The sequence below is a fragment of the Streptomyces sp. NPDC050164 genome (assembly GCF_044459945.1).
Lineage (GTDB): Bacteria > Actinomycetota > Actinomycetes > Streptomycetales > Streptomycetaceae > Streptomyces > Streptomyces coeruleorubidus_A.
The window spans coordinates 167,410-224,888 of sequence record NZ_JBITJK010000001.1 but is presented as its reverse complement, the minus strand read 5'-3'; the positions used below and the strand labels follow the sequence as shown (position 1 = coordinate 224,888).

Below are 57,479 nucleotides of genomic sequence, written 5' to 3'. Positions count from 1 at the left end.
GTGGTCGGGGTACAGCTCCCAGAGGATGGCCAGGAGCGCCTTGTTGCTGAGGAGCATTTTCCAGGCCGGCTCGATCCAGAGGGTGGAGCCGGTGCCGCCGCCGTTGTCGAGGGTGTCCAGGACGTGGTCGGCGAAGCGGTCGGTGGTGAGCCACTCCCAGGGGTAGAGCTTGAAGACGCTGCGGATGAAGCGGAGGCGGTTGTCGACGAAGCGGCCGGAGAGGCGGTCCCAGCCGATCTCCTCCATGGAGATCCAGTCCGTGGCCAGGCCCGCTTGCTCGGCTGTCTCCTTCAGGTAGGCGACCGTCATCATGTCCTCGCCGAGTTCGTCGGCGGAGGAGTACGCGAAGTACAGGGGGCTGCCCGGCGGGAGGAGAGCGGCCTGTTTCCGCCAGGCGTCGATCAGGCGTTCGTGGAGGGAGTTCCACTGGTCGGCGCCGGGGAAGCGGTCCTCCATCCAGAACCACTGGGGGGACGCGGCCTCCACCAGCGAGGTGGGGGTGTCGGCGTTGTACTCCAGGAGTTTGGCCGGGCCGGTGCCGTCGTAGCGGAGGTCGAAACGGCCGTAGAGGGAGGGGAGTTCGGCGCGGCGGTGCCAGGACTCGGCGACCGCCTGGGCCACGCGGGGGTCGGTGATGCCCAGGTCCGCGAAACGGTCCTCGCCGACGATGTGCTCGGCCGCCGTCAGGCACATGCGGTGGAGTTCCTCGACGACCTCTTCCAGGGCCTCGATCTCCGGAAGGGCGAAGACGTAGTAGGCGCTTTCGTCCCAGTAGGGGCGCAGGGAGTCGTCGGGGTAGCGGGTCAGGGGGTAGATCAGGCCCTGTTCCTCGACGGTCTGCTGCCAGCCGGGGCGGGGGGTGATGGTGCGGCGTTCCATGTGCGTACGGCCCGGTCAGCCGCCGCTGCTGCCGGAGCCCGAGCAGCCGAAGCCGCCCCGGTCGACGGCCTCGCTGCGGCTGAAGGTGCCGTTGTCGGCGTAGCGGCCGCTGACGTCGGCGTCGTAGTACCAGTCGGCGTCCGTGCTCTTGGTCTTGCCCGTCGTCTTGCGGCCCTTGCCGTAGGAGGAGGACGTGGAGCCGGACTTGCAGTTCTTGTCGGCGACGATCTTGTAGCCGTTGATGTAGTCGTGGCTGTCCCGGTCCACGCAGCGGCGGTCCGGGTCGGAGCCGCACGCGGACAGGGCCGCCGCGAGGACACCCATGCCGCCCAGCACCACCGTGCTCGAGCGCAGCCGTCGCCGTGTTTCAGCCATCCGTGTCTCCCCGTGTCCCCGTCGTGTACTGCGCGTCCCTGTCATGTACTGCCGAGCGGTCAGCCTAGAGACCGGTGTGAAGACGCGCGCATGGCCCCCCGGCTCACGCCCCCTCCCCTACTGTCCTTTTGTGATCTTTGGAATGGTGTGCGCCCTTGGTGCGGCGGTCTGCTTCGGTACGGCGACAGTGTTGCAGGCGATGGCCGCGCGGGCGGTGGCGACCGGCACGGGCGGGGACGTGGCGCTGCTCTGGCGGGCACTGCGGCAGTGGCGGTATCTGGTCGGGCTCGGGATGGACGGGCTCGGTTTCCTGCTCCAGGTCGCCGCGCTGCGGTCGGTGCCGATCTACGCCGTGGGGGCGGCGCTGGCCGCGAGTCTCGCGGTGACGGCCGTGGTCGCTGCGCGGCTGCTCACGGTGCGGCTGAGCCGCACGGAGTGGGCGGCGGTGGGGGTGGTGTGCGCCGGGCTGGCGCTGCTGGGGCTGGCGTCCGGGGCGGAGGGCGAGGAGGCCGGGCCGGTCTGGCTGAAGTGGGCGATGCTCGCCGCGGCGGGCGGGGTGCTGCTGCTCGGGGCGGTGGGTGGGCGGCTGCCGGAGCGGGGGCGGGCGCTCGCGCTCGGGCTGGGTGCCGGGCTCGGGTTCGGGGTGGTGGAGGTGGCGGTGCGGCTCGTCGACGGCCTGACGCCCGGTGCGCTCTTCACGAACCCGGCGGCGTACGCGCTGCTGCTCGGCGGCGGGGCCGCGTTCCTGTTGCTGACGTCCGCCCTCCAGCGCGGGTCGGTGACCACGGCGACCGCCGGCCTGGTGCTCGGGGAGACCGTCGCGCCCGCGCTGATCGGTGTGGTGTGGCTCGGGGACCGTACGCGGCCGGGGCTGGGCTGGCCGGCGGTGCTCGGGTTCGCGGTGGCGGTGGCCGGGGCGCTGGCGTTGTCGCGCTTCGGGGAGGCGCCGGTGGAGCACGCGGGGAGCGCGCTTACGCGCAGATGATCGGGGATGTTTCCCATCTGCCGAAAAGCTTCACTTTCCGGACGATCGGAAAATTGTTTGTTGAATCTTGAACGCGCGTGAACCGCTTTCCGTATGGGACGGCGTGACCAGTAATCCCGTCACGGTCACCGTGGCCTATCGGGTGATGCCGGGCCGGGCGGCCGACTTCCACTCCTGGGGGTGGGCCATGCTGGGCGCGACCGCTCTGCAACCGGGGTTTCTGGGGGGTGGGGTACTTGTCGACGGAGGGGCGGAGTGGCATGTCGTCTATCGCTTCGCCAGCGAGGGTTCGGCCCTGGCCTGGGAGAAATCGCCTTCCCGGGCACAGTGGGATGCCCGGCTGGAGGGGCTCGCCCGGGAGGCGGAGCGCAGGAGGGTGCGGGGCGCCCGGGCCTGGTTCGAGGCGCAGACCCTGACACCGGCGCCGCCGGCTCCGCCGTCGAAATGGAAACTGTGGTTCGTGAATATGAGCGCGGTTTTTCCGCCGGTGCTCCTGTTCAATCTGACAGTGCTTCCCTATCTCGGTGATCTCAATGCACTGATCCGCACGCTGTTGTTGTGTCTGTGTGTAACCGCCCTTGTCACCTGGATTCTCATGCCGCGGCTCCAGCGTTTCTTCAGGAAATGGCTGTACCCGTCGCTCCAGGCGCTCCGCGGACGGCACAAACGCCGGGCCACGTAGGCCCGCGAACGAACAGAGGGAGGTGGGCGGGTGAAGACCCTGCTCATCGACAATTACGACTCGTACACGTACAACCTGTTCCAGCTGATCGCCGAGGTCAACGGCGAGGAGCCGGTGGTCGTCCGCAACGACGCCGCCGTCGACGGGGTCCCGGATCTCAGGCAGTTCGACAACCTGGTGGTCTCCCCGGGCCCCGGGCACCCGGCGCACGCGCGTGACTTCGGCATCGCGGCCGGGCTGGTCGCGACCTCCCCGGTTCCGGTGCTCGGCGTGTGTCTCGGCCATCAGGGCATCGCGCTCGGGGAGCGCGCGGTGGTGGGGCCCGCTCCGGAGCCGCGGCACGGGCACCTGTCCACGATCCGGCATGACGAACGCGACCTGTTCCAGGGCCTGCCGCAGAACTTCACCGCCGTCCGCTACCACTCGCTGTCCGTGCGCGAGCCGCTGCCTCAGATGCTGGAGGCCACGGCCTGGGCGGAGGACGGCGTCCTGATGGGCCTGCGGCACCGCAACCGGCCGCTGTGGGGCGTGCAGTTCCACCCCGAGTCCGTCCTCACGGAGTTCGGCCACCGCATGCTCGTGAACTTCCGCAACCTGACCGCGAAGCGGGCCGGCAAGCTGCGGGCGAAGAACACGGCGGTGCCGTCGCACGAGTCACCGGCCCGGCGCCGCGTGGTGGTACCGGAGTGCGAGGCGGGGGTCTCTCGGTCACCGGCAGCGGACCGTCGGCCTGCGGCCGCGCCCCGGGCAGCGGGGATGCCGCCGGGCGGGGCGGCCTGGTCCGGCGGGGCCGTGTCGTCGGACGGGCTTGTGCCGTCGGACGGGCTTGTGCCGTCGATCGCGGCCGGTCCAACCCCCGGGGCCCGTCCGTCCGCCGACGACGGGATGTCCCACGGGGCGGGCCCATCCGCAGGGGCCGGTTGGTCCGGCCCGGCCGGTCCGGCCGCCGACGCCGACATGCCCGGCCAGGCCGCGCCGCCCGCAGGGCACAAGCCGCTCGCCGAGGCCGACCTGCCCATCACCCGCACCCCGTCCGACGCGGTCGCCCCGCCCACCGCCACCATCCCCCGCCCCCGTCGCCCCGAGCGCGTCGGGTACCGGCTGCACAGTCGGCGGATCGTCGGGGCGGTGGATGCCGAGGCGGCCTTTGCGCGGATGTACGCGGGGTCCTCGCGGGCGTTCTGGCTGGACAGTTCGCTGGTGGAGCCGGGGCGGTCGCGGTTTTCGTTCTTCGGGGACGACAGGGGGCCGCTCGCGGAGTTCGTGCGGTACGACGTCGGCAGCGGGCGTTGTGAGATCGAGCGGGCGGGGCGGCCGGTGCGGAAGGTCGCGGCCAGTGTCTTCGACTATCTCAAGCGGCAGTTGACCAGCCGCCGGGTGGACGCGACCGGGCTGCCGTTCGACTTCACCGGGGGCTACGTCGGCTACTTCGGCTATGAGGTGAAGGCGGACTGCGGGTCGCCCAACCGTCACCGCTCCCCGGTCCCGGACGCCGCCTGGCTGTTCGCCGACCGGGTGATCGCGGTGGACCACCAGGAGGGCTTCACGTACGCCGTCTGCCTGGCGGAGGACACTCCGCAGGCCGCGCGGGAGGCCGCCGACTGGCTTCAGAGCGCGCTGGCCGACCTCACGTGCGTGGCGACGGAGCGGCCGCCCCTGCCCGTGCCGACGGGTCCGGCGGACCCCGGCGCCGCCCAGCCGTGGCTGGTGCGCGACCGGGCGACGTATCTCGCGGACATCGAGGCCTGCAAGCGGGAGTTGCGGGCGGGCACCAGTTACGAGATCTGCCTGACCAACGCCGCCCGGTTACCCGCACCGCCCGACGCGTTCGAGTTCTACCGGACGCTGCGCCGCGACAACCCGGCCCCGTACGCGGCGTTCCTGAGGTTCGGGGAGCTGGAGGTGGCCGGGTCCTCGCCCGAGCGGTTCCTGCGGATCGGGCGGGACGGCACCGCCGAGGCCAGGCCCATCAAGGGGACCGCGCCCAGGGGCGACGGGCCGGAGGAGGACGCCCGGCTGCGGGACGCGCTGGCGTCGGACGCCAAGACGCGGGCCGAGAACCTGATGATCGTCGATCTGCTCCGCAACGACATGGGGCGGGTGTGCCGGACGGGGTCGGTGCGGGTCTCCAAGCTCATGGCCACGGAGACGTACGCCACCGTGCACCAGCTCGTGTCGACCGTCGAGGGCAGGCTGCGGGCGGACACGGACGCGGTGGACTGTGTCCGGGCCTGTTTTCCCGGCGGGTCGATGACCGGCGCGCCGAAGCTGCGCACGCTGGAGATCATCGACTCGCTGGAGTCCGAGGCCCGGGGCGTGTACTCCGGCGCCCTCGGTTACTTCGGGTGCGGCGGCGGTGCGGATCTCAGCATCGTCATCCGTACCGCGGTGTTCGCCGACGGCCGGATGCATCTGGGGGCGGGCGGAGCGATCGTCCTCGGCTCCGATCCGGACGCGGAGTACGAGGAGATGCTGCTGAAGACGGCGGCCTCGATGCGCGCCCTGCACCAGCACACGGCCGACCGGATCCGGCAGCAGGCCCCGCCGGGGGACCGGGCCGGGGCGGCCGAGGAGGCGCGGCGATGACCAGTCCGCAGGCCGTGCTGCACCCCGCCGAGGCCGAGGCGCCCGGGAACCTCGCGGCCCAGCTCGCGGAGCTCGCCGAGCGGCGTGGGTGGGGCGGGCGGCCCGCCTTCCACCAGGGGCACCGGGCCTGGACCCACGGCCAGGTGCACGACCTCGCGGCCCGGGCCGCCACCGTGCTCGCCGGGCACGGCGTGCGCCCCGGGGACCGTGTGCTGCTGGCGCTGCCCGACTCCCTCGCCTGGGTGACGGCGTTCCTCGCCACCGCCCGTCTCGGCGCCGTCGCGGTCCTGGTCAACCCCGAACTGCCCGCGGCCGACCACGCGTTCCTGGCCGAGGACACCGGGGCCGCGCTCTGTGTGACGGGGCCGGGCCTGGAGGAGCGGTTCACCGGCCGGGCCCGCCTGGGTGCCGACCAGCTCATGGCGCTCGCCCCCGCCGCCTCGCCCGCGCCCGCCCACCAGGTCGACGCGCACACCCCGCTCTACGTCCAGTACACCTCCGGCACCACGGGCCGTCCCAAGGGCGTCGTGCACACGCACGGCGATCCACGCACGTACCACGACCTCGTCGGCCGGCGGGTGCTGCGGATCACGGCGGAGGACGTCACCCTGTCGGTGTCGAAGCTGTTCTTCGCCTACGGCTTCGGCAACGCCTTCGTCTTCCCGCTCTTCTCCGGCTCGTCCGCGGTGCTGGTGGACCGGCGTCCCACCCCGGCGACCATCGACGAACTCGTCGCCCGGCACCGGGTGACGCTGCTGTACTCCGTGCCGTCCGCGTACGCCGCGCTGGTGGCCGAGCGGGGCCACGGGCACGAGGGCTGTTTCGCCTCGGTGCGGGCCGCGGTGTCGGCCGGCGAGGGGCTGCCGGAGGGGCTCGCACGGCAGGTGACCGCGCTGCTCGGCGCGCCCGTGCTGGAGCAGATCGGCTCCACGGAGGCCGGTCACGCGTTCTGCGCCAACGGTTTCGCCCACAACCACCCGGGCACCGTCGGCCGTCCCGTGCCCGGCTTCGAGGTGGAGCTGCGGGACCGTGACGGCCACCCGGTGCCGGACGGCGAGGAGGGCGAGATGTGGGTGCGCGGGCCGACGGTGACGCCCGGCTATCTGAACCGGCCCGAGGAGACCGCCCGGGCCCTGGCCGGCGGCTGGCTGGCCACCCGCGACCGGGCGTGCCGCGAACCGGACGGCTCCTACCGGCATCTGGGCCGGGCCGACGACATGGAGATGGTCGGCGGCATCACCGTCTCCCCGCTGGAGGTGGAGGCCGTGCTGCGCGGCCATCCGGCGGTGCGGGAGGTGGCCGTCGCGGCCGTGCCCGACGGGCGGGGCGCGAGCCGGCTGCGGGCCTTCGTGGTCCCCGCGTCGCCGGTGCGGGACGGCCTGGCGGACGAGCTCATCGGCCTGGCGCGGGAGAGCCTCGCCGCGTTCAAGGTCCCCCGCAGCGTCAGCTTCGTCCCGTCGCTGCCGCGCACGGCGACCGGGAAGCTCCGCCGCCATCTGGTCCGCCGGGGCGCCTGGTGAACCTCTCGGAAAGGAACCACCCCATGCGACAGCCTCTGCTCGCCGACCGCGGCTTCTATCTGGGACCGGTCTTCCGGCGTGCGGCCGACCGGCACGGTGCCGTCTTCGTCACCCTGGACCGGCCGCTGGACGTGGCCCCCTCCCTCGGGGTCGACCTGAGCTACACCGTGCTGGCCGACCTGGTCGAGGACCTGTCCGGCCGGCTGTGGGACGCCGGGGTGCGGCCCTCGGAGCAGGTCGTCGTGCACAAGGCGGACAACGTCGACATCATGCTGCTGACCTGCGCCGTCGCGCGTATCGGTGCCGTGCCGGTGCTGCTGTCGCCCGCGCTGGCCCCCGCCGTGGCCGGGCAGCTGCTCGAACGGCTGCGCCGGCCTTGGCTGGTCACCGACAGCGCCACCCTGGACGGTCTGCGGGAGCTGCCCCTGTCCGGGCTCGTGCGGCGGACGCTCTGCGTGGACGACGCGACCGGGGCGGAGTCCCTGGCGAAGTACGCCGGCGCCGAGCCGCCCCCGCCGGTCCGGCTGCATCCGCGCGAACCCGCCCTGATCACCCACAGTTCGGGCACCACCGGCGTCCCCAAACTGGCCGTGCACTGCGCGCACACCATGTGGAACCGGCTCGTGCCGCAGCAGGCGCTGGGCTGGCCCACGCGTGGCGAGCCGGCGGCGCTGCACATGTCGTTCGTCCACTCGCGCTTCTACCATCTGCTCGGCGTCCTGCTGCACTTCGGCAGCCCGCTCGTGCTGATCACCGACCCGGATCCGGCGGCGGTGGGCCCGCTGCTGGTCCGGCACCGGCCCGGCATCGTGGAGACGCACCCCAACACGTTCGTGCTGTGGGAGGAGCTGGCCGACGCGCCCGGTGCCCCGCTGTCCCGGGTGCGGGCGTACGGCTCCACGTTCGACGCGATCCATCCACGCACCGTACGGCGGCTGCTGGGCGCCTCGCGGCGCCGTACGCCCTGGCTGGTCCAGCTGTACGGGCAGAGCGAGACGGGACCGGTGGCGTTCCAGGTGGTGACCCGGCGCAGCGCGGCCCGCGCGGACGGCCGCCGGGTCGGGTTCGGCATACCGGGCTTCACCCGGGTCCGGGTCACCGACGCCGGGGGCGGGCGGGTCCCGCCCGGCACCCCGGGCCGGATCGAGGCCCGCACCCGGGGCCGGATCCTCACCTACCTCGGCATGCCGGAGCGCTACGACCGTCAGCTCACCGACGGCTGGTGGGAGATGGGCGACATGGGCTACCGGAGCCGTCTGGGCGCCCTGTATCTGATCGACCGGGAAGTCGACCAGATCGACGCCGTGCACAGCAATCTGGAGGTCGAGGACACGCTGATGTCCCGGCTGGAGGAGCTGCGCGAGGTCGTCATCGTGCCGGGCGCGGACCGGGAGCCGGTACCGGTGGTGTGCGTGCGCGGCGAGCGGCCCCTGGACCCGGAGCGCTGGCGGCGGGCCGCGGCGGGGCTGCCGGCGATGGCCGAGCCGCGGCAGTGGCGGTTCGAGGACCTGCCGATGACCGCGACCTGGAAGGTGAAGCGGGTGGAGATCGCCCGGATGCTCGCCGAAGGCGTCCGGGCATGACCCCGGTCTTCGTCGTGGGCGCCGGTCCCGTGGGCCTGTCGGCGGCTCTGGCGCTGCGGGCGCACGGCCTGCCGGCCGTCCTGCTGGAGGCGGAGCCGGGGGATCGGGAACGGCCGGGCAGCCGGGCCCTGTTCGTGCACCGGGAGACCCTCGGCCTGCTGGACGCGATGCGGCCCGGCCTCGCCGCCGAGATCACCTCGTACGGGCGGACCTGGCACACCAGGCGCACCCTCTACCGGGGCCGCGAGGTCTACGCCCGCACCTTCCCGCCCCCGTCCGGCCCGCCGCCCTTCACCAGCCTGCGCCAGACGGACACCGAACGGTTCCTGCGGGCGGCCTGTGCGGAGGCCGGGGTGGAGTTCGTGTGGGGCGCGCGCGTGACGGGCGTGCGCACCACCGGGACGGAGGTCCGGCTGACGGGTGAGGACGGGCGGGTGTGGGCCGGCGCGTTCGCGATCGCCGCCGACGGGTCCCGCTCCACGGTCCGGCGCGAGCTGGGCATCGCCCTGGAGGGCACGCACGGCGAGGGCTTCCACGTCGTCGTGGACGTCGCCGACGTTCCGGGAGCCGAGCTGCCGCTGGAGCGGGTCTTCCACTACGAGCATCCCGGGGTGGGCGGGCGCAGTGTGATGCGGGTGCCGTTCACCGGGGGCTTCCAGGTCGACCTCCAGTGCCGGGACGACGACCGGCAGGAGGAGTTCGGCACCGAGGAGGCCGTACGGCGCTGGCTGCCCTCGGTCGTCGGGGACGGCTACGGCGAGCGGATCCTGTGGGTGTCGACGTACCGCTTCCTGCGTAAGGTGGCGGCCTCGTTCACCGATCCGCACCGGCGGGTGCTGCTGGCCGGCGAGGCGGCGCATCTCTTCCCGCCGTTCGGGGCGCGCGGGATGAACAGCGGGATCGCGGACGCGGCGGCCGCCGCCGAGGCGATCGCCGCGGGGACCGGCGAGGCGGTCGCCGGGTTCGCCGGGGTGCGGCGGGCGGCGGCCCTGTTCAACAGTGCCGCCGCCGGTGCCGCCCTGGACCATCTGCGGCCGCGCCGCCGGATCGTCCGGGCCGGACAGCGCGCGGCGGCGGCACTGGCGCCGGTGCTGCCGTGGTGCGGGTCGTGGCTGGAGCACGCGCCGTACGGACCCCGGCACGGGGCACCGGCCGTCGCGGGGCGCAAGTACTGAGGAGGCTGTTGGTGACCAGACCGGCGGTGGCGGAAGGCCTGTGGACGTGGACGCCCGGCCGTGGCCTGGCTCCGGCCCCGGACCAGGCGGCCGGGGGGCGGCTGCTCGTCGCGGACTCGTGGCTGGTGCGCGAGGGCCGGGTGCGGGCCCATGCCCGGCACCTGGAGCGGTTCGCGCGGGCCTGCGGGGCCTGCGGCGGACCGGAGCCGTGTCGGCTCGACGCGTTCTGGCAGGACGTGACCGCCGTACTGCCGCGGACGGGAGAGTGGTTCCCGCGGGTGGAACTCGCGGCGGGGTCCCTGGAGTTGCGGCTGCTGCTGCGGCCGGCGCCGCCACTCGGCACGGAGGTGCGGCTGTGGGCGGCGGGCCAGTCCGATCCGCGGACCGTGCCCCGCCGCAAGGGCCCGGACCTGGACACCCTGGCCCGGGTGCGCCGCCGGGCCCGCGGCGAGGGCGCGCAGGAGGCGGTGCTGATCGCGCCCTCGGGCACGGTGCTGGAGTCGGCCACCGCCAGCGTGCTGTGGTGGGAGGACGACACCCTGTGCCTGCCGCCGCCCCGGCTGCCCGTCCTGCCGGGTGTGACGGCCGGGCTGGTCCAGGAGCGGGCGCTGCGGTCCGGGATCCGGATCGCGCACCGGGAGCGGACCGTGGCCGAGCTGGACGGCCGTGAGGTGTGGCTGGTGAACGCGCTGCACGGGATCCGGCCCGTCACGGCCTGGATCGGGCGGTCGATGCGAGTGCCTCCGGCGGAACGGGCCGAGGAATGGCGGAATTGGCTGGACAGCATGATGGAGCCGCTACCGGCCGACTGAATCGAGGAAATGGAAACGCCGGGTCGAATTCGACCCGGCGCGCTTCACGCTGCCTTCTTCCGCATTTAGTTCAGCTTTTCGGCACCATACGCGTCGCTATCGCGATCCGGTTGTACGCATTGATGACCGTGGCCGACCAGATGAGCGCCGCGATCTGTTTCTCGTCGAACACCTCGGCCGCCTCGGCGTACACCGCGTCCGGGACGCGACCGTCGTGGACGAGCGTCACCGCCTCGGTCAACGCCAGTGCCGCGCGCTCGCGTTCGGTGAAGAACGGCGTCTCCCGCCAGGCGTTCAGCGCATAGACGCGCTGCTCGGTCTCGCCCCGGGCGCGGGCGTCCCTGGTGTGCATGTCGATGCAGAACGCGCAGCCGTTGATCTGCGAGGCGCGAATCCTGACCAGTTCCAGCAGTTCCGGTTCGAGTTCGGCTTCCTGGGCCGCGGAAACGGCGGCGCTGTGCAGGGAGCCCATCGCGGCGGAGACGTCTGGGGTTGTTTTCTTCAGGGCCACGCGGGATAGGGAAGTGCTTTCACTCATGGAGTGACCATATCCGTTGCACGGCATTCCGGAGGGGAATTCGCGCGATTATCCGGGCAGTACCGCGCACAGCGCGTCCAGCGCCCCCGACCACGCGTGGTCCGGCGGTGTCCCGTAGCCGACGACCAGGGCGTCGGCCGGCTCCACGACCGAGGCGGCGTGCCGGTAGCGGGTCAGTCCGTGGACCGCCAGGCCCTGCCAGTGGGCCGCCTGGAGCACCGACCGCTCGGTGCCGGGCGGCAGCCGCAGCAGGACGTGCAGGCCGGCCGCGATGCCGGTGACCCGGGCTTGGCAGGCCCGGGCCGCGACGGCGGCGACCAGGGCGTCCCGGCGGCGCCGGTAGCTCAGGCGGCTCGCGCGGACATGGCGGTCGTAGGCCCCGGACGTGAGGAACTCGGCGAGGGTCAGCTGGTCCAGCACCCCGCAGGTGTCGATCTCGCCCTTGGCCGCCGCGGTCTCCTTCGCGAGGTCCGGCGGGAGCACCATCCAGGCCAGCCGCAGTCCGGGGGCCAGGGACTTGCTCGCGGTGCCCAGGTAGACCACCCGGTCGGGGTCCAGGCCCTGGAGCGCGCCCACGGGCTGACGGTCGTAGCGGAACTCGCCGTCGTAGTCGTCCTCCAGGACCAGCCCGCCGGTGCGGCGCGCCCAGTCCACGACGGCCGCTCGGCGGTCGCGGTGCAGGGGGACGCCCATGGGGAACTGGTGGGCGGGCGTGAGGAGGACCGCGTCGGCGGCGGACAACGCGCCGGGGTCGGTGCCCAGCCGGTCGAAGGGCAGCGGGACCGTGTGCAGACCGGACGCGGCCAGGAGCCTGAAGTGCACATCGAGCCCGTACGACTCGACGGCGACCGTCCGTGCCCCGCGCGCCCGCAGGGCCGTGCCGAGCAGCTTCAGGCCGTGCGCCAACCCGGCGCAGATCACGATCCGTTCGGGGTCGGCGCGTACGCCCCGGACCCGGGAGAGGTAGCCGGCAAGCGCGGCGCGCAGCTCGGGACGGCCGCGGGGGTCGCCGTAGTCGAGGGCGTGGTGGGGCGCGGCGGTCAGGGCGCGGCGGGCGGCCTTGAGCCACTCCGCGCGCGGGAAGGAGGCCAGGTCCGGGCTGCCGGGGCGCAGGTCGTAGGCGGGGCGGGTGCGTTCGCGGGGGTGGGGCGCCGTGCCGGCCGGCGGGACGACTCTCCGGTCGGCGACCCGGGTCCCCGAGCCCTGCCGGGCGGTGAGCCAGCCCTCGGCGACCAGGTCGGCGTAGGCGTCGGCGACGGTGTTGCGGGCGATGCCCAGGTCGGCGGCGAGCGCGCGGGAGGAGGGCAGCCGGGTGCCGGAGGCCAGCCGGCCGGAGCGCACCGCCTCGCGCAGGGCGTCGGTCAGCCCCCGGCGCAGGCCCGGGCCGGTCGGCTCCAGGTGCAGGTCGATACCCAGAGTGGCCCACTGTTCCGCCATGGAAATGGACCATACACCTGGGCTGCTTTCCTCCTAGGGTCGAGGGCATGACGACGCACACCCCTGACACGACGACCGTGGAGTACGCCCCCGAGCAGCCCGCCCGCCTGGAGTGGGCCAAGCACGCGCCCGAGGTCTACAAGGCGATGGTCCGGCTGGAGATCGCCGCCCGGCAGGGCCTCGACAACAAGCTGTACGAGCTGGTGAAGATCCGCGCCTCCCAGATCAACCACTGCGCCTTCTGCATCGACATGCACACCAAGGACGCCCTCGCGACGGGCGAGAGCCTCGAGCGGATCGTGCAGCTCAGCGCCTGGGACGAGTCGCGGCACTTCTACACCGCGAAGGAGCTCGCGGCCCTGGAGCTGACGGAGGCCGTGACGGTCCTGACGGACGGGTTCGTGCCGGACGAGGTGTACGAGAACGCAGCCAGGCACTTCGAGGAGGCCGAGCTGGCGCAGCTGATCGCCGCGATCACGGCGATCAACGCCTGGAACCGGTTCGGGGTGACCTGCCGTATGGCGCCGGGGCACTACCAGCCGGGCCAGTACAAGTGACGGCTCGGACGCGGGCGCTCGACCCGGCGGTCGCCCGGGCCATGTCGGCTCTGAGCGCCACGGCGAAGAAGGGCCTCGGCGACCCGGCCCTGGCCGAACTCGTGGTGATCCGCGCCTCACAGCTCAACCACTGCGCGTTCTGCCTGGACATGCACCTCGCGATCGCCCGCGAGTACGGGGTGAGCGAGAAGCAGCTCGACCTGCTGGCGGCCTGGGAGGAGGCCGAGGACGTCTTCGACGAGCGGGAGCGGGCCGCGCTGGCGCTGACGGAGGCGGTGACCCTACTGACGGACGGGTTCGTGCCGGACGAGGTGTACGAGCGGGCCGCCAAGCACTTCGACGAGGCCCGGCTCGCCCATCTGATCGGCCTGATCGTCGCCATCAACAACTGGAACCGGGTGATGGTCAGCCGCCGGATTCCGCCAGGGGGTTACACGCCATGAGCAAGGCCGCGGTGTTCCGCGCTCTGCACCGGCACCGGCCGCCCGGCGATCCCCTGGTGCTGCCCGGCCCCTGGGACGCGGCCAGTGCCCGGGTGTTCGCCGAGGCCGGTTTCCCGGCGCTCGCCACGCCCAGTGCCGGGGTCGCCGCCTGCCTCGGCTACGAGGACGGGCAGGTCCCGGCCGACGAGATGTTCGCTGCGGTCACCCGGATCGTCCGGGCCGTCGACGTGCCGGTGTCGGCGGACGTGGAGGGCGGTTACGGGCTCGCACCGAAGGAGCTCGTGGAGCGGCTGCTGGAGACGGGGGCGGTGGGCTGCAACCTGGAGGACTCCGTCGACGGCGTCCTCAGGGACCCGCACGAGCATGCCGACTGGCTGGCCGAGGTACGGTCGGCCGCCGCCGGCCGGCTCTTCGTCAACGCGCGCGTGGACACCTTCGCCCGCGGGGTCACCGATCCCGAACGGGCCATCGAGCGGGCCGCGTTGTACGTCGCGGCGGGCGCCGACTGTGTCTATCCGATCGAGGCCCCGCCGGAGGTGCTGCCGCTGCTGCGGGCCGGGATCCAGGGGCCGATCAACGTCGTGGCCGTCCCGGGCCACGGCCCCTCGCCCGCCGAACTCGGCGCGCGAGGGGCCACCCGGATCACCTTCGGGCCGGGCCTCCAGCGGCAGGCCACCCGCGCACTGCGGGAGATCGCCGCCGGGCTGGCGCAGGGAGCGTCAGGGCTGACGTAGGGGGCGTCAGGACAGCCACTTCTTCCATGTGGACCGGTGGCTGTCCACCCACTTCTTCGCCGCCTCCTCCGGCGTCATCTTCTTGTCGGCGATCATCAGGGAGACCTCGTTCTGGTCCTCGGTCGTCCACTTGAACTTCTTCAGGAAGGCCGCCGCCTTGCCGCCGTTCTTCGCGAAGCCCGAGTTCAGGTACTTCTGCAGCGGCGTGTGCGGGTAGGCGCAGGCGACCTTCTCCGGGTCGGCGTCGCAGCCCTCCTTGTACGGCGGCAGCTTCACCTCGGTCATGGGGACCTTCTTGAAGAGCCACTGCGGCGTGTACCAGTAGGTGAGGAAGGGCTTCTTCTCCTTGGCGAACTGCCTCATCTGGGTGATCTGGGCCGCCTCGGAGCCCGCGAAGACCACCTGGTAGTCCAGCTTCAGGTTCTTCACCAGCGCCTTGTCGTTGGTGACGTAGGACGGCGAACCGTCCATCAGCTGGCCCTTGTCGCCGCTCTCCGGGGTGCGGAACAGGTGGGAGTACTTGTTGAGGTTCTTCCAGTTCGTGATGTCCGGGTGCTGCTTGGCGAGGTACGTCGGGACGAACCAGCCGATGTGGCCGGTGACGCCGAGTTCGCCGCCGGGGGCGATCGTCTTCTTGTCCTTGACGTACCGCTGCTCCTGCTCGGGGTGGCCCCAGTCCTCCAGGAGCGCGTCGACGCGGCCCTGGCTGAGGGCGTCCCAGGCGGGCACCTCGTCGACCTGGACGGTGTCGACGCGGTAGCCCAGCTCGTGCTCCAGGATGTACTGGGCGACGGCCACGTTGGCCTGCGCGCCCACCCAGGACTGCACGGACAGGGTCACGGTCTTGGCGCCCTGCGCGCCCGCGAAAGGCGAGGCCTGCTTGGTCATGTCGGCGGCGCCGCAGCCGGTGAGCAGCGCCAGGGAGCTCAGAGCGGCGACCAGAGCCGTATTGCGGACTCGCATGTCACGCTCCCTTCTTCGCGCGGCGTTCGGTGGGCTGGGTCACCCGGTCGAGCATCAGGCCGAGGCAGACGATCGCCGCGCCGGCCACGAGACCGGTCGCCAGATCGCCCTGGGCGAGGCCGAAGACGACGTCGTAGCCGAGCGCGCCACCGCCGACCAGGCCGCCGATGACGACGACGGCGAGGACCAGGACCAGGCCCTGGTTGACGGCGAGCAGCAGGGCCGGGCGGGCCAGCGGGAGCTGGACCTGCTTCAGCTGCTGCCAGCTGGTCGCGCCGAGCGAGCCGGAGGCCTCCAGCGCGGCCGGGTCGACCTGGCGCAGGCCCTGGGTGGTGATGCGGACGACGGCCGGGAGCGCGTACACGATCGCTGCCGCGACGGCCGGGGCACGGCCGACGCCGAACAGGGCGACGACCGGGATCAGGTACACGAACTGCGGCATCGTCTGGAAGACGTCGAGGACCGGGCGCAGCAGCCGCTCGAGACGGTCGCTGCGGGCCGCCGCGATGCCGGTGGCGAAGCCGACGACGAGGGTGACGGCGACGGCCGCGAGGACCTGCGACAGCGTGTCCAGCGACGGCTGCCAGACGCCGAGGACGCCGATCGCGGCCATGGCGAGGACGGCGGTGAGCGCGGTGCGCCAGGTGCCGATCACCCAGGCCAGGGCGGCGACGATCAGCAGGACCGACCACCAGGGCAGCCACTGGAGGCCGCCGCGCACCGGGTCGAGGACCCAGGTGGTGAAGTGGCCGGCCCAGTCGGCGGTGCCGCCGATGACGGGGACGCCGGAGTACAGGTGCGCGGTCATCCAGTCGACGGCGCGGTTGACGGGCTCGGCGATGCCGACGATCCAGGCTTCGGGCCAGTCGAGCCGGCCCGCGAAACGCCCGGCGACCGCCACGGCGACCACGCCGATGAGGGCGAGGAGCCAGCCGAGTCCGCTGCGGGGCTCCGGTTCGGCGCCGAGCTTCTCCCCCGCCGCGCCGGTGACGCGGTCCAGGACGACGGCCAGCAGCACGATCGGGATACCGGCGGCGAGCGCGGCGCCCACGTCGACCGAGGCCAGCGCCTGGTACACGCGGTCACCGAGACCGCCCGCGCCGATGACGGCCGCGATGACGGCCATGGACAGCGCCATCATGATCGTCTGGTTGACGCCGAGCAGGAGTTCCTTGCGGGCCAGCGGGAGCCGGGCGGTCAGCAGCCGCTGCCGTGCGGTGGAGCCGAGCGACTCGACGGCCTCCAGCACCTCCTTGTCGGCGCCGCGCAGACCGAGCGAGGTCAGACGGGCCATGGGCGGGGCGGCGTAGATGACGGTGGCCAGGACGGCCGCCGGGACGCCGATGCCGAAGACCAGCACGACCGGCAGCAGGTAGGCGAAGGCGGGCAGCACCTGCATGGTGTCCAGGACCGGGCGCAGGACGCGGTCCATCCGGTCGGACAGCCCGGCGGCAAGCCCGAGCAGCATGCCGGCGACGACCGACGCGACGACCGCGACGACCATCAGGGCGAGCGTCTGCATGGTCGGCACCCACATGCCGAGCAGGCCGCAGGCGAGGAACGCGACGGCCGTGCCGAGCGCGAGCCGGACGCCCGCCACGCGCCAGGCGACCAGCGCGCCCAGGGCCGTGACGCCCGCCCAGCCGATGGCGAGGAGGGTGAGGTAGACGGCCCGTACGGCGATCACGACGACGTTGCTGACGTGGCCGAAGAAGTACAGGAACAGCGGGTGGCTGTCGCGGTTGTCGATGATCCAGTCGCTGGCCTTGGCGAGCGGCTCGGAGAAGTCGACGGTCAGTGCGCTCGGCCAGGTGCCGCTCGCCCAGCGGGCGTTGGCCAGCGGAACGAGGATCGCGGCGGCCAGGGCGAGCAGCAGCAGCTTGCGGACAGCCGGGTGCCTGAGGAGGCCGGGCAGGCCGATACGGGGCGGGGAGGCGGTGATCGTCGCCATCACACCGCCTCCTTGGGCTGCTCGGTCCCCGGCGGGGCGGGATGCTCCGTGCCGGCGACGACGCCGAGCAGGGTGTCGGAGTCGACCACGCCCACGCAGCGGCCCTCGTCCATGACACGGGCCGGTGCGCCGGCGCGGGCCACCGCCTCGATCGCCTCGGAGACCGTCGCCTCGGGCCGGACCGCCGGCCCGCTGCCGTCCTGGTCCGCCGAGGGACGGCGCATGGCCGTGCGGACGGTCATGACCTGCTCGCGCGGGACGTCCCGGACGAACTCGCGGACGTAGTCGTCGGCGGGCGAGCCCACGATCTCCTCGGGCGTACCGAGCTGCACGACGCGGCCGTCGCGCATCAGGGCGATGCGGTCGCCCAGCTTGAGGGCCTCCTGGAGGTCGTGGGTGATGAAGACCATCGTGCGGCCCTCCTCCTGGTGCAGCCGGACGACCTCCTCCTGCATGTCGCGCCGGATCATCGGGTCGAGCGCGCTGAACGGCTCGTCGAACAGCAGGACTTCGGGGTCGACGGCAAGCGCGCGGGCGAGGCCGACGCGCTGCCGCTGGCCGCCGGAGAGCTGGCCGGGGCGGCGGTGCTCCATGCCCTCCAGGCCGACCTTGGCGACGACCTCGGCGGCCCGCTCACGCCGCTCGGCCTTTCCCATGCCCTGGATCTCCAGGCCGTAGGCGACGTTGTCGAGGACCGTGCGGTGCGGCAGCAGGCCGAAGTGCTGGAAGACCATGGCGGCGCGGTGGCGGCGCAGTTCGCGCAGCCGGGAGCGGTCCATGGCGCGGACGTCCTCGCCGTCGATGGCGATGGTGCCGGCGGTCGGCTCGATCAGCCGGGTCAGACAGCGCACCAGCGTGGACTTGCCGGAGCCGGACAGGCCCATGACGACGAAGACCTCGCCCTTGCGCACGTCGAAGCTGACGTCCCGGACGGCGGCCGTGCAGCCGGTGCGGGTGCGCAGCTCGGCGGGGTCGAGGGCGGCGAGCTCGGGGTCGGCGGGAACGCGCTCGGCCTTCGGGCCGAACACCTTCCACAGTCCCTCCACCGAGAAGACGGGTGTGGTGTCCATGGTCTGCTCCGTGGGGGGTTCGAGGGTCGCGGTCACTGGGAACCACCACCGATCAGCTCGGCGGCCTTCTCCCCGACCATGAGCACGCCGATCATCGGGTTGACGGTGGTCATGGCGGGGAACACGGAGGCATCGGCGATGCGAATGCCCTCCAGGCCCCGGATGCGCAGCTCGGGGTCGACGACCGCGAGCCGGTCGTCGGCGTCGCCCATCTTGCAGGTGCCGGCCGGGTGGTAGACGGTGTGGGCGACCTTGCGGGCGTACTCGCCGAGCTCCTCGTCGCCGGTGACGTCCGGGCCGGGGGCCACCTCGCGCTTGAGCCAGCCGGCCAGCGGTTCGGTCTTGGCGATCTCGCGGGCGATCTTGATGCCGTCGACGAGGGTGCGGCCGTCGTAGTCGTCCTCGTCGGTGAAGTAGCGGAAGTCCAGGGCGGGCTTGACCTCGGGGTCGGCGCTGGTCAGGTAGATCCGGCCGCGGCTCTTCGGCTTGGGGATGTTCGGGGTCATCGAGACGCCGAACTCCGGCCGCTGGTAGCCCAGTCGCTCCGGGTTGTCCGTGAACGGGATCTGGTAGAAGTGGAACATCAGGTCGGGATGCGGCAGTTCGGGGTCGCGGCGCACGAACAGGCCCGCGTCCGAGTCCATCGCGGAGTTCTCCGGGATGGGGCCGTTGGTCTCCCACACGATGACCGACTCGGGGTGGTCGAGCAGGTTCTCGCCGACGCCCGGCAGGTCGTGCGTGACGGGGATGCCGAGCTGTTCCAGGTCCGCCTTCGGGCCGATGCCGGAGTGCATCAGCAGCCGGGGCGAGTCGACGGCGCCGGCGCACAGCAGGACCTCGCCCCGCGCCTTGACGAGGATCTCCTCGCCGTCCTTGGTGCGCACGTGCACGCCCGCGGCGCGGTTGCCGTCCAGCTCCAGCTTGTACGCCCAGGTCTCCAGCAGGATCGTCAGGTTGGGGCGCTCGTCCATCACCGGGTGGAGGTACGCGACCGAGGCCGAGGACCGCTTGTTGTTCTCGGGGTGGTAGGCGAGGTCGAAGAAGCCGACGCCCTCGGCGAACGGCTTCTTGTTGAAGCCGTCGACGCGCGGCACGTCCAGCGCCGCCTGCGCCGCGTCGACGAAGTCGCGGGCGATGGCGTTCCGGTCCTTCTCGTCGACCGGGACGATGTTGTTGAGCAGCCGGGCGAAGTACGCCTCCATCTGCACCGCGCCCCAGCCCTTGGCGCCGGCGGCCTCCCACTCGTCCCAGTCGGCAGGCAGCGGCTTGAACGCGATCAGCGTGTTGTGCGAGGAACAGCCGCCCAGGACCCGGGCCCGGCTGTGCCGGATGTGGGAGTTGCCGCGTGGCTGCTCGGTGGTGGGGTAGTCGTAGTCGAGGTCGCCGCCGAGCAGGCCCATCCAGCGGCGCAGGGTCAGCACGTCGTCGCGGCCGACGTCGCTGGGACCGCCCTCGATGACGGCGACGGAGACGTCGGGGTTCTCGGTCAGGCGGGAGGCGATGACGGAACCGGCGGTTCCGCCGCCTATCACGACATAGTCGTACTCGTGACTGGTGTGGGACATGGCGTGCTTGCTCCAGAGGGGATGAACCAGAGGGGGGCGAAGGGGGCCGGGCTCGAAGGGTGGTGAGGCCGGCGGGTCCGGGTGGGGGAGGTCAGCGGGTGGTGGAGGTCAGCCCGCGAACCAGCGCACCGGCTTCGGCGCGAGGTTCTGGTAGACGTGCTTGGTCTCGCGGTACTCGGCGAGACCGGCCGGGCCGAGTTCGCGGCCCACACCGCTCTTGCCGAAACCGCCCCATTCCGCCTGCGGCAGGTAGGGGTGGAAGTCGTTGATCCAGATCGTGCCGTGCCGCAGCCGGCCGGCCACGCGCCGGGCGCGGCCCGCGTCGGCGGTCCAGACGCCGCCCGCGAGCCCGTACTCGGTGTCGTTGGCGAGGGCGACGGCCTCGTCCTCGGTGCGGAAGGTCTCGACGGTGAGGACCGGCCCGAAGACCTCCTCCCGCACGACGCGCATCTCGCGGTGGCAGTGGTCGAGGACGGTCGGCTCGTAGAAGTAGCCGTTCTCCGGGCGCTGCGGGGAGGGCGCGGGGCGCTTGCCGCCGGAGCGCAGCACGGCGCCCTCCTTGAGGGCGGACTCGACGTACATCTCGACCTTGGCGCGCTGCTGCTCGGAGACCAGCGGGCCGCACTCGACGCCGTCCTCGGTGCCCCGGCCGAGCCGGATCTTCTCGGCCCTGCGGGCGAGTTCGGCGACGAACCGGTCCCGCACGGACTCCTCGATAATGAGGCGGGCGCCGGCCGAGCAGACCTGGCCGCTGTGGATGAAGGCGGCGTTGAGGGCCTGGTCGACGGCGGTGTCGAAGCCCTCGTCGGTGGCGCAGGCGTCGGCGAAGACGACGTTGGGGTTCTTGCCGCCGAGTTCGAGGGCGACCTTCTTGACGGTGGGCGCGGCGGCCTGAGCCACCTTGGTGCCGCTGATCAGGCCGCCGGTGAAGGAGACCAGGTCGACGTCGGGGTGCTCGGAGAGCCGCGCGCCGACCGAATGACCCGGCCCGGTGACGATGTTGGCGACTCCGGCGGGCAATCCGGCCTCGACGAGCAGCTCGATCAGCGCGATCGTCGTCATCGGGGTGATCTCGCTCGGCTTGACGACGAAGGTGTTGCCGGCGGCCAGGGCCGGGGCGATCTTCCAACTGGCCTGGAGCAGCGGGTAGTTCCACGGCGCGATCATCGAGCAGACGCCGACGGGCTCGTGCACGACGACGCTGTGGATGTCGGTCGAGCCGGCGTCCACGACCCGGCCCGGGCTCTCGGCCGCGACCAGGTCGGCGAAGTACCGGAAGGCGTCGGCGACGCAGTCGATGTCGACGCGCCCTTCCTCGACGGTCTTGCCGGCGTCACGGCTCTCCAGCAGCCCGAGCTGCTCGCGGTCGCGCACGAGCAGGTCGGCGACGCGGCGCAGCAGCGCGGCCCGCTCGGCGGCCGGTGTGCGCGGCCACTCCCCCTCGTCGAAGGCGCGCCGGGCGGCGGCGATCGCCAGATCGGTGTCCTTCTCGTCACCCTCCGCGACCACGGCGAACGGCAGGGCGTCCGCGGGGTCGAGGATCTCGCGTGTGGCGCCGGAGACGGCCGCACGCCATTCCCCTCCCGCGTGGATGGTGCTGCGCGCCTGCAGTTCGTTGCTTTCCGCCATGATCGCTTTCGCCTTCCGTTCCTGATCAGCGCCCCTGTGTCACACATGTGTCACTAAGAGACCGAGTGCGCCTGCCCTGGTCCCCCGGATGCATGCGCGATCGGTGGCCGAAAGTGCGCTGCGTCACTGGAGATGCGGGCAAACAGGGTTAAAGCGGGCACGGATCAGGCATGGCGACGTCGGATCGTGCGAGGTCGGAAGTCCTCCGGCGGCGGGTCCTCGCCCACGCGCCGCACGCTCGGGGACCGGCCGTCGCGGGTGGTGTCCGGGACCGGGCGACCGTCTGCGCCCCTCGACGAGGGCGAACCGGGGTCTGACAACGCCACGCCGGCGACCACGCCCCGGCCACTCGGCGAGGACCGACGCCGAAAACGCCCGCAGGCCCCGTACCGGACGGAACCGGTACGGGGCCTGCGAGGGAACGCGGAGAGACTCCGGTCGGAGGAGTCGGACGACTCAGATGAGGCCGAGGCCGCGGACCGCCTCGCGCTCCTCCTCGAGCTCCTTGACGGAGGCGTCGATCCGGGCGCGGGAGAACTCGTTGATCTCCAGGCCCTGGACGATCTCGTACTTGCCGTCCTTGCAGGTGACCGGGAAGGAGGAGATCAGGCCCTCCGGGACGCCGTAGGAGCCGTCCGACGGGATGCCCATGGAGACCCAGTCGCCCTCGGCGGTGCCGGTGACCCAGGTGTGGACGTGGTCGATCGCGGCGTTGGCGGCGGAGGCGGCCGACGAGGCGCCACGGGCCTCGATGATGGCGGCACCGCGCTTGGCGACGGTCGGGATGAAGTCCTCGGCCAGCCACTTCTCGTCGTTCACGACCTCGGCGGCGTTCTTGCCGGCGACCGTGGCGTGGAAGATGTCCGGGTACTGGGTGGCGGAGTGGTTGCCCCAGATGGTGAGCCGCTTGATGTCGGCGACCGTGGAGCCGGTCTTCTTCGCGAGCTGGGTCAGGGCGCGGTTGTGGTCCAGACGGGTCATCGCGGTGAACCGCTCGGCCGGTACGTCGGGCGCGGCGGCCTGGGCGATGAGCGCGTTCGTGTTGGCCGGGTTGCCGACGACGAGGACCTTGACGTCGTCCGCGGCGTGGTCGTTGATCGCCTTGCCCTGCGGCTTGAAGATGCCGCCGTTGGCCTCCAGCAGGTCGCCGCGCTCCATGCCCTTGGTGCGGGGGCGGGCGCCGACGAGCAGGCCCACGTTCGTGCCGTCGAAGGCGACGTTCGGGTCGTCCGTGATGTCGATGCCCTGCAGGAGCGGGAACGCACAGTCGTCCAGCTCCATGGCCGTGCCCTCGGCCGCCTTCAGGGCGGGCGTGATCTCCAGCAGGCGCAGCTTCACCGGCACGTCCGCGCCGAGCAGCTGACCGGAGGCGATGCGGAAGAGCAGGGCGTAACCGATCTGGCCGGCCGCGCCGGTGACGGTGACGTTCACGGGAGTGCGGGTCATGGCGTTCTCCGTATGACAGCTGGCGGTGGGGCGTCCCTGCCCCGGACGTTTGATCGATCTCTTGGCGTCAAGAGATCCATCCAGCGGTCAGGCTATCGCGCATCCGGGATCCCGGACGGCCGGGTCGGTGTGGCCCACCCCACAACTCACCCCGCACCCGTACAAAAGGCGGCCGCCCGTCCGGGAGAGGTGGACGAAGGCGGCCGCCGGGGGGAACCGACCAAGCCGGACTCCCGTGGGGGTACGGTTCGCGTGCCCCCGATTCCGCCGAGCAATCCTCCCTGCCCGAAATTCCCTCCCGACCGGGCCTCCCGCCACGGCCCCCGGCACCTTGGACAGCCCGCACCGGGCGCTACGGCCGGACGCGACGGGTCCCCCGAACGCGAGACGGCCCGCAGCGTGCCACCGAATCCCGGTGCCTCGCCCCGGAAGCCAGACACCCACCGGGGACAAGGCGACCCGCCGTATGCCGGGCACCCCCGGATCCCACCCTCCCGGCCGGATCCCAGTCCCCCGGCCGACACTCACGCGCCCCGCCAGTCCTCGTACTGGGTGCGGTCGTCCTGCCTCCGTCTACTCCGTGCAGCCCTGCTGGCCGGACGCCAGGGTTGCGCAGGCCTTGGCGTCGGTGGCGTTCTTCACCGAGACCATCGGGGTGTAGGCGATCGTGTCTCCGGCGGCGGTGATGCTTCCGGTCTGCTTCGCCTTGCCCGAGCCGACCTGGACCGCGTCACCCAGTGCCGCCTGGGTGATACGGCCCCAGGCCGCCTTGCAGGTCTCGCTGTAGCGGACCTCGACGACGGTCGTGCCGACGGTCGCGGTCTGGGCCGTGGTCACCAGGTCACCACTGCACCCCATGCTCTCCGCGTCCTTACCGGTGCAACTGTCGCCGCTGCACTTCACGCCGGGCGGCAGATCCGGGGTCGTGCCGGCGGTCGGCGCGGGCGACTTGGTGCCGCCCTTGGCCTCGTCGCCGCCACCGCCACCGGTGAGGTAGAACGCACCGGCGATCACCACGAGCACACCCACGACACCCGCGAGGAACGTCGCGGTCCGCCGCTTGCCACCAGAGCCCCCCGAGCCCCCAGAACCGCCAGTGCCACCAGAACCGCCGACACCACCGGCGCCCGCCGGGACCGCGTCCTGCGGCGGTGCGCCGTACGCGCCCGCACCGGCGCCCGACGTCCGGCCGGTTCCGGTGCCGGCGGCATGCCCGCGGCTCTGGGACGGGCCCTGATACCCGGCCATTCCCCACGAGTTGCCCCCGGTCGCACCGCCCCGGCCACCGCCGTCCTCCCGTGCACCGCTGCCCGTGGAGTCCTGGACCTCGGGAGCCGTCGGCTGCGGCGGCACGGTCGGGGCGACACCGGCCGGGCCCGCGATCCCCGGCGTGACCGTGGCGCTGCCGCTTCTGCCGGCCGGCCGGCCGCCGCCCGCGGAGGCCGACTTGCCGTCGCTCTTGGAGCCGGCCGAGGGGCTCCCGAAGTCCTGCCCTCCGAACTCCCCGAGCGCGGCGCGCGCCTGGGAGATCCGTATGGCCTCCATCGTCATGTCGTGCCGCATCTCCGAGCGGCTCCAGGCGCGCTCGGCGAGCTCCCACATGGTGGTCAGGTGCATCGGGTTGGTCCCGGTCACCTCGGCCAGCGCCACGATCGCGCCCTTGGGCGCGAGCAGCCGGCCGTTCAGATAACGCTCCCACGACGTCTTGCTGTAACCCGTGCGGTCCGCCACCGACGCGATGCTCAGACCACTGCGGTCCACGAGCCTGCGCAGCTGGCTGGTGAACTCCCTGATCTGTGGATCGAGCTCATCCGGCAAGGCCCTCCAACGAGGCATTGCTTCCCCCCTCTTCCCCCCGGTCGTGCTTGTGTTTCCCGCGCTGTTCGCCCCGCGCGATGGCGGCCTTGGCCGAGTCCCCGTTCTGGCTACCCACAGGGATGCGCCCACTCAGGATCTCAGTTCCCTGAGCGGGGGCGCACAGAAGCACGGGAGCCGCGCGCGATACACCCTGGACCGTCCCGATTGTCCATGCCAACCCCGTGGTTGCACCACTTCGTGCCGAATCTGCCGGAGGAAGTACCGCACCCAGTACCGGAACCGTCACTTCCGTGCCACAGCGCTCTGACAGCCGTTGAACAGGCTCTTCGCCGTGCAGGAAGGTGGGCCGTGGCGGCGGCCCGTCCTTCCTCGGGGGAGAGGACGGACCGCCGTCCGGTCACTCGCTGGTGACCGTGAAGTGCAGCGTGTCCTTCAGGAACGGGATCTGGAGCCAGGGATTCGGCTGCGCCATCATCGCCAGCAGGACGATCACCAGGCCCATGACGCCGTACGTGACGATGTCCGTGAACCGGGAGCGGACGGCGAGCATGCCGACGTCCGGCAGCAGCCACCGCATCACGCCACCGCCCAGCAGGGCGATGCCGATCAGCAGTGTCCCGAGCCGGAACTGACCGAACGCGGTCACCAGCAGCCCGAGTCCCACCAGCCCCAGCACGGCGAGGACGGGCCACTGCCGGGCCGGTGCGAACGCGTCCCCGGACGCGGCCCGGCCACCGCCCTCGGGCCGCGCGGTGTCCTTGGTGAACAACGGAAAGCGCCGGGTGACCCGCCGCGGCCGCCCCTCGGCATCGGGCGCGCTGACGGGATCCCGCACGGTGAGATCGCCGTCCTCGTCCCGCACCGCCGGCTCGGCGTCACCGTCGCGCGCACTCGGCGCGTCCTGTTCGCTCTGTACGGCCTGCGCGCTCCGGACGGCCGTGACACCCTCCGCGCCCGCACCGTCCTGCGCGCTCCGGCCGGCCGGGGCACTCTCCGTGTTCCCGGCGCCCGAGGCGCTGCCCGCGCTGCGCGCGTCCCGTTCAGCCGACACTGCGCTCCGCCGCCTCGACCACGTTGACGAGCAGCTGGGCGCGGGTCATCGGCCCGACCCCGCCGGGGTTCGGGGAGATCCAGCCGGCGACCTCGGCCACGTCGGGGTGGACGTCGCCCACGATCTTGCCCTCGGCGCTGCGGGAGACGCCGACGTCGAGGACGGCCGCGCCCGGCTTGACGTCCTCGGCGCGGATCAGATGGGCGGAACCGGCCGCGGCGACGATGATGTCCGCGCGCTTGAGGTGCGCCGACAGGTCACGCGTGCCGGTGTGGCACTGGGTCACGGTCGCGTTCTCGCTGCGCCGGGTCAGCAGCAGCGGCATCGGCCGGCCGATGGTCACACCCCGGCCGACTACCACGACCTCCGCGCCCTTGATCTCCACGCCGTAGCGGCGCAGCAGGGTCAGCACGCCGTTGGGGGTGCAGGGCAGCGGGGCCGGCTCGTTCAGGACCAGGCGGCCGAGGTTCATCGGGTGCAGGCCGTCAGCGTCCTTGTCCGGATCCATCAGTTCCAGGATGCGGTTCTCGTCGATGCCCTTGGGCAGCGGCAGTTGCACGATGTAACCCGTGCAGGCCGGGTCCTCGTTCAGCTCGCGGACGGCCGCCTCGATCTCCTCCTGCGTCGCCGTGGCCGGCAGCTCACGCTGGATGGAGGCGATGCCGACCTGCGCGCAGTCACGGTGCTTGCCGGCGACGTACTTCTGGCTGCCGGGGTCTTCCCCGACCAGGATCGTGCCGAGGCCGGGCGTGACGCCCTTCTCCTTCAGCGCCGCCACGCGGGCGGTCAGATCGGACTTGATCGCGGCTGCGGTGGCCTTGCCATCGAGAATCTGGGCGGTCATGGCCCCATCCTCGCGGATGACCCGCCCGCGGTTCCAATCCGGCCGCAATCCGGGCACCGCGGGGCCCGTCCTCCCGTATCCGCCCATGATCAGCGATGTTGCACTTGCACAACACATCGGGAATGCGGCTGGACAAGCCGGTCAGTGGTGAAGAACGATGACCTGACAAGTGCCGCGGGCAGTTCAACGGGGGGACGGCCGCAATCTGAAGACATGTCCTCCGTACGGATGCCACGCGTCGTCCCCGCACTCGGACCAACGGAGGAAAGCCCCCATGAGCTACGGCGACCCGAACAACCCCTACGGCGCTCCCCAGGGACAGCCGCAGCAGCCGGGCTACGGCTACCCGCAGCAGCAGGGGCAGGCCCCCGGTTACGGCTACCCGCAGGCCCCTCCGGTGTCCCCCTACGGCGGGCCCGCCGCGCCGACGACGATGCCGGGCTCGGTGAACGCGGCCAAGGTGATGATGTGGGTCATCGTCGGTCTCCAGGTCCTCGGCGTGGCGTTCTGCGCCTTCGCCGCCGTGGCCCTCAACGCCGCGAAGGACGAAGAGTCCCTCAAGGACAACACCGCCTTCCAGGACCTGGTCGGCCAGTCGACCGGCGTGATCTGGGGCTACGTGGTGTTCGGCCTGGCCTGGCTGGTGTTCGCGGCCGTCCTGGCGACGAAGTTCAAGAACGGTGGCAACGGCGCCCGCGTCACCATCCTGGTCTTCGCCATCATCACCGCCGTCCTCGGCATCTACCCGTTCATCCTCGTGGGCCTGGTGCACACCGTCCTGGCCATCCTGGTCGCGGTGTTCGTCGGCAACGCCAATGGCAAGGCCTGGTTCAACCGCCCCCGTTACTGAACGGACCCCGGCGAGCGGACCAGTTCACGCCAATCACATCCAAGGGCCGTGTCTCACCCGTACGAGGGGGGCACGGCCCTGGTGCGTCGCCCTAGTCTGGCGGTGGTAGCTGTCAGGCACGGGGAGAGCACCTTGTACAGCATCATCGTGGTACCTCCGCCGACCACGGAGGACGAGCGCGACCGCAGCCAGATCAGACTCGCGCCCGGCGAACGCCTCACGTTCGGCCGGTCCGCGTCCGACAACGGCCTCCGCATCACCCACGACGGAGTCTCCCGCCGGGCCGGTGAGATCACCGCGCACGGCGCCTTCTGGATCCTCAGCAACCTCAGCCGCGAACAGACCTACGTGGTGGAGAACCCGGAGGGCGCGGGCGAACACGTCAAGGTCGCGCCCGGGCGGCTGGACGCGCCGATCCCCTTCGAGTTCTCGCGGATCGTGCTGCCCGCCGCCGGCGACCTGCTGGCGCTTCAGGTCTGGGCGCCGCGCCACGACTACCTGAGCGGCACGGGCGGCCTCGACGGCGCCACGACCGCACCGGCCTTCTCCCTGGACCGCAGCAAACGCTACTTCGCGGTGCTGGCCGCCCTGTGCGAACCGCGCCTGCGCGGCACCCCGCACGCCCCGCTGCCCACCATCGACCAGGTCGCCGACCGCCTGCGCCCCGCCTGGCCGGCCGCGTCCCGCACGTCGGTGCAGTGGAACATCGACTACCTCGCCGTGAAACTGCGCCTCAAGCCGGGCCCGGAGAGCGCGGACACCGGCCCGCGGCTCAACGGCAAGAAGGAGTCCCTGGTCTCCCTCGCGCTCCGCTTCGACCTGGTCCGCGAGGACGACCTGGGCGTCCTGGCCGGCCCGTCGGGCCGGTGACCCGGTGACCGAGCCGTACGCCGTTGCGGTGCCGAAGGGCTACCGGGTCGGCGTCTGGGAGGTGCGCGAGCCCCTCGCGACCGGCGCCTTCGGCAGTGTGTACGCGGCCCGGCGCACCGGCGAGAGCACGGAACTGCCCGCGACGGCCGCCCTGAAGTTCCTGCCCACCGGCACGGCCACGCCCCGCCGGCTGACCCATCTGCGCGAGCTGATCGAGCGGGAGGTCGAGCTGTACCGGCGGCTGAAGCATCCGCGGCTGGTGCGGATGTACGAGACGCTGACGGTCGACGACCCGGGCCGCCCGGAGCTGGACGGCGCCACCGTCCTCGTGCTGGAGCGGGCCGAGGGCTCCTTGTCCGCCCTGCTCACCGCCACGCCCCGGCCCGAGGCCGGTCCCGCGCTGCTCGCGCAGATCTGCGAGGGCCTGGCCCAGTTGCACGGCGCCGGCTGGGTGCACGGCGACCTGAAGCCGGCCAACGTGCTGCTGATGGGCGACGGTTCGGTCCGCCTCGCCGACTTCAACATGGCCGCCGAGCTGGAGGGCACCCACGCCTACACCCCGGCGTTCTCCACCCCCGACTACACCCCGCCCGAGCTCCTGTGGACCGAGATCGGCGAACGGGGCCGCCGGATCCGCCTGTCCGCCGACGTATGGGCCTTCGGCGTCCTCGCGCACCTCGTCCTCACCGACTCCTTCCCGCTGCCCGGCGCGACCCCGACGGCCCGCCGCGACGCGGCCGCCGCCTACGCCCGGGGCGCCGACGAGCTGCGTCTGTCGCCCGAACTGCCCGATGACTGGCGGCAGATCATCTCCGCCTGCCTGACCCGCACCCACCAGGACCGCATCTCCGGCGAGACCCTGCTCGGCCGCGTCCGGGCGGCCGCCGGCACGGGCCACCGCTCCTTCCGCCTGCCCCGCCTGCGCCCGGCCCGCCGCCGCTCCCGCCGTACGGCGGTCCTGGCGGCCGGTGTCGCCGTCGCCGCCCTCGGCTACGGCGTCGCCACCTGGGCCGATCCCGGCGACGGCGGCGGGGACAAGGCCGGCGAGACCCGCAAGGTGACGCCCGCCGCCTACGGCGCCTTGGAACTCCGCACCGACAAGGGCGTCCCGGTCGCCTACCGGCGGCTCATCGTCGACTCGGCCCACGACTGCGTCCAGCCGGAGATCACCCCGGCGCTCATGGCCGCGATGCTGAAGGTGGAGAGCGACTTCGACCCCGATCTCTCCGACCCGGACGCGGGCGAGGAGGGCGAGTACGGCATCGCCCGCTGGACCCCGAGCATCCTGCGCTGGTGGATCCGGGCCGACGGCGTCCCCGCGAAGGAGACCCCCAGGCCGCCGCTCACGCCCTCCGAGTCCATCCCGGCCATGGCCCGCTACCTGTGCTTTGCCGAACCGCGTCTGGAGACCGGACTGCGCGGCGACCGCCGGGTGCTGGTCGCCGCCGCGTACCGGACGTCGTACAAGACGGTGAACAACGCGGGCGGCGTTCCCCCGAAGTACCGCGACTACGCCGCCCGCGTCGCCCACTACCTCAAGGAGTACACCCCGGCCGCGAAGAAGTGACCCTGAGACTTCACAGGTACTCCCCCGGCGCCGGTTACGTCGGGCGGGAAGCCTGCTTCCGGTACCGTTTCCGGAATCGCTGCCAGGACCAGCCGGGGGATCCATGTCAGACGCCGCCTTCGCGCAGACCGGTGCGGTGCCGCTGCGGCCCGCCGATCCGGTGCGGGTCGGACCGTACGTACCGCTGGGGCTGCTCGGCAGCGGCGGCATGGGCCGGGTCTACCTGGCGCGGCAGGGGGACGGGACGCCCGGGCTCGCCGCGGTGAAGGTCATCCGGCCCGAGTACGCCGAGAACACGTACTTCCGGCGCCGGTTCGAGCGGGAGGCCACCGTGCACGCGCGCGTGGGCGCGCCCTACACACCGGAGCTGCTGGGCACGGGCTTCGAGCCGGACAGCGAGCTGCTGTGGATGGCGACCGTGTACTTACCCGGTCTCAACCTCGCGGAGGCGGTGCGTGAATGCGGCGTCCTGCGACCGGAAGCCGCCTGGCGGCTGGTGGGTGATCTCGGGCGGGCGCTCGGCGCGCTGGCCGCGACCGGGATCGTGCACCGGGACTTCAAGCCGTCCAACGTTCTCCTGACTCGACAGGGCGCACATGTCGTCGACTTCGGCATCGCCCAGGCCGTCGACGCCAGCGCGATCACCACGACCGGCAACCGCGTCGGCACGCCCGCCTACATGTCCCCCGAGTACCTCAGGGACGGCCGCTGCGACTCGGCCTCCGACGTGTTCTGCTTCGCGAGCACGGTCGTCCACGCGGTCACCGGACACGCCCCCTTCGGCGACGGCACCGGCGTGGACGTCCTGCACCGCATCGCCTCGGAGGAACCGAACGCGGAGGTCATGGCCGAGGTGCAAACGGCCGACCCGGCCCTGGCCGCCCTCCTCACGGCCTGCCTCTCCAAGGACCCGGCCCTGCGCCCCGGCCCCCGGGACCTGGTCGACGCGGCCTTGTCCCGGCCCCGGTCCGCCTCCTGGCAGGAGCCGCTGGACAGCCGCATCCTGGCCCGGCACCAGGCTTACGAGGTGCTGCGGGACAGTCCGTTGCCGGCTCGGCGCGTGCAGCGGGCGGTGGGACATCCGGCGGCGGCTGCGGGGCCGGGGTTCGGGCCGCCCGCATCCGCCGGACCGGCGCCCGCATCCGCCGGACCGGCGCCCGCATCCGCCGGACCGGCGCCCGTATCCGCCGGGTCGGCTCCCCTAGCCCCCGGGCCGGCGGCCGGAACTCCGGCCCGGTGGCGGCTGAAGCCGTACGCCGCCCTCGCCGCCCTGCTCACGGTGTGCGCCGTCGCCGCCCTGACGGCCTTCCTCGCCACCCGCCCTTCGTCGACCGGCGACACCGGCTCCGCCGCCCCCACGGCCAGCGCGTCCCGCGACGGTCACGACCAGAGGGCCCTGCCGGGCTTCGACCGCCCGGATTCCTCCTCACCGTCCAAGCAGGTCCCTGAGAGCGAGGGGACGCCGGCCGGCACCGCGCCCAGCCCCACGGGCAACGAGGCCGAGGCGGACACCCGTACCACCACCCCCGCTCCCTCGCCGAAGACGACGCGGCCCCGGCCCTCCGCGACGGAACCGCCGAAGACGCCGACCGCCCCGGCGAGGCCCCCGTGGCTCACCGACTGCACCTACTACTCCGGCACCGAACTCACCCGGCGCGGCGATGTCGGCCAGCGCGTCGTGCAGGTGCAGTGCATGCTGACCAAGCGCGGCTACGACGTGGGCGGCGCGGGCGTGGACGGCCAGTTCGGCAAGGACACCGCCGTGGCGGTGCGCGTCTTCCAGCGCGCCAAGGGGCTGGACCCCGACGGCAAGGTCGGCCCCAGGACGTGGGCGGCGCTGCGCTCCCCGACGTGAAAAATGGCGCTGCTGAGCGCGGCGGGGAATGTGAGGATGTCCGCACCGGGGCCCAGGCACCTGCCTTGGCACGCCCCGGCCTCACCAACTCCCTTGACCCTAGGCAGGTTCACACATGAGACCCACCCGCGGTGCCCTGATCGTCACCGCCGCCCTGACGCCGGCCCTCCTGCTCACCACCCCGTCCGTCGCCGCCGGCACGGCCCCGGCGACCTCCGCCGTGACCGCCACGGCGGTGACGGACGGCACGCCGGTCGACGAGATGTCGGTGGACGATCTGCGGATCGCGATCCTGCGCATCATCACCGACGAGGACAGCGGCCGGGGCGTCGTCAGGGAGGCCAACGAGGCCCTCGACGGCACGGTGGAGGACATGCGCGCCTTCCTGAAGACGGGCTACCGCCTCGCCCAGGCCGAGGACGACCGCGTCGCCATCGTCCGCATCCTGAGCGACCCGGACTCCGGCCGGGGCGTCAAGAGGGAGGCCACCAAGGCCCTCGACGTGAACACCCCGGAAGCGCTGCGCACGTTCCTGGAGACCGGCTACCGCCTCGCCCAGGCCGAGGACGACCGCGTCGCCGTCGCCCGCATCCTGGCCGATCCGACCATCAGCGACGCGCTGCGGGCCGCCGCCGAGGAGGTCATCGACGGCACGCCGGAGGAGCTGCGGTACTTCCTGGAGGTCGGGCGGTACGAGGTGGACGGCTGAGTCGTCCGGAGAGCGGGCCGGCGGTGCCGCCGACCCGCTGCGCCGCCGTCAGTGGAAGAAGTGCCGCGTCCCGGTGAAGTACATCGTGATGCCGGCCTTCTGCGCGGCCTCGACGACCAGCTCGTCGCGGACGGAACCGCCGGGCTGCACGATGGCCTTGACGCCGGCGGCGCCCAGGACGTCGATGTTGTCGGGGAACGGGAAGAACGCGTCCGACGCGACGTAGGAGCCCCGGGCCCGCTCGGCCCCGGCCCGCTCCACCGCCAGCTTGCAGGAGTCGACCCGGTTGACCTGCCCCATGCCGACGCCGACCGAGGCACCGTCCTTGGCGAGCAGGATCGCGTTGGACTTCACCGCGCGGCAGGCCTTCCAGGCGAAGGCGAGCTGCTGGAGCTCGTCGCCGTCCAGCGCTTCGCCGGTCGCCAGCGTCCAGTTGGCCGGGTCGTCGCCGTCGGCCTGGAGCCGGTCGGTGACCTGGAGCAGCGTGCCGCCGTCGATGGGCTTGACCTCGACGGGGTTCGACGGGCCCTGAGGGCAGCGCAGCACGCGGATGTTCTTCTTCTTGGTGAGGGCTTCGAGGGCGCCGTCCTCGTAGTCCGGCGCGACGATGACCTCGGTGAAGATCTCCGCGACCTGCTCGGCCATCTCCTTGCTGACCGGGCGGTTGACCGCGATCACGCCGCCGAACGCCGACAGCGGGTCACAGGCGTGCGCCTTGCGGTGCGCCTCGGCGACGTCCGCACCCACCGCGATACCGCAGGGGTTGGCGTGCTTGATGATCGCGACGCAGGGCTCGGCGTGGTCGTACGCGGCACGGCGGGCGGCGTCCGTGTCCGTGTAGTTGTTGTACGACATCTCCTTGCCGTGCAGCTGCTCGGCCTGGGCGAGGCCGCCCGTCCCGGAGACGTAGAGGGCCGCGGGCTGGTGCGGGTTCTCGCCGTAGCGCAGGGTGTGCTCGCGCTCCCAGGTGGCGCCGAGGAAGTCGGGGAACACGGAGTCGTCGGCGGGCGCGTAGGAGGAGGCGAACCAGGAGGCGACGGCGACGTCGTACGCGGCCGTGTGCTGGAAGGCCTCGGCGGCGAGCCGCTTGCGGGTGACGAGGTCGAAGCCGCCGCTCTGCGCGGCGGACAGGACGTCGGCGTAGCGGGCCGGGCTGGTGACGACCGCGACCGAGGGGTGGTTCTTGGCGGCGGCCCGGACCATCGAGGGCCCGCCGATGTCGATCTGCTCCACGCACTCGTCGGGCGTCGCGCCCGAGGCGACGGTCTCGCGGAACGGGTAGAGGTTGACCACGACGAGGTCGAACGGCTCGACACCCAGCTCGGCGAGCTGCCGCTGGTGGTCCTCCAGGCGCAGGTCGGCGAGGATGCCGGCGTGGACCCGGGGGTGCAACGTCTTGACGCGGCCGTCCAGGCACTCGGGGAAGCCGGTGAGCTCCTCGACCTTGGTGACCGGGACGCCGGCGGCGGAGATGCGGGCGGCCGTGGACCCGGTGGAGACGAGCTCCACACCGGCCTCGTGCAGGCCGCGGGCGAGCTCCTCCAGCCCGGTCTTGTCGTAGACGCTGACGAGCGCCCGGCGAAGGGGCCGCTTGTTGCTCTCGGCGGTCACTGGATAACTACCTTTCGTCCCTCAATGCGATAGCCGTTGCGGGCGAGCCGCCCCACGACCTCGACGAGCAGCCTTCGCTCGACTTCCTTGATGCGCTCGTGCAGAGCGCTCTCGTCGTCCTCGTCCCGGACCTCGACCACGCCCTGGGCGATGATCGGTCCGGTGTCGACGCCGTCGTCGACGAAGTGGACGGTGCAGCCGGTGACCTTGGCGCCGTACGCGAGCGCGTCCCGCACGCCGTGGGCCCCCGGGAAACTGGGCAGCAGGGCGGGGTGCGTGTTGACGAACCGCCCGCCGAACCGCGCGAGGAACTCCTTGCCGACGATCTTCATGAACCCGGCGGAGACGACGAGGTCCGGCTCGAAGGCGGCGACGGCCTCGGCGAGGGCGGCGTCCCACTCCTGGCGGCCGCCGTAGTCCCTGACCTTGCGCACGAAGGTCGGCAGCCCGGCGCGCTCGGCGCGCGCCAGCCCCTCGATGCCCTCACGGTCGGCGCCGACGGCCACGATCTTGGCCCCGTACGCCTGCACACCGGCGGCGTCGATCTCGTCGAGGAGCGCCTGAAGGTTGGTGCCGGATCCGGAGACCAGCACGACGAGGCGCTTGGCGCGCTGGGCCACGGGCTTGGCGGCCACGGTGGGGGCCTTTCTCGGGAAGCGTCTGTCCAGGCGGCCGGCCTGTGGCGTTTGTACATTCATACGAATGCTTCGCGTCCCCGGATACGGGGAAGCCTACGAACCGGCCGACCGTCAGCAACGATACCGGCACACCGGGCAGCCCCCACGGGACGGGGGCATGGCCGGAAGGTAGCGTCTGGGCGGAGCCGGTTCGGGAACGCCGTCCGGACGCGATGCGTTCAGGAGGTGTCGGACCCGGGTCCGACACCGTTCAGTTCTGTCCACTCGTTCCTGCCCACCGACTCATTCCTCCTCATCAACGGGAAGACGCTCACTTGATGCCGGACCGCAGCATGCGACTCCTCACGTTCCCCCAGCTCTCGGCGCAGGGAGGGGAGCGCGGCAGCGTGCTGCTGCGGGAGCGCCCCAGCTCACCACCCGACGCGCCTTCGGACGGCGACCGCGGCGACGAGCGAGGGCGCGGCTCCCAGGAGGACAACCCCTTCGCCCCGCCGCCCGAGGGCACCCCGGACCGGCCCTGGCAGCCGCGGCGCCCGTCGGGTGACGACTCCCCGGACGGCGGCGAGGGCGACCGCGCGCCGTGGGGCGGGCAGTGGAGCGACCGGCAGCCCGGCCGCTCCTCCGGCGGCTTCGGCGACCGCCCCCGCGGCGGCCCCGAGGGCCCGGGCGGCCCCCAGGGCGGCCAGAACCCGCGCTGGGACCCGACGGACCCCGCCCAGCGCCGTGCGCGCTATGCCCTGCTCTCGGGCATGTGGGCCTTCTTCTTCGCCCTCTTCAGCTGGCCGTACGTGGCACTGCTGCTCGGCGCGCTCTCCCTCTACTGGGGCATCAGCGCCCTGCGCGCCAAGCCCCGCAGGGCCGACCCGGACTCCCCGGTCCCCGAGCAGCCGGGCCGCCCCCACACGACGGCCGCGGTGAGCGGCCTGGTCACGGCGTCCCTGGCCATCGCCCTGGTCGCCGCGTCCTTCACGGCCCAGCTGGTCTACCGCGACTACTACACCTGCATGAACGACGCCCTCACCAACAAGGCCAAGCAGTCCTGCACGGAGCTTCTGCCGAAGGACCTGCGGGGGTTGCTGGGGGACAACGGCTGACGGGCGGCCTGCCGCGCTGCTTCAGGGGCTGTCCGGCTTGGGGACCGGGTCGTGCGGGGGCGGGAAGTCGTACGTGTCGTCCTGGTCCTGGAGGTCGTACAGGGTGTCGTGGTCGAAGGGGGCGTAGAGGGCGTCCGGTGTGGGGGGTGAGGTCTTCGGCTTCGCGTCCCCGTCGGGCGGGGAGGCATCGCCTCCTGCGGCTGGAGCGCTTCCGGTGAGCCCGGCGCTCCCTGCATCCCCGGCGATACCGGCGATACCGGTGCGTGTGAACCAGCCCCGGCCAGGGCGCGAGCCCTTCCGCAGTCGGCTGACCTTTCGGGCATCCGCGGCCGGACCCTCCCGCTGCTTGCCGATTGTCGGCCCGTCCGCCTGAGACGCCCGGCACCGCCAGGCCCGTACGGTCACCGCCGTCGGGACGGCCACCAGCACCAGCCACGCCAGCGTCGCCGCACCCACCTGCCACCACACCGGCCCGAACCGGGCCAGGACGGTGACCCCGAGCGGCCCGCCCGCCACCGCGGCGAGCCCCGCCAGTACGGCCGCGCACAGCACGGCCGCGAGGGCGGTGGCACGGGCGGTGCGCCCCGGCGACCAGACGACATCGCGCCCGCCGCCCGGCCGCGTACCGCCGCGCTCCGCGGAGGCCGCCCCCTTCGCCACGACCCGGCCGACGACCACCCCGGCGACCACCGGCACGGCCCCGGCCGCCACCCAGTGCACCAACCGCCCCTCCCCCGCCTCCGGCACCGCCGCCAGCAGCGGAAACGGCGGGAGGAACGGAGCCGGCGCGGAGGACAGCGGGCTGACGACGTGACCGGTGCCGAGCGCGAAGCCGGGGCCGAGGGCGTAGGCGGCGGCCCACACCGCCGCGTTCGGCACCAGGGCCGCACACAGCAGCAGCACCGCGAACCGTCCCGACCACCCCTCCGTCAGCCGCAGCAACGCCGCCTGGGCCGCCGCACCGTGCCCCACCAGCGACAACGCCACCAGCAGCGCACCGCCTCCGAGGAGCACCGCCGCCCCGGCCGCCGCGGCCCGGGTGGCGACACCCGGGCGCCCGTCCGGCCCGAGGAGCAGCGGCCGTACTCCCACCGGCAGCACGCCCAGCAGCCGCCGCAGCGGCCCGCCCGGACGGCCGTACGCCGACCACACGCCCGCCCCCGCCGCCACCACCGCGACCAGCGGCACGCACACCCCGGTCCACACCCACGACGGCCGCAGCGCACCGCCCGCGGCGTACAGGGCGGCGGGGACGGCGACGGCGAGGTAGCCGAGGACGACGCCCGTCCAGGCGGTACGGACGGAGACCAGCGGCGGTTCCGCGATCACCGCGATGCCCTGCGCCTCCTCGACACCCGAGTCGAAGCCGTCGTCGGTGCCGTCGTCCCCGTCCACCGCCCCGCCGTCGGTGGCGTCCCGCGCCGCCCGGTGCAGCAGCCACACCGGCAGGGCGAGCAGCAGCAGCGGCGGGACGCCCACGGGGGCCGGGACGCCGGCGAGCGTGTCGGTGCGGACCAGTTCGGCTCCGTGGGCCAGCAGCCACAGCGCCGCCGCCACGTGCAGCGCGCCGCCGGGCCCGCTGTCGGGGTACGGCGAGGTGATCCACAGCATCATCACCAGTACGGCGAACGACGCGAGCCCGAGGCCCGCCGCGACCGCACCCCCCATGAGGGCGCCGACCAGTCCGGGCGAACGGTCGCGCATCCGGGTGAGCAGGGGCGACGGCGGACGGCGGCGAGCGGTCATCTCGATCACGCCGCCATGCTCCCAACGACACGCGCTTTCCCGCCGTAACAGGCGAACCACCGTTGTGTCGCTCAATATACGTTTATGTACTTTTCTGTACGGAGGGGCGCCCTGTGACACAGAGCCCTGCCGTCCCGCTTCCCCCGCCCAAGGAACGCCGCCGCCTGCGCGAGGCCGCCTCGCTGACGCGGGCTCAGCTGGCCTCCCGGGTGGGTGTCACCAGCGAGACGGTGCGCGGATGGGAGACCGGCCGCTCGACGCCGCGCGGCCGGAAAGGGGAGAAGTACGCGAAGCTGCTGAACTCACTGGGCGCCCAGGCGGAGGTGACACCGCCTCATGCGGAGCGCAAGGCCGCCACCGCGAGCGATCGCAGCCGCCCCTCGGCCGGGGACCGCGGCCGCGCCTCCGGCAGGAACCGGGGCCGCAACTCCGTCACGGACCAGGACCGCACCACAGCCGGCCACCGAAGCCGCGCCTCGACCACCGAACGCAGCCGCGTCGCCCACCGGAACCACGCCATCGGCACCGACCGCGGTCGCACCCCCGTCGCCGACCACCGTCACACCACCTTCGCCGACCGCGGCCACACCACCGGCACCGGCCGACTCGCCGTCCCCGCCCGCGCAGCAACCCCGCGGCGGCCGGACGACTCGACCGCCGCCCTGACCCCCGATCAGGCCTTCGACGCGCTGTACGCGTCCAGCGCGCCCGCACTCGTCCGGCAGACCTACCTGCTGACCGGCCGCCGCGAGCTGGCGCGGGAGGCGGTCGAGTGGGCCTTTCACATCGCCTGGCAGCGCTGGCCCGAGGTGGCCCGCGACCGCGACCCGGCGAGCTGGGTGCGGGCGGTGGCGTACGACTGGGCCCTTTCCCCGTGGCACCGGCTGCGCCCCCGCTTCCGGCACCCCGAGCCGCCGCCCTCCGACGCGTTCGACCGCGCGCTGCTGGACACCCTGCTGAAGCTGCCGCCCTCGTACCGCCGCACGCTGCTGCTGCACGTCGGTGTCGGTCTCGGCCTGTCGGAGACGGCGGCGGAGACGGAGGCGAGCAGCCGCGCGGCCGCGAACCGGCTGATGCACGCGCGGGAGGCGGTCGCCGAGCGGCTGCCGGAGCTGGCGGACCCGGAGGTGCTCCACTGGCGGCTGGTCGAACTGGCCTCCATCGAGCGGCTACGGGCCGCCAAACCACTGGACGTGCGCCGGACCGGGGAACGCCGGGCCCGTTTCTGGACCCGGGCCGCCATCGCCTTCACGATCGCCCTGATCGGAGCCACGGCCCTCACCGCCCGCACGGCCCCCACGCACTACGAGCCACCGGTGCCGCAGGGCGTGCCCGTCCAGGGCGTGCCGCCGCCGGTCGCTCCCGGACCGCTGTCGGAGTCGGAGCGGGAGCTACGGGCGAAGCTGCGCGAGGAGGAGCTGCGGGGGCCGGTCCGGCTGATGCCGCAGCCACACTGACGCCTGCTTCCGCCAAAAGGCGGTGGGCCCGCCCCCGTGCGGGGAGCGGGCCCACCTATGAGCTGTGCTGTGCGACTGAGCCGTAGGGCGCTGCCCCTGCTCAGCCGGCCAGGATCGCGCGCGCCAGCTTCGCCGTCTCGGTCGGCGTCTTGCCGACCTTGACGCCGGCGGCCTCGAGGGCCTCCTTCTTCGCGGCGGCCGTGCCGGAGGAGCCGGAGACGATGGCGCCGGCGTGGCCCATGGTCTTGCCCTCGGGCGCGGTGAAGCCCGCGACGTAGCCGACGACCGGCTTCTTCACGTTCTCCTTGATGAAGGCCGCGGCCCGCTCCTCGGCGTCGCCGCCGATCTCACCGATCATGACGATCAGGTCGGTGTCGGGGTCGGCCTCGAACGCGGCGAGGGCGTCGATGTGCGTCGTCCCGATGACCGGGTCGCCACCGATGCCGACGGCGGAGGAGAAGCCGATGTCCCGCAGCTCGTACATCATCTGGTACGTCAGCGTGCCGGACTTCGACACCAGGCCGATGCGGCCCGGCTTGGTGATGTCGCCCGGGATGATGCCGGCGTTCGACTGGCCCGGCGTGATGAGACCGGGGCAGTTCGGGCCGATGATGCGGGTCTTGCTGCCCTTGGACACGGCGTACGCGTAGAACGCGGCCGAGTCGTGGACCGCGATGCCCTCGGTGATGACGACCGCGAGCGGGATCTCGGCGTCGATGGCCTCGACGACGGCGGCCTTGGCGAAGGCCGGCGGGACGAAGAGGACGGATACGTTCGCGCCCGTCTTCTCCATCGCCTCGGCGACCGTGCCGAAGACCGGGATCTCGTTGCCGTCGATGTCGACCGACGTGCCCGCCTTGCGCGGGTTCACGCCACCGACGATGTTGGTGCCGTCGGCCAGCATGAGCTTGGTGTGCTTCATGCCCGTGGCACCGGTCATGCCCTGGACGATGACCTTGCTGTCCTTGTTGAGGAAGATAGCCATGGCTGTTTAGTCCCTCGTCCCTTACTTCGCAGCCGCGAGCTCGGCGGCCTTGTCGGCCGCGCCGTCCATGGTGTCCACACGCTGTACCAGCGGGTGGTTGGCGTCGGAGAGGATCTTGCGACCCAGCTCGGCGTTGTTGCCGTCGAGACGGACGACGAGGGGCTTGGTGACTTCCTCGCCCTTGTCCTTGAGCAGCTGCAGCGCCTGCACGATGCCGTTGGCGACCTCGTCACAGGCGGTGATGCCGCCGAAGACGTTGACGAACACGGACTTGACGTCCGGGTCGCCGAGGATGATCTCCAGGCCGTTCGCCATGACGGCGGCGGAGGCGCCACCACCGATGTCGAGGAAGTTGGCGGGCTTGACGCCACCGTGCGCCTCACCGGCGTACGCGACGACGTCCAGGGTGCTCATGACGAGACCCGCGCCGTTGCCGATGATGCCGACCTCACCGTCGAGCTTGACGTAGTTGAGGTTCTTCTCCTTGGCGGCGGCCTCGAGCGGGTTGGCCGCGGCCTTGTCCTGGAGCGCCTCGTGCTCCGGCTGACGGAACTCGGCGTTCTCGTCCAGGGAGACCTTGCCGTCCAGGGCGATGACGTCACCGGAGGCGACCTTGGCCAGCGGGTTGACCTCGACCAGGAGGGCGTCCTCCTTGATGAAGGTGTCCCACAGCTTGACGAGGACGTTCACGACCTTGTCGGCGACCTCGGCCGGGAACTGCGCGGCCTCGACGATCTCGCGGGCCTTCGCCTCGGTGACACCCTCGTTGGCGTCGATCGGCGTCTTGGCGACGGCCTCGGGGCGGGTGGCCGCCACCTCCTCGATCTCCATGCCGCCCTCGACGGAGGCGATGGAGAGGAAGGTGCGGTTGGCACGGTCGAGGAGGAAGGAGACGTAGTACTCCTCCAGGATCTCCGGGGCCGTCTCGGCGATCATCACCTTGTGGACCGTGTGGCCCTTGATGTCCATGCCGAGGATGTTGGTCGCATGCTCGACGGCCTCGTCGGGGGTGGCGGCGAGCTTCACGCCACCGGCCTTGCCACGGCCGCCGACCTTCACCTGGGCCTTGACGACGGACTTGCCACCGAGGCGCTCGGTGGCTGCGCGGGCCGCCTCAGGCGTGTCGATGACTTCACCGGCCAGCACCGGTACATCGTGCTTGGCGAAGAGGTCCCTCGCCTGGTACTCGAACAGGTCCACGCGCTTCCGTCCCTATCAGTGATCTCGCGGTTCGTTGTCTGCGTGGGCGTGCCGCGAGGGCAACGTGACGTCCGCTGTCTGTCACAAGGGAGGCGCACACGGTGTCCGAGCGCGCGGCATGTCCGTCTCGCAGGTTATCGCTGCTTGCGGGGGGCCTCTAAATCGAGGGTCACACCTGAGCGGTGATACCTGTCACATGATGCCGCACTCTCTGGCACGGCGTGCCTGGGGTGAGGGGCCTCACCGGGCTGGGGTTGACCCGGTGAGGCCCGTGCGACACCCCCGAAGGAGCACAAAGGCCCTGTTCAGAGCCCGGCTCTCCGGGGCGCGGGGTGGTTGGTCCCCACCCCAATGGGGACCAACCGACCCCATCCACGAGCTTTCGGCCTCGGGCGACCGACGGTTTTCGGCCGTCCGGAGGCGATGCCTCGTGGAGTCGGTGGGTGAGGGCGATGGTGAGAGACCGAGGGCGGTACTGGTGGAGCGGCACCGAGGAGCGGCTGGTCTCCCCGTGCTAGCCGGGGAAGACGGGGATGTCCCGGTGACCGTCCCGGGTGCCGGCCGCGCAGGAGCGGGCCGCGACACCGGGCAGGAGTCTCAGCGGGGCCCGATGGCTCAGGGTGACGGCGTGCGGTTCGCCGTGGCGCGATGTGCTGTGGTCGGCCGTGGACCGGTGGCCGAGCGTGCCGTCAGGCCGGCCTGCGGGCCCGTGGCCGCCCGGGGCAGGTCCGACGTGGGCGGACTGGCCGGCGTGCTCTGCGCGTCTGGTGTGGCCGGCGTGCTTTGCGCGGCCGACGTGGCCCGCGTGCTCTGTGCGGCCGGCGGCGTGGTGCTCGACGCCGCGCACTACGGTGTCCGACTCCGCAGCGACTGACTCCGTTCCACTGGTCCGTCCGACGGTGGCAGGGGCGTCGGCCGGGGTCGGTGCCGTCCTGCCCGGCTGCGGATCGGGTGTGACCGGGGTGGGGAGGGGGTGGCTCGGGAGTGGGGGGTGGCTGGGGAGTCCGGGAAGCGCGGGAAGGGCGGGCGCTCCCGGGAGCGTGACTTCACCGGCGGGGGGTTCGGGCGGGAGGTCCGACGGCCTCGGCAGGTCGGGGAGGCCTGGGAGGCCTGGGAGGCCTGGCAGCATGGGCAGTGCGGGCGCGTCCGGCAGCACCGGCAGCGTCGGCGGCTTCGGGGCCGTCGGCGGCTTCGGGGCCGTCGGCGGCTTCGGGGCCGTCGGCGGCTTCGGGGCCGTCGGCGGCTTCGGGGCCGTTGGCGGGTCGGACGGTGGGGGCAGCTCGGACAGCGCCGGCAGCTTGGGCATGGCCGGCAGCTTGGGCAACGGCGACGCAGAAGACGAAGACCGCTCCTTCGCCTGCGCCGCTCCCAGCTCCTTGCTCACCGCCTCGCCGGTATGACCAGCCGTCCGCACGACCCGCTCACCCACGGCTCCCGCACCGGCCCCCGCGAGGGGAGCGCTGCCGACTCCGGACACGGAGTGAGGACCAGGCGAGTCGATCCGCCCGGCCGTGCCGTGCGTCAGCGCCCGTACGCCGTCCGTCGCATGCGCCCGCTCCCCGCACAGGAGCCCGATGACGAGCACCCCGCCCACCAGCAGCGCCACTTGGAGCACACGCCACCCGGCCGCTGTGCGCAACACGCGCACAGCGGCACCGGGCAGGGCTGCTGACCAGGTCAAGAGGGGGAGCTTCCTCCCGTGCTACGGAACAAGTGCGGAACGCATCACGCGTTACGAGCAACGAGTCGGCACAACGCGGTACTGCCCGGCGCGGCGCGACACACCGCCGAGCAGGCGCCGATCCTCGCACGGGAGTGCGGAGGTTGCGCAAGCCCTTCCCCGCTGATGGTCAGTCATATCCCTTTTGCTGACCGAAGTTGGACGACGATGCGTCGACAAGTCGCCATCTGGCCGCCCTCACCACCACGGCGCTCGGCATGTCACGCCGCATCCGGTATCGGCAGCGGACGCTTCTCGATCGCCGCCGCCATCACCTCCGGGAACAGATCCGGCGTGCAGGCGAACGCCGGTGCCCCCAGCGCGGCGAGCGCGGCCGCGTGCTCCCGGTCGTACGCCGGCGCCCCCTCGTCCGACAGCGCCAGCAGCGTCACGAACTGCACCCCCGAGGCCTTCATCGCCGCGACCCGCTTGAGCATCTCGTCCCGTATGCCTCCCTCGTAGAGGTCGCTGATCAGCACGACCACCGTCTCGGCGGGCCGGGTGATCTGCGACTGGCAGTAGGCGAGTGCCCGGTTGATGTCCGTGCCGCCGCCCAACTGTGTCCCGAACAGGACGTCGACGGGGTCGTCGAGCTGGTCCGTGAGGTCGACGACCGCCGTGTCGAAGACGACGAGTCGCGTGGAGATCGTCCGCATCGAGGCGAGCACCGCTCCGAACACCGATGCGTACACGACCGATGCCGCCATGGATCCCGACTGATCGATACAGAGGATGACCTCCTTCTTCGTGGACTGGGACGCCCGCCCGTACCCGATCAGCCGCTCCGGCACGATCGTTCGGTACTCGGGCAGGTAGTGCTTGAGGTTGGCCGCGATCGTGCGGTTCCAGTCGATGTCGTGATGGCGGGGCCGGTTGATCCGGGCGCTGCGGTCGAGAGCGCCGGTGAGGGTGGCCCGGGTGCGGGTGGCGAGCCGCTTCTCCAGGTCCTCGACGACCCTGCGCACGACGGCCCGTGCCGTCTCCTTCGTCGTCTCGGGCATGGCCTTGTTGAGCGACAGCAGCGTGCCGACGAGGTGCACGTCGGCCTCCACCGCCTCCAGCATCTCCGGCTCCAGCAGGAGCGTCGCGAGACCGAGCCGGTCGATGGCGTCGCGCTGCATGACCTGCACGACGGTGGACGGGAAGTACGTCCGGATGTCCCCGAGCCAGCGCGCCACGGACGGCGCCGACGCCCCGAGCCCCGCCGAGCGGTCCCGGCCTCCCTGTTGCTTCTCCCCCTTGCCGTAGAGCGCGGTGAGCGCTCCGTCCATCGCCGCGTCCCGCCCGGACAGTTCGCAGCCGGTGCCGTCCGCCGCTTCGCCCCCGAGCACCAGCCGCCACCGCCGCAACCGCTCCCGCGCCGGGTCCGTCACCTCGGCCGTCATCCGCGTCCTCCCTTGCGAGGCCGCTCCCACAGCGGGATCACCGGCACGGCCGCCGTCGGCCGGACTTCCGCCGGCGAACCGTTCCTGATCGTGTCTCCCGCTTCCGCGCTCGGAGCCGGCCGCTTCAGTCCGTCGGTCGTCATCCCGTCACCCCCACCAGGTCATTGCCGATGTGCTCTTCCCCTTCGTCCAGCCCGAGCAGCAGCCGCACGACCGGCAGCACGGCGTCCGCGCGCACCGTGTCGAGCTCCGCCGCGAAGCCGGGTATGCCGGAGCCGGCTCCTGCCGCACTGCTCCCGGCCCCCGGCCCGCGCCGGACCAGTTCGCCGAGGGTCCGCCGCACCCCGGGCTCGTACGCCGAGAACGTCCGCCGCAGCAGGGGCAGCACGTCCGTGAACGCCTCCGCCGGCACCCCGGTCAGCCACGCGTCGACCAGCCCGAGCAGCCGCTCGTCGTGCACCAGGAGCATCCCGCCCCCGGAGCCTCCTCCGACGAAGCCCTCGATCCACGCGGCCGCGTCCGCCGGTGGCGTGCCCGGGGACAGGACGAGCCCCATGAGGCGCGCCGCCTCGTCCAGCGCCAACTCCCCGTCGTCCAGCAGGAGCCGGACGGCACGTCCCCTGATCACTCCGGGCACGGTGTCCCGCCCGCACAGCACACGCAGCACCGACTGCCAACGGGCTCTCAAGTGACCTTGTCCCGCTGCGGGGGCGTCCCCGAGGAGCCCCACGGCCCCGTGCACGGCGTCGACATGACGCCGCATCTCCTCGGCGGCGTCCGCGTCGAGCGCGGCGCAGGCAGGGGGCAGGCCGACGAAGACCCGCTCGGCCAGACCCGCCGCGACCTCTCCCAGGGCCCCGGTGTCCGTGCCGCGCACATCGCCGTAGCGCAGGGAACGGACCAGGGCAGGCAGTGCCTGGGCCAGCTGGCCGACATCCGTGTCGAGGGCCGCCCGGTCGGCGAGGATCCGCATCACCGTCGGCAGCGCGTCGGGCAGTTCGGCCAGCAGGCAGCGCTCGGCGAGTGCGGTGACGTCGGCGAGACCCTGCGCGGCGACGGCGTCCGCCTCGGCCTTGGCGGTCGCGGCGGACAGGACGGTCGTCCCCCACACCCCGGCCTCGGCGACCCGCACGGACAGCTCGGGCTCCCAGCGCAGCCGCCATGTCTCCCGGAACGTGCCCGTGCTGCCCCGCGAGGCGGCCGGTTCGCCCCACGCGATGCCGAGCAACCGCAGCCGGTGCAGCAGTCTGCTACGGGCGGCGTCGGTCTCCTTGCGCAGGTCGAGCTCCAACTCCCGCTCAAGCGCCTCCGGCTTCAGCCGCAGCCGGCGCTGAAGCCGGGCGAGGTCCCGCTGCAACGGAACCGCCGGCGCCGTCGGCGGCACCTCCCCCAGCACGTCCCCCACGACCAGCCGGTCCCGCACCAGCGCCAGCGGCACGTCCGAGCCCTCGCACATCACCGCCCGCACCGCGTCGGTCGTCTCGCTCAGGCCGGGCAGCGGTCGGCCGCGCATCGCGGCGAGCGTCTCGGCCAGCCGCACGGCCTCGATGACGTGCGCGGAGGAGACGAGCCGGTCCTCGGCGCGCAGCAGCCCCGCCACCTTGGTCATCCACCGCTCGACCGGCCGGTCCGGGGCGCTGAACAGGTGTCCGTACCAGCCCGGCGAGTCGATGCCGGCGCCGTAGCCGCTCATCCGGGACAGCCGGCGGTGCGTCCACGGCACCCAGGTCATGTCCGCCTTGACCTTGGCCAGCCCCTTCAGCAGCGCCTTGTCGGCGGCGACGGTGGTCTTCCGCCGCAGGGCGGGCACATGCCACGCCCCGCACACGACGGCCACGCCGTCCTCGAACTCCCGCTGCGCGGCCCGCACCTGGAGCCGCATGTACGCCTCGCGCACCAGGTCCCGGTCGTGTCCCCCGCTGCCGTAGGCCTCTCGCAGCGCCCCCATCGCCTCCTCCAGCACGGTGAACGGCGCGAGCGCGTCGCCCTTCCCCACGCCCCGGTGCTCCACGACGTCCTCCCACCACCGCTCCGGGTCGTCGTAACCGGCGGTCTCGGCGAGCACCCCGAGCGGATCGACCCGCAGGTCGGCGGGGCCGGGGCCGGGGTCACCCTCGCTGTCCGCCGTCTCGGCGTCCGCAGGAGAGTCCCCCTCCACTGCCGCCTCGTCCTCCTGCCTTCCCCAGGCCAGCGTGTGCGTGGCAGGCAGGTCGATGAAACGGGCCGGGACGTCGTGTTCCAGGGCCCAGCGGATGGCGACCCACTCCGGGGAGAACTCGGCCAGCGGCCAGAACGCCGAACGGCCGGGCTCGTCCACGGCGTGGGCGAGCAGGGCGACCGGCGGCCGCATCTCCTCGTCGGCGGCGAGCGGAATCAGGGCATCGGCCTCGGGCGGCCCCTCGATCAGCACGACCCGCGGCCGGGCCTCCTCCAGCGCCGCCCGCACCGCCCGCGCCGACCCCGGCCCGTGATGCCGCACCCCGAGCAACAACGGCCCCGCCCCGGCCGCCCGGCCCTCAGCCTCTTGTACGCCCGTCACGTGTTTCCCTCCCATCCCATACCCGGCCCCGCGGCCGACCCTCGCCCCGCGTCGCTCACACGCTCACCTCCCGGCAGGCGCGATAGAAGTCCTTCCAGCCGTCCCGCTCGCGGACCACCGTCTCCAGGTACTCCTGCCAGATGACGCGGTCGGCCGCCGGGTCGCGGACCACCGCGCCGAGGATGCCCGCGGCCACGTCGCCCGGCCGCAGCACGCCGTCGCCGAAGTGGGCTGCCAAAGCGAGCCCGTTGGTGACGACGGAGATCGCCTCGGCCGTGGACAGCGTGCCGCTCGGTGACTTCAGCTTCGTCCGGCCGTCGGTCGTGACCCCGTCGCGCAGCTCGCGGAAGACCGTGACGACCCGGCGGATCTCGTCGAGGCCGTCGGGCGCGGCCGGCAGGTCGAGGGAGCGGCCGATCTGGTCGACGCGGCGCGAGACGATGTCGACCTCGGCCTCGGGGGTCTCCGGCAACGGCAGCACAACGGTGTTGAACCGGCGGCGCAGGGCGCTGGACAGGTCGTTGACCCCGCGGTCGCGGTCGTTGGCCGTGGCGATCAGGTTGAAGCCGCGAACCGCCTGCACCTCCTGGCCCAGCTCCGGTATCGGCAGGGTCTTCTCCGACAGGATCGTGATGAGCGTGTCCTGCACGTCGGCCGGGATACGCGTCAGCTCCTCGACCCGGGCGGTCATGCCCTCGGCCATGGCCCGCATGACCGGGCTGGGCACGAGGGCGTCGCGGCTCGGGCCGTGGGCGAGCAACTGCGCGTAGTTCCAGCCGTACCGGATGGCCTCCTCCGGTGTGCCGGCGGTGCCCTGCACCAGCAGCGTGGAGTCGCCGCTGACCGCCGCGGCCAGATGCTCGGAAACCCAGGTCTTCGCCGTGCCGGGCACGCCGAGCAGGAGCAGGGCGCGGTCGGTGGCGAGCGTGGTGACGGCGACTTCGACGATGCGGCGCGGGCCGACGTACTTCGGTGTGATCACCGTGCCGTCCGGCAGCGTCCCGCCGAGCAGGTACATCGCCACGGCCCACGGCGACAGCTTCCAGCGGGCCGGACGCGGACGGTCGTCCTGCGCGGCCAGCGCCGCGAGTTCGCCGGCGAAGGCGTCCTCGGCGTGCGGCCGCAGTGCTTCCGCCTCGGTTACGTCCGCGGGTGCGCCCGCCCCCGCGTTCGCGGGCGCGGACCCGTTCTGGCTCGGGTCGACGGACGTCGGTTCTACGGACACAGGCATGGCTGAGTCCCCCTCCAGCTCGGCCGGTTCGGATCTGGCATCCACGTTGCACCACACCACTGACAATGCGTTCTGACCTGCGCAAACGCCCGGCCGCAGCCGCTCGCGGACCCGATTGTCAGTGGTGGGATCTACCTTCGATGGCATGACTCAGCAGGGGGTGCGCTGGACCGCGGACCAGGTGCTGGCACTGGCGCCTGACGCGGCATCACGCAAAGCGGGGAGCAAACTCGGCGCGGCGGGGCCGTGGTCCGAGGCGGGGAGTTCCGACGAGGGGACGGTGTGGGGGCTGTGCAAGGGCAGCGGAAGCAAGCCGTATCAGACGATCGTCGACATCGCGGACGCCTCCGGGCCCGCGTACAAGTGCAGTTGTCCGAGCCGCAAGTTCCCGTGCAAGCACGCGCTCGGGCTGCTGCTGCTCTGGTCGGGCGGCGACGCGGCGGTGCCGACGGGAGAGGCGCCGGAGTGGGCCGGGCAGTGGATAGCGGGGCGGCGTAAGCGCGCGCAGGAGACGAAGTCCGGGGACAGCTCCGGTTCCCCGTCCGGGTCCGCTGATCCGGAGGCGGCGCGGCTCCGGGCGGAGCGGCGGACAGAGCGGGTCACGGCGGGCGCGGTGGAGCTGGAGCAGCGCCTGGCGGATCTGTTGCGCGGCGGTCTGGCGACGGCGGGGCAGTCGGGTTACGGCCTGTGGGAGGAGACGGCGGCCCGCATGGTCGACGCCCAGGCGCAGGGCCTGGCCGGCCGGGTCCGGGAGTTGGGGGCGATCCCGTCCACCGGACCGGGCTGGCCGGTGCGACTGCTGGAGGAGTGCGCGCTGCTGCATCTCCTCGGGCAGGGCTGGCTGCGCCGCGAGCGGCTGCCCGATGCCCTCGCCGCCACGGTCCGCTCCCGCATCGGCCTGCCGGCCTCCGCGGACGGCCCGCCGCTGCGGGACCGCTGGCTGGTGCTCGCGCAGTACGACACGGCGGACACGCGCCTGACGACCCGCCGGATCTGGCTGTACGGCGCCGACTCGGACCGCACCGTACTGCTCCTCTCCTACGGCGCCGCCGGCCGCGCCCCGGAGCTGGCGCTGCCGGTGGGCCTGACCTTGGAGGCCGAGGTGTCCGCCTACCCGGGCGCCGGGCAGCTGCGGGTGGCCCTGGGCGAACAGTTCGCACCGCCCGCGCCGACGGCGATACGTCCGCAGGGGGTGACGACGTCCCGGGCGGCCGCCCGCTACGGCGACGCCCTGCGCGACGATCCCTGGCTGGAGTCCGTCCCGGTGACGCTGGACCGGGTCGTCCCCACGCCGGACGGCGACTCCTGGCAGTTGGCGGACGCGGACGAGGACGCGGCGTTGCCGCTCACTCCCGCCGCGCGTTCCCGGCCGGGCCTGTGGCGGCTCGTCGCGCTGTCGGGCGGCGCCCCGGTCAGGGTCTTCGGCGAATGCGGCCACCAGGGCTTCACTCCGCTGACGGCCTGGCCCGAGGGCCGGGGCGACGCGATAGCCCTGTGCTGAGCCGACGCCGACGCCGACTCCGAAGCCAGCGCAGACGCCAAAGCCAAGTCCGGCGGCCTGGCCTTTCCGACCCGACCCACCCTTCTCTCAAATCCACGAATCTTTCAGGCATCCCGGGACAACCGGTAAGGGTGAGCCTTCAACAACCCCCGGGCGCCCCACGGAAAGGAAGCTCATGAACAGGACCTTCGCTCCTGTGGCCGCGCCCCCGACGGGCGCCTGGGAGGAGCTCGTCACCACGGCGCTGCTGGGCACGGACCGGCGCACCCCACCGGGCACCGGCGCGGGCCCTCAGGCACCGGCGGCCCTGCTGGACGCGGCGGCCGTGGAGACCGTACGACGACGGGCCGGTCTGCGTCCGGCGCGGGCGGCGGAGCGTCCGCAGCCGGCCCCGGAGGACCCGCGTCCGGCTCTGCCGCCGGCGGCCGCCCGCAGACTCGCGCTGTTGCTGGCCGACCGCCCCGGCGCGTCCGGCGGCGGCCGCCGGGGCACCGCGCCCGACCTGACGGAGCTGCTGCCCCAGTGGCTCGCGACGGCCAACGCCCGTGGTTTCGCACCGCCTCCGCAGATGCTTCCCGCGCTGCTGGACGCGGCCCGGGGGCGTACCGACCTGCGTCCGGCGGCGCTGGAGTTCGCGGGGCCGCGGGCCCTGTGGCTGGCGCGACTGAACCCGGACTGGCGGTTCGCCCTGCGCTCGACACCGGGCGGCGGAGCGGCCCTGCCGCATCTTGAGGACGACGACAGCGTCCGGCAACTGTGGCAGGAAGGCCTGTTCGCCGAACGGGTCGCCCTCCTGTCCGCGCTGCGCTCCCGCGAACCCGCCGCCGCGCGCGAACTGCTCGCGACGACCTGGGCGACGGAACGGGCCGAGGACCGGCTGATGTTCCTGGACTCCCTGCGCACGGGCCTGGGCCCGGACGACGAGCCGTTCCTGGAACAGGCCCTGGCCGACCGCAGCCGCAACGTAAGGGCGACGGCGGCGGAACTGCTGTCGGCGCTGCCCGGTTCGGCGCTCGCCGCGCGGATGGCAGTCAGGGCGGAGGCGTGCGTGGCCATCGACCACACGCGGCCCACCCGGGCAGCGGGGGTTGCGGCTTCGGGAGCCACTGTGGCCACGCCGACGATCACGGTCGAAGCGCCGCACGAGTGCGATCCGGGCATGGAGCGCGACGGCGTCGTGGCGAAGGCGCCCGCCGGACGGGGTGAACGGTCGTGGTGGTTCGGCCAGTTGGTGGAGGCGGCCCCGCTCGGGACCTGGTCGCGGCGGCTGGGCGGGCGGACGCCCAGGGAGATCGTGGCGCTGCCGGTCACGGACGACTGGCAGGGCGAACTGCACGCGGCGTGGTGCCGGGCCGCGGTGCGCCAGCGGGACGCCGAGTGGTCGCGCGCGCTGCTCGGGGAGCCCTCGGCGCCGGAGGCGGGCGGCCCGGGCGCGGTGTCCCTGGCCGAGCGCGCCAAGCTGCTCGGCGCGCTGGACGCCGCCGAGCGGGCCGAGTGGGTGGCCGGCTTCATCGCCACGCACGGCCTGTCCGAAGCCTTTCAGCTGCTCGGGGTGTGCGCGGTGCCGTGGGCGCCGCCGCTCGGCCGGGCGGTGGTGGACGCGCTCAACATCGCGCGGGACGCTGGGAGTTATCCATGGAGTTTCAGCGGAGTCATGGGCCTGGCCGAGCGCTGCCTGGACCCGTCCGAGTCCGGCCGCCTCGACGCCCTGCTGGCCGTACCCGACGAGCCGGAGAACGCCTCACCCGGCGCCGGGGGCTACTGGGCGGAGGCCTTCCAGCGCCTGGTCACGACGTTGCGCCTGCGAGCGGCGATGACCGAGGAGCTGAGCACTCCCTGACCCCGGTCCACGTCACAGGGCCGACACGAGCCGCAGCGGCCACGCAGGTCGCCGTCACCACAGAGGGCAATCGCCCACCTACGACACCCCGGGCCACCGGCGCAGAACGCGGCGCCACCGCCGGAGGCCTACGCCCCGGCCGGCTGGCGTACGTTCGCCCGGACCCAGTCCACGATCGACGCCGTCGTCGCACCGGGCGTGAAGATCTCCGCGACGCCCTTCTCCTTCAGCAGGGGAATGTCCGCCTCGGGGATGATTCCTCCGCCGAAGACCAGGATGTCCTCCGCGTCCCGCTCCTTGAGCAGGTCGATCACCGCCGCGAAGAGCGTGTTGTGCGCGCCGGAGAGAATGGACAGCCCGATCGCGTCGGCGTCCTCCTGGAGCGCCGTGTCGACGATCTGCTCGGGAGTCTGGTGGAGCCCGGTGTAGATGACCTCCATACCGGCGTCGCGCAGAGCCCGCGCGATCACCTTGGCCCCGCGATCGTGACCGTCGAGGCCCGGCTTGGCCACCACCACGCGGATCGGACCGGCTGCCACACCCATCACTGCCTCCATGAAGCGACTACATCCATCCGTACCGACAAGTACCGCACACATCGCGCACGTCGTACAGCACGGACACCCCGCCCCGAACCGTCCGGGCAAGTGAACGAACGTTATCTCCAGGATCCCGCGACCGGCAGTTTCGCGGTGCGGACCGAGGGGGAAATCACACGATGGGACAAGCGCAAGGGGAGCCGCGACGAAGTTGCCGTACCGCCGCCCCACCCACCACTCACAGCGGCGGTACGGCACTTCGGCGAAGGCACGCGGGACACGCAGGGCACGCACAGCACGCAGGGCAGACACGGCGCACCAGCGGGGAGCCTCGTCGCACCGACAGGGGACCCCGTCGAACCACCGGCGTCACACGCGCCACTAGCCGCGCTCCGTCCCCGCGGCTCACGCCGCTCACGCAGTCATCGGCCGTCTTCGCCGTTGCTTTCCACGAGGGCACACGGGGGCGGCTGTCCTCCCGCGTGCCGACAGGAGGTCGGCCATGAAGGTCACCAGGGCAGGTCTGCCCTTTCTTCCGTTCTGCCAGCGTCTGCTGCCGAGCCGCCTGGCGGGACTTTCCCTGGCGCTCCTGAAGGCCACGGCCCTGGAGTTCGCGATCCTGGCCGGGCATCTCCTCCTCTACCCCTCCGGCATCACCCAGGAGCGACGGGCCCCCGCCCCGGCACTGCCCACGGGCGGCGCCGCCCAACTGCCCACGGAGGCCAAGCCCCCGGTCGTCCTGCTCCACGGCTTCATCGACAATCGCTCGGTCTTCGTCCTGCTGCGCCGCAGCCTCGCCCAGCACGGCAGGCAGCAGATCGAGTCCCTCAACTACTCGCCGCTGACCTGCGACATACGCGCCGCGGCCGAACTGCTCGGCCGGCATATAGAGGAGGTCTGCGAGCGGACCGGCGCCCCGCAGGTCGACGTCGTCGGGCACAGCCTCGGCGGCCTGATTGCTCGTTACTACGTGCAGCGGCTCGGCGGCGACACGCGCGTGCGGACCCTCGTGACGCTCGGCACGCCGCACTCGGGCACCCGAGTGGTGCCCTTGGCCAACGCGCACCCCATCGTGCGCCAGATGCGCCCCGGCTCACCGGTGCTCGAGGAGCTCACTCGGCCGGCCCCGGGCTGCCGTACGCACTTCGTCAGCTTCTGGAGCGACCTTGACCACGTGATGGATCCGCTGGAGACGGCCTGTATCGACCATCCCGATCTGACGGTTGAGAACGTGCGCGTGACCGGCATCGGCCATCTCGCCCTGCCCGTGCACCCCGCCGTCGCCAACGGAATACGGCAGGTTCTCGACACGGCCCGCCCGGGTGAACCGTCCGCCGGCCGGACCGGCGGTCTGACGGTGGCCTGAGACTCGTCATACAGCCGGCACACAGCGTCGAAGCCTCGATCAGCCTCGAACAAACTTCGAACACAGGGCCAAACCCGTGCCCGCAGTCCGCCAAAACACGGCCGAATGCCCCTTTCCTGCGCGCGCGAAACCTGCCGAAGATTGTCGTGCCCGCGTACCGCCGGGTACAGTCGCCGCACTGCTCTGGCAGCCCCTGTTGTCGAGGCGAAAGAGAAGTTGGTGAACGACCGTCACCCGTCGGGGACCATGACCCCGGCTCCGGCTTCCGACGCCGACTCGGCGCATTACGCGTCGTACGGCACCCAGGAAGCCCAGTACGGCGACTTCACCACGTACAGCGACTACGCCGCCACGGGATTTGACACCACCGGCACCGACGGCACCGGTTTCGCCGCCACCGGCCACACCACCGCGACCTTCGCCACCGATCCCCTCTTCGGCGACATGCCGGGCACCGGCCACGACTCGGGCACGTACGACACCGGCCATTGGCCCACGGGTGCGCACGAGAACCCGCACTACGACGCGTACGCGGCCCAGCATCACGCCGGCTACGACACCGGCGTCTACGACACGACGTCCTGGACGGCCGAGCAGCAGCCGCTCTCGGTCATCCCGCCGCAGGCCACCTCCCCGGACAGCACTGGGCAGTGGGACGCCGGTGCCTGGCTCCAGCCCGACCAGTCCGGCAATCCGGCCGACCAGACCCAGCAGTGGGAATGGGGCACGCAGGCCTTCGACACCGGTGCCTACGACGCCACGCAGTGGAACACCGACGGCGCCGCCGCGCCGGCCCCCGACGCCTACGAGCAGCACGGCGAAACCTTCGAGCAGCACGAGACCGCGACGTTCGAGCAGGTCGCCTACGACGAAGCCGCCGGGGCCGCCTATCACGACCCCGCCGAGGACGGCGGCGAGCCGGTCGCCACCGGCGAACTGCCCACCGTCGCCCCGCTCCTGGACGGCCAGGAAGAGGCCGGCCAGCGCGCCGCCTCACGGGCGGCCTCGCGCGCCGGGTCCCGTTCCCGCCGCCGTACGCCCCCCAAGCGCTCGGCGCTGCTGACCATCGCGGTGCCCTCGGCATGCGTGATGGGCGTCGCGGGGATCGCCGCCGCCTCCGTCGGCAGCTTCACCGACGACGGCGCCGTGGAGGCGCAGACGACCGCGGCGGACGCGCAGCCGGTGAAACCGGCCGCGGCCAACAACAAGCTGGACACGCAGCTCCAGAGCCTCGCCGCCGGCGCCGACGACTTCGCCGACCGGGCCAGCCGTACGCAGGAGCGCATCGACCTCAAGGCCCAGCAGGCTGCCGAGCGCAAGCGGGCGGCGGAGGAGGCGGCCCGCAAGGAGCGGCTGCGCCCGAAGTTCGCCCTGCCGGTCGCCCGGCACGGACTCAGCGCCTACTACGGCCAGTCCGGCATCAACTGGATGTCCCTGCACACCGGCATCGACTTCCCCGTCTCGTACGGCACGACCGTGATGGCCGCGACCGACGGAACCGTCCGCACGCAGTGGAACAGCGCGTACGGCAACATGATGATCGTGACCGCGAAGGACGGCACGGAGACGTGGTACTGCCACCTCTCCACCTACACGGTCCCCTCCGGTACGACCGTGAAGGCCGGCGATCCGATCGCGCGCTCCGGCAACTCCGGCAACTCGACCGGCCCTCATCTGCACTTCGAGGTGCGCCCGGCCGACGGCTCGCCGATCGACCCGCTCCCGTGGCTGCGCAGCCACGGCATCGACCCGACGTAACGTCCCGGCAGCCCCCGCCCGTCGGACGAACGGGGGCTGATCTCATACGGCTACAGCTTCTCCACCGGCGCGTACCGCAGCAGCAGCCGCTTCGGCTTGGTGTCCCCGAAGTCGATGGTCGCCTCGGCGTTCCCGCCCGTGCCCTTCACCGCCACGACGGTCCCGAGCCCGAACTGGTCGTGCGTGACCCGGTCCCCGACCGCCAGCGACACGACCGGCTTCTCGGAGGTCCGGCGCGTGGCGAAACCGGACGCGCCCGACGCCGACGAACGCGAACGGGACGACGACAGCGAGGCCGCCACCCCGGAGACCGGGCCGGAGGACGCGGGCGCGGTCGCTCCCGTCCGCTTCCACTCCACGTAGGCCGGCGGGATCTCCTCCAGGAAGCGGGAGGGCGGGTTGTATGACGGCTGGCCCCAGGCGCTGCGCAGGGTGGACCGCGTCAGATACAGCCGTTCCCGCGCGCGCGTGATGCCGACGTACGCCAGGCGCCGCTCCTCCTCCAGCTCCTTGGTCTGGCCGAGGGCGCGCATGTGCGGGAAGACGCCGTCCTCCATGCCGGTCAGGAAGACGACCGGGAACTCCAGGCCCTTGGCGGTGTGCAGGGTCATCAGCGTGATGACGCCGTCGCCGTCCTCCTCGTCGGGGATCTGGTCGGAGTCGGCGACCAGTGCGACCTGCTCCAGGAAGTCGGACAGTGTCCCCTGCTCCTCCTCGCCGCGCTCCTGCTCGAACTCCATGGCGACGGCGGCGAGTTCCTGGAGGTTCTCGATCCGGGTCTCGTCCTGCGGGTCGGTGGAGGCCTGCAACTCGGCGAGGTACCCGGTGCGTTCCAGGACGGCCTCCAGCACCGTGGCCGGTCCGGCGCCGGACTCGACGATCGTACGGAGGTCCTCCATCAGCGTGTTGAACCGCTTGACGGCGTTGGTGGAGCGCGCGGCCATGCCGTACGCCTCGTCGACGCGCTTCAGTGCCTGCGGGAAGCTGATCTTCTCCCGCTGGGCGAGGGCGTCGATCATCGCCTCGGCTCGGTCGCCGATGCCCCGCTTGGGGACGTTGAGGATCCGGCGCAGCGGCACCGAGTCCTCCGGGTTGGCCAGCACGCGCAGGTAGGCCAGGACGTCCCGGACCTCCTTGCGCTCGTAGAAGCGGACGCCGCCGACGACCTTGTAGGGCAGGCCGACGCGGATGAAGACTTCTTCGAAGACACGGGACTGGGCGTTGGTGCGGTAGAAGACGGCGACGTCGCCGGCCTTCGCCTCGCCGGCGTCCGTGAGGCGGTCTATCTCGTCGGCGACGAACTGCGCCTCGTCGTGCTCGGTGTCGGCGACGTAGCCGGTGATCGTGGCGCCCGCACCCGCGTTGGTCCACAGGTTCTTGGGGCGGCGGGACTCGTTGCGCTCGATGACCGCGTTGGCCGCGCTGAGGATCGTCTGGGTGGAGCGGTAGTTCTGCTCCAGCAGGATCGTCGTCGCGTCCGGGTAGTCCTCCTCGAACTGGAGGATGTTGCGGATCGTCGCGCCGCGGAAGGCGTAGATCGACTGGTCGGCGTCACCCACCACGCACAGCTCGGCGGGCGGGATGTCGTCCGGGCCCGGCGGTAGGTCGACGGGGTACTCAAAGGTGCCGACGAGCTCCCGGACGAGGGCGTACTGGGCGTGGTTGGTGTCCTGGTACTCGTCCACCAGCACGTGGCGGAAGCGGCGGCGGTAGTGCTCTGCGACGTCCGGGAAGGCGCGGAGCAGGTTGACCGTCGTCATGATCAGGTCGTCGAAGTCGAGGGCGTTCGCCTCGCGCAGCCGCGACTGGTACATCGCGTAGGCCTGGGCGAGGGTCTTCTCGAAGCCGTCGGAGGCCTGGGCGGCGAAGTCCTCCTCGTCGATCAGCTCGTTCTTCAGATTGCTGATCTTGGCGCTGAAGGACTTCGGCGGGAAGCGCTTGGGGTCGAGGTCCAGGTCGCGGCAGACCAGGGCCATCAGGCGCTTGGAGTCGGCGGCGTCGTAGATCGAGAAGGAGGATGTGAAGCCGAGCTTCTTGCTCTCCCGCCGCAGGATGCGCACGCACGCGCTGTGGAAGGTCATCACCCACATCGCGTTCGCCCGCGGGCCGACGAGCTGCTCGACGCGCTCCTTCATCTCGCCGGCGGCCTTGTTGGTGAAGGTGATCGCGAGGATCTGGCCCGGGTGCACGCCCCGCTCGGCGAGCAGGTGGGCGATGCGGTGCGTGAGCACGCGGGTCTTGCCGGAGCCGGCGCCGGCCACGATGAGCAGCGGGGAGCCGGAGTGGACGACGGCGGCGCGCTGGTTGTCGTTCAGCCCCTCCAGGAGGGCGGCGGTGTCCACCACCGGGCGCGGGGCGCCGTCGCGGTAGTAGGC

Annotated in this window: 45 protein-coding genes (2 of these 45 only partly in view); 21 read left to right on the top strand and 24 right to left on the bottom strand. The window is 72.6% G+C overall.

The window, feature by feature from the left end:
* Both ACIBNA_RS01075 and ACIBNA_RS01070 read right to left on the bottom strand, forming a co-directional pair.
* Positions 1–879, bottom strand: the 5' portion of a protein-coding gene (locus ACIBNA_RS01075; protein WP_399163179.1) for a glutathionylspermidine synthase family protein. The gene continues 297 nt to the left of window position 1, outside the view; 879 of the gene's 1,176 nt are visible here — the first part of the coding sequence; its start codon is at positions 877–879; its stop codon lies beyond the left edge, outside the window.
* A gap of 15 nt (positions 880–894) precedes the next feature.
* A complete protein-coding gene (locus ACIBNA_RS01070; RefSeq protein WP_399163178.1) occupies positions 895–1,254 on the bottom strand; it encodes a hypothetical protein in 360 nt (119 codons plus the stop codon).
* A 142-nt stretch (positions 1,255–1,396) separates the two neighbouring features.
* On the opposite strand from ACIBNA_RS01070, the gene ACIBNA_RS01065 reads away from it, so the two are divergent.
* From ACIBNA_RS01065 to ACIBNA_RS01035, 7 genes are all read left to right on the top strand, one after another.
* A complete protein-coding gene (locus ACIBNA_RS01065) occupies positions 1,397–2,239 on the top strand; it encodes a DMT family transporter (RefSeq protein WP_399163482.1) in 843 nt (280 codons plus the stop codon).
* 145 nt (positions 2,240–2,384) lie between these two features.
* Entirely contained in the window at positions 2,385–2,921 is a 537-nt protein-coding gene (locus ACIBNA_RS01060; protein WP_399163481.1) for a hypothetical protein, read from the top strand.
* Positions 2,922–2,951: 30 nt separating this feature from the next.
* Positions 2,952–5,507, top strand: a complete 2,556-nt coding sequence (gene pabB, locus ACIBNA_RS01055; RefSeq protein WP_399163177.1) for an aminodeoxychorismate synthase component I — start codon at positions 2,952–2,954, stop codon at positions 5,505–5,507.
* Positions 5,504–7,027, top strand: a complete 1,524-nt coding sequence (locus ACIBNA_RS01050) for an AMP-binding protein (RefSeq protein ID WP_399163176.1) — start codon at positions 5,504–5,506, stop codon at positions 7,025–7,027. The genes pabB and ACIBNA_RS01050 overlap by 4 nt, the downstream gene beginning before the upstream one ends.
* 23 nt (positions 7,028–7,050) lie before the next feature.
* Entirely contained in the window at positions 7,051–8,610 is a 1,560-nt protein-coding gene (locus tag ACIBNA_RS01045) for a class I adenylate-forming enzyme family protein (protein WP_399163175.1), read from the top strand.
* Positions 8,607–9,785, top strand: coding sequence for an FAD-dependent monooxygenase (locus ACIBNA_RS01040; protein ID WP_399163174.1), 1,179 nt, complete (start codon positions 8,607–8,609; stop codon positions 9,783–9,785). Before ACIBNA_RS01045 ends, ACIBNA_RS01040 begins: the two co-directional genes overlap by 4 nt.
* An 11-nt stretch (positions 9,786–9,796) precedes the next feature.
* Complete coding sequence (locus ACIBNA_RS01035; protein ID WP_399163173.1) at positions 9,797–10,597, top strand: aminotransferase class IV; 801 nt, start codon at positions 9,797–9,799, stop codon at positions 10,595–10,597.
* Between the two features lie 70 nt (positions 10,598–10,667).
* On the opposite strand, the gene ACIBNA_RS01030 is transcribed toward ACIBNA_RS01035, so the two are convergent.
* Together ACIBNA_RS01030 and ACIBNA_RS01025 are read right to left on the bottom strand one after the other, a co-directional pair.
* The gene (locus tag ACIBNA_RS01030; RefSeq protein ID WP_399163172.1) at positions 10,668–11,135 is read right to left on the bottom strand and encodes a carboxymuconolactone decarboxylase family protein; all 468 of its coding nucleotides are present in this window, start codon (positions 11,133–11,135) and stop codon (positions 10,668–10,670) included.
* 48 nt (positions 11,136–11,183) lie between these two features.
* Positions 11,184–12,572 (bottom strand): PLP-dependent aminotransferase family protein, encoded by a 1,389-nt coding sequence (locus tag ACIBNA_RS01025; protein WP_399163171.1) that lies wholly within the window; start codon positions 12,570–12,572, stop codon positions 11,184–11,186.
* 47 nt (positions 12,573–12,619) lie between these two features.
* On the opposite strand from ACIBNA_RS01025, the gene ACIBNA_RS01020 reads away from it, so the two are divergent.
* From ACIBNA_RS01020 to ACIBNA_RS01010, 3 genes are read left to right on the top strand one after another with little or no spacing between them, the layout of a single operon-like run.
* Positions 12,620–13,129: a carboxymuconolactone decarboxylase family protein gene (locus ACIBNA_RS01020; RefSeq protein WP_399163170.1), complete on the top strand. Its 510-nt coding sequence runs from the start codon at positions 12,620–12,622 to the stop codon at positions 13,127–13,129.
* Positions 13,126–13,572, top strand: a complete 447-nt coding sequence (locus ACIBNA_RS01015) for a carboxymuconolactone decarboxylase family protein (protein WP_399163169.1) — start codon at positions 13,126–13,128, stop codon at positions 13,570–13,572. The genes ACIBNA_RS01020 and ACIBNA_RS01015 overlap by 4 nt, the downstream gene beginning before the upstream one ends.
* A complete protein-coding gene (locus tag ACIBNA_RS01010; RefSeq protein WP_399163168.1) occupies positions 13,569–14,306 on the top strand; it encodes an isocitrate lyase/phosphoenolpyruvate mutase family protein in 738 nt (245 codons plus the stop codon). Before ACIBNA_RS01015 ends, ACIBNA_RS01010 begins: the two co-directional genes overlap by 4 nt.
* 6 nt (positions 14,307–14,312) lie before the next feature.
* On the opposite strand, the gene ACIBNA_RS01005 is transcribed toward ACIBNA_RS01010, so the two are convergent.
* The 9 genes from ACIBNA_RS01005 to ACIBNA_RS00965 form a co-directional block, all read right to left on the bottom strand.
* The gene (locus ACIBNA_RS01005; RefSeq protein WP_399163167.1) at positions 14,313–15,269 is read right to left on the bottom strand and encodes an ABC transporter substrate-binding protein; all 957 of its coding nucleotides are present in this window, start codon (positions 15,267–15,269) and stop codon (positions 14,313–14,315) included.
* Position 15,270: 1 nt separating this feature from the next.
* A complete protein-coding gene (locus ACIBNA_RS01000) occupies positions 15,271–17,220 on the bottom strand; it encodes an ABC transporter permease (RefSeq protein WP_399163166.1) in 1,950 nt (649 codons plus the stop codon).
* The gene (locus ACIBNA_RS00995; RefSeq protein WP_399163165.1) at positions 17,220–18,290 is read right to left on the bottom strand and encodes a glycine betaine/L-proline ABC transporter ATP-binding protein; all 1,071 of its coding nucleotides are present in this window, start codon (positions 18,288–18,290) and stop codon (positions 17,220–17,222) included. The genes ACIBNA_RS01000 and ACIBNA_RS00995 overlap by 1 nt, the downstream gene beginning before the upstream one ends.
* 32 nt (positions 18,291–18,322) lie before the next feature.
* The gene (locus ACIBNA_RS00990; RefSeq protein WP_399163164.1) at positions 18,323–19,855 is read right to left on the bottom strand and encodes a GMC family oxidoreductase; all 1,533 of its coding nucleotides are present in this window, start codon (positions 19,853–19,855) and stop codon (positions 18,323–18,325) included.
* A 108-nt stretch (positions 19,856–19,963) separates the two neighbouring features.
* Positions 19,964–21,484 carry an aldehyde dehydrogenase family protein gene (locus ACIBNA_RS00985; RefSeq protein ID WP_399163163.1) on the bottom strand — a complete coding sequence of 507 codons (1,521 nt, stop codon included), beginning with the start codon at positions 21,482–21,484 and terminating at the stop codon, positions 19,964–19,966.
* A gap of 456 nt (positions 21,485–21,940) precedes the next feature.
* On the bottom strand, positions 21,941–22,930 hold the full coding sequence (locus ACIBNA_RS00980; RefSeq protein ID WP_399163162.1) for a malate dehydrogenase: 990 nt from the start codon (positions 22,928–22,930) through the stop codon (positions 21,941–21,943).
* 573 nt (positions 22,931–23,503) lie between these two features.
* A complete protein-coding gene (locus ACIBNA_RS00975) occupies positions 23,504–24,748 on the bottom strand; it encodes a DUF2690 domain-containing protein (protein ID WP_399163161.1) in 1,245 nt (414 codons plus the stop codon).
* A 397-nt stretch (positions 24,749–25,145) separates the two neighbouring features.
* The gene (locus ACIBNA_RS00970) at positions 25,146–25,799 is read right to left on the bottom strand and encodes a DUF3017 domain-containing protein (protein ID WP_399163160.1); all 654 of its coding nucleotides are present in this window, start codon (positions 25,797–25,799) and stop codon (positions 25,146–25,148) included.
* Entirely contained in the window at positions 25,789–26,643 is an 855-nt protein-coding gene (locus tag ACIBNA_RS00965; protein ID WP_399163159.1) for a bifunctional methylenetetrahydrofolate dehydrogenase/methenyltetrahydrofolate cyclohydrolase, read from the bottom strand. The genes ACIBNA_RS00970 and ACIBNA_RS00965 overlap by 11 nt, the downstream gene beginning before the upstream one ends.
* 274 nt (positions 26,644–26,917) lie before the next feature.
* Between ACIBNA_RS00965 and ACIBNA_RS00960 the strand changes: the two genes are divergently transcribed.
* The 5 genes from ACIBNA_RS00960 (at position 26,918) to ACIBNA_RS00940 (ending at position 32,494) form a co-directional block, all read left to right on the top strand.
* On the top strand, positions 26,918–27,493 hold the full coding sequence (locus ACIBNA_RS00960) for a hypothetical protein (protein WP_399163158.1): 576 nt from the start codon (positions 26,918–26,920) through the stop codon (positions 27,491–27,493).
* Between the two features lie 132 nt (positions 27,494–27,625).
* Positions 27,626–28,363, top strand: a complete 738-nt coding sequence (locus tag ACIBNA_RS00955; protein ID WP_399163157.1) for an FHA domain-containing protein — start codon at positions 27,626–27,628, stop codon at positions 28,361–28,363.
* A gap of 4 nt (positions 28,364–28,367) precedes the next feature.
* Positions 28,368–29,930 carry a protein kinase gene (locus ACIBNA_RS00950; RefSeq protein ID WP_399163156.1) on the top strand — a complete coding sequence of 521 codons (1,563 nt, stop codon included), beginning with the start codon at positions 28,368–28,370 and terminating at the stop codon, positions 29,928–29,930.
* 103 nt (positions 29,931–30,033) lie between these two features.
* Complete coding sequence (locus ACIBNA_RS00945; protein ID WP_399163155.1) at positions 30,034–31,785, top strand: protein kinase; 1,752 nt, start codon at positions 30,034–30,036, stop codon at positions 31,783–31,785.
* Positions 31,786–31,900: 115 nt separating this feature from the next.
* Positions 31,901–32,494 carry an ALF repeat-containing protein gene (locus ACIBNA_RS00940; RefSeq protein WP_399163154.1) on the top strand — a complete coding sequence of 198 codons (594 nt, stop codon included), beginning with the start codon at positions 31,901–31,903 and terminating at the stop codon, positions 32,492–32,494.
* Between the two features lie 48 nt (positions 32,495–32,542).
* Here ACIBNA_RS00940 and purH read toward each other — a convergent pair whose 3' ends face one another.
* Entirely contained in the window at positions 32,543–34,105 is a 1,563-nt protein-coding gene (gene purH, locus ACIBNA_RS00935) for a bifunctional phosphoribosylaminoimidazolecarboxamide formyltransferase/IMP cyclohydrolase (RefSeq protein ID WP_399163153.1), read from the bottom strand.
* Positions 34,102–34,740 carry a phosphoribosylglycinamide formyltransferase gene (gene purN, locus ACIBNA_RS00930; protein WP_399163152.1) on the bottom strand — a complete coding sequence of 213 codons (639 nt, stop codon included), beginning with the start codon at positions 34,738–34,740 and terminating at the stop codon, positions 34,102–34,104. Before purN ends, purH begins: the two co-directional genes overlap by 4 nt.
* Before the next feature lie 320 nt (positions 34,741–35,060).
* Between purN and ACIBNA_RS00925 the strand changes: the two genes are divergently transcribed.
* Positions 35,061–35,837: a hypothetical protein gene (locus tag ACIBNA_RS00925; protein WP_399163151.1), complete on the top strand. Its 777-nt coding sequence runs from the start codon at positions 35,061–35,063 to the stop codon at positions 35,835–35,837.
* A 21-nt stretch (positions 35,838–35,858) separates the two neighbouring features.
* Here the strand turns inward: ACIBNA_RS00925 and ACIBNA_RS00920 are convergent, their stop codons facing one another.
* Complete coding sequence (locus ACIBNA_RS00920; protein WP_399163480.1) at positions 35,859–37,583, bottom strand: DUF6350 family protein; 1,725 nt, start codon at positions 37,581–37,583, stop codon at positions 35,859–35,861.
* Between the two features lie 113 nt (positions 37,584–37,696).
* Here ACIBNA_RS00920 and ACIBNA_RS00915 point away from each other — a divergent pair, with 113 nt between their 5' ends.
* A complete protein-coding gene (locus tag ACIBNA_RS00915; protein WP_399163150.1) occupies positions 37,697–39,040 on the top strand; it encodes a sigma factor-like helix-turn-helix DNA-binding protein in 1,344 nt (447 codons plus the stop codon).
* 100 nt (positions 39,041–39,140) lie between these two features.
* Here the strand turns inward: ACIBNA_RS00915 and sucD are convergent, their stop codons facing one another.
* The 6 genes from sucD to ACIBNA_RS00885 form a co-directional block, all read right to left on the bottom strand.
* Positions 39,141–40,025, bottom strand: coding sequence for a succinate--CoA ligase subunit alpha (gene sucD, locus ACIBNA_RS00910; RefSeq protein WP_399163149.1), 885 nt, complete (start codon positions 40,023–40,025; stop codon positions 39,141–39,143).
* A gap of 21 nt (positions 40,026–40,046) precedes the next feature.
* Entirely contained in the window at positions 40,047–41,225 is a 1,179-nt protein-coding gene (gene sucC, locus ACIBNA_RS00905) for an ADP-forming succinate--CoA ligase subunit beta (protein ID WP_399163148.1), read from the bottom strand.
* Between the two features lie 514 nt (positions 41,226–41,739).
* Positions 41,740–42,906, bottom strand: coding sequence for a hypothetical protein (locus ACIBNA_RS00900; protein WP_399163147.1), 1,167 nt, complete (start codon positions 42,904–42,906; stop codon positions 41,740–41,742).
* Between the two features lie 260 nt (positions 42,907–43,166).
* Positions 43,167–44,330: a VWA domain-containing protein gene (locus ACIBNA_RS00895; RefSeq protein ID WP_399163146.1), complete on the bottom strand. Its 1,164-nt coding sequence runs from the start codon at positions 44,328–44,330 to the stop codon at positions 43,167–43,169.
* A gap of 139 nt (positions 44,331–44,469) precedes the next feature.
* Positions 44,470–46,884 (bottom strand): DUF5682 family protein, encoded by a 2,415-nt coding sequence (locus tag ACIBNA_RS00890; RefSeq protein WP_399163145.1) that lies wholly within the window; start codon positions 46,882–46,884, stop codon positions 44,470–44,472.
* A 40-nt stretch (positions 46,885–46,924) separates the two neighbouring features.
* A complete protein-coding gene (locus ACIBNA_RS00885) occupies positions 46,925–48,100 on the bottom strand; it encodes an AAA family ATPase (RefSeq protein ID WP_399163144.1) in 1,176 nt (391 codons plus the stop codon).
* A 145-nt stretch (positions 48,101–48,245) separates the two neighbouring features.
* Here ACIBNA_RS00885 and ACIBNA_RS00880 point away from each other — a divergent pair, with 145 nt between their 5' ends.
* A complete protein-coding gene (locus ACIBNA_RS00880) occupies positions 48,246–49,601 on the top strand; it encodes an SWIM zinc finger family protein (protein ID WP_399163143.1) in 1,356 nt (451 codons plus the stop codon).
* Positions 49,602–49,776: 175 nt separating this feature from the next.
* Positions 49,777–51,441 carry a DUF5691 domain-containing protein gene (locus ACIBNA_RS00875; protein ID WP_399163142.1) on the top strand — a complete coding sequence of 555 codons (1,665 nt, stop codon included), beginning with the start codon at positions 49,777–49,779 and terminating at the stop codon, positions 51,439–51,441.
* Positions 51,442–51,569: 128 nt separating this feature from the next.
* Here the strand turns inward: ACIBNA_RS00875 and ACIBNA_RS00870 are convergent, their stop codons facing one another.
* Entirely contained in the window at positions 51,570–51,986 is a 417-nt protein-coding gene (locus tag ACIBNA_RS00870; protein WP_059424972.1) for a cobalamin B12-binding domain-containing protein, read from the bottom strand.
* 496 nt (positions 51,987–52,482) lie between these two features.
* On the opposite strand from ACIBNA_RS00870, the gene ACIBNA_RS00865 reads away from it, so the two are divergent.
* Both ACIBNA_RS00865 and ACIBNA_RS00860 read left to right on the top strand, forming a co-directional pair.
* The gene (locus ACIBNA_RS00865) at positions 52,483–53,346 is read left to right on the top strand and encodes an esterase/lipase family protein (RefSeq protein ID WP_399163141.1); all 864 of its coding nucleotides are present in this window, start codon (positions 52,483–52,485) and stop codon (positions 53,344–53,346) included.
* Between the two features lie 105 nt (positions 53,347–53,451).
* Positions 53,452–55,104 carry a M23 family metallopeptidase gene (locus ACIBNA_RS00860; protein WP_399163140.1) on the top strand — a complete coding sequence of 551 codons (1,653 nt, stop codon included), beginning with the start codon at positions 53,452–53,454 and terminating at the stop codon, positions 55,102–55,104.
* A 50-nt stretch (positions 55,105–55,154) separates the two neighbouring features.
* On the opposite strand, the gene pcrA is transcribed toward ACIBNA_RS00860, so the two are convergent.
* Positions 55,155–57,479 carry the 3' portion of a DNA helicase PcrA gene (pcrA, locus tag ACIBNA_RS00855; protein ID WP_399163139.1) on the bottom strand. It continues 156 nt past the right edge of the window, so the window shows 2,325 of its 2,481 coding nt (coding positions 157–2,481); its start codon lies off the right edge, out of view — the gene reads right to left on this strand; its stop codon occupies positions 55,155–55,157.

Excerpts from the sequence above, each read along its gene's own strand:
- ACIBNA_RS01070 (WP_399163178.1), bottom strand. The coding sequence starts at position 1,254 with ATGGCTGAAACACGGCGACGGCTGCGCTCGAGCACGGTGGTGCTGGGC.
- ACIBNA_RS01065 (WP_399163482.1), top strand. The coding sequence starts at position 1,397 with ATGGTGTGCGCCCTTGGTGCGGCGGTCTGCTTCGGTACGGCGACAGTG.
- ACIBNA_RS01060 (WP_399163481.1), top strand. The coding sequence starts at position 2,385 with ATGCCGGGCCGGGCGGCCGACTTCCACTCCTGGGGGTGGGCCATGCTG.
- ACIBNA_RS01050 (WP_399163176.1), top strand. The coding sequence starts at position 5,504 with ATGACCAGTCCGCAGGCCGTGCTGCACCCCGCCGAGGCCGAGGCGCCC.
- ACIBNA_RS01045 (WP_399163175.1), top strand. The coding sequence starts at position 7,051 with ATGCGACAGCCTCTGCTCGCCGACCGCGGCTTCTATCTGGGACCGGTC.
- ACIBNA_RS01040 (WP_399163174.1), top strand. The coding sequence starts at position 8,607 with ATGACCCCGGTCTTCGTCGTGGGCGCCGGTCCCGTGGGCCTGTCGGCG.
- ACIBNA_RS01030 (WP_399163172.1), bottom strand. The coding sequence starts at position 11,135 with ATGAGTGAAAGCACTTCCCTATCCCGCGTGGCCCTGAAGAAAACAACC.
- ACIBNA_RS01025 (WP_399163171.1), bottom strand. The coding sequence starts at position 12,572 with ATGGCGGAACAGTGGGCCACTCTGGGTATCGACCTGCACCTGGAGCCG.
- ACIBNA_RS01020 (WP_399163170.1), top strand. The coding sequence starts at position 12,620 with ATGACGACGCACACCCCTGACACGACGACCGTGGAGTACGCCCCCGAG.
- ACIBNA_RS01010 (WP_399163168.1), top strand. The coding sequence starts at position 13,569 with ATGAGCAAGGCCGCGGTGTTCCGCGCTCTGCACCGGCACCGGCCGCCC.
- ACIBNA_RS01005 (WP_399163167.1), bottom strand. The coding sequence starts at position 15,269 with ATGCGAGTCCGCAATACGGCTCTGGTCGCCGCTCTGAGCTCCCTGGCG.
- ACIBNA_RS01000 (WP_399163166.1), bottom strand. The coding sequence starts at position 17,220 with ATGGCGACGATCACCGCCTCCCCGCCCCGTATCGGCCTGCCCGGCCTC.
- ACIBNA_RS00995 (WP_399163165.1), bottom strand. The coding sequence starts at position 18,290 with ATGGACACCACACCCGTCTTCTCGGTGGAGGGACTGTGGAAGGTGTTC.
- ACIBNA_RS00990 (WP_399163164.1), bottom strand. The coding sequence starts at position 19,855 with ATGTCCCACACCAGTCACGAGTACGACTATGTCGTGATAGGCGGCGGA.
- ACIBNA_RS00985 (WP_399163163.1), bottom strand. The coding sequence starts at position 21,484 with ATGGCGGAAAGCAACGAACTGCAGGCGCGCAGCACCATCCACGCGGGA.
- ACIBNA_RS00980 (WP_399163162.1), bottom strand. The coding sequence starts at position 22,930 with ATGACCCGCACTCCCGTGAACGTCACCGTCACCGGCGCGGCCGGCCAG.
- ACIBNA_RS00965 (WP_399163159.1), bottom strand. The coding sequence starts at position 26,643 with ATGACCGCCCAGATTCTCGATGGCAAGGCCACCGCAGCCGCGATCAAG.
- ACIBNA_RS00960 (WP_399163158.1), top strand. The coding sequence starts at position 26,918 with ATGAGCTACGGCGACCCGAACAACCCCTACGGCGCTCCCCAGGGACAG.
- ACIBNA_RS00945 (WP_399163155.1), top strand. The coding sequence starts at position 30,034 with ATGTCAGACGCCGCCTTCGCGCAGACCGGTGCGGTGCCGCTGCGGCCC.
- ACIBNA_RS00940 (WP_399163154.1), top strand. The coding sequence starts at position 31,901 with ATGAGACCCACCCGCGGTGCCCTGATCGTCACCGCCGCCCTGACGCCG.
- ACIBNA_RS00925 (WP_399163151.1), top strand. The coding sequence starts at position 35,061 with ATGCCGGACCGCAGCATGCGACTCCTCACGTTCCCCCAGCTCTCGGCG.
- ACIBNA_RS00920 (WP_399163480.1), bottom strand. The coding sequence starts at position 37,583 with ATGACCGCTCGCCGCCGTCCGCCGTCGCCCCTGCTCACCCGGATGCGC.
- sucD (WP_399163149.1), bottom strand. The coding sequence starts at position 40,025 with ATGGCTATCTTCCTCAACAAGGACAGCAAGGTCATCGTCCAGGGCATG.
- ACIBNA_RS00895 (WP_399163146.1), bottom strand. The coding sequence starts at position 44,330 with ATGACGGCCGAGGTGACGGACCCGGCGCGGGAGCGGTTGCGGCGGTGG.
- ACIBNA_RS00890 (WP_399163145.1), bottom strand. The coding sequence starts at position 46,884 with ATGGGAGGGAAACACGTGACGGGCGTACAAGAGGCTGAGGGCCGGGCG.
- ACIBNA_RS00885 (WP_399163144.1), bottom strand. The coding sequence starts at position 48,100 with ATGCCTGTGTCCGTAGAACCGACGTCCGTCGACCCGAGCCAGAACGGG.
- ACIBNA_RS00880 (WP_399163143.1), top strand. The coding sequence starts at position 48,246 with ATGACTCAGCAGGGGGTGCGCTGGACCGCGGACCAGGTGCTGGCACTG.
- ACIBNA_RS00875 (WP_399163142.1), top strand. The coding sequence starts at position 49,777 with ATGAACAGGACCTTCGCTCCTGTGGCCGCGCCCCCGACGGGCGCCTGG.
- ACIBNA_RS00870 (WP_059424972.1), bottom strand. The coding sequence starts at position 51,986 with ATGGGTGTGGCAGCCGGTCCGATCCGCGTGGTGGTGGCCAAGCCGGGC.
- ACIBNA_RS00865 (WP_399163141.1), top strand. The coding sequence starts at position 52,483 with ATGAAGGTCACCAGGGCAGGTCTGCCCTTTCTTCCGTTCTGCCAGCGT.
- ACIBNA_RS00860 (WP_399163140.1), top strand. The coding sequence starts at position 53,452 with ATGCCCCTTTCCTGCGCGCGCGAAACCTGCCGAAGATTGTCGTGCCCG.